The sequence below is a fragment of the Stieleria mannarensis genome (assembly GCF_014154935.1).
GTDB classification, from domain to species: Bacteria; Planctomycetota; Planctomycetia; order Pirellulales; family Pirellulaceae; genus Stieleria; species Stieleria mannarensis.
Window position 1 is genome coordinate 1 of the sequence record NZ_JACEHH010000032.1, and the last position, 57,671, is coordinate 57,671.

The window sequence follows — 57,671 nt, forward strand, 5'->3', positions numbered from 1 at the left end:
GATCGCCCTATATCACCAGCTCGGAAAGCTGCCGGAGCCTGATTTCACCCACAGATTCTGCGGATGAGGTAAATTTTCTTACCTCCCGATCCCACCGGCGACCAAGCGGACGCAGTCGCGACAGAGCAGGCAGAATGATCCGGGGCAGAATGATGAGAGCATGCCGTCAGACTTGATCGGAAGCTGTCGCTACAAGCTGGACAGTATGTCGGCCTTCTTGACGTCAAACTCTTCTTGAGAAATCAGGTCCGCATCAAACATCGCTTTGAGTTGGGTAAGCCTTGCTGTCAAGTCGTTGGAGGGAGCGGCGGGCGTTGGGGCGGCAACCGCGTTGTTGACAATAACCCCGCCTGCTGCATTGCGGTCTTCTTCCATTTTGCGAGTGCGGCGGTACTCGCGCATGATTTCTTCTCGTTCCTGCCCAACACGGTAGACGCTTCGGGCCTGTTCCTTTGGAAGGTGATCGATTTTTTCGGTGTGCCCATTATTCCCGGTGACGTGAATCGTGGCGCCGACGATTCCTTCCGAGATATGAATGTCGCTAACGTCGAGCCATGGCACGTCGACCATGTTCACTCTACCGAGCGTCTTGCTCCGAAAAATGATCACGCGACGATCCGTTAAGACGATCGCGTCGGGCGAGGCAAGCGAAGGAAGGTGCTGCACCGCGATGTATTCGGGCGTCTCTGAATTCGTGCAGATCTTCTCAACTCGCGTTAGCAATTTACCCACCGTTTTAATTGGCTGACCCTCAGACACGAATCTTGCGAGTTTTGAATCGACTGCTGGTGTAGGCGGGACATTGGCGACCGTCGTAGCCTCAGCCGTGGGCGTCGTGACTGCCGGCAGTACGTGCGGTTTCGGGGGCAAAGGCGGGATCTTGGACCCGGCTCTGCCCTCAGGATTGTGCGTCGTAGTTGGCGACGACACTGGCGGTTTCCTTGCTTCAGGCGGAAGCAGTTCGGATTTTGCAACCGAAGCTCCGATCAACTTTTGAGCCGTTTTGCAGTTTGGACACTTGGCAAATGCACCCGTTTTTTCCGTTGGAAACTTGATTCCTTTACCGCATTTTTTACAGATCATGCGCGATATGTCAGACATTCAAATCCTCGTCGTCTCTCAGTCCAAAACCGTTGGGGACGAATATCATACACCGACCTTCGTGGCGGTGGGGGTCGATGACTAGCCCATGCGCAAGCAAAGGAGGGGGGCGGTATTTTTCTGACGACCATCAGCCCCACGACCTACCGTCGCCCTTTTCGTTCGTCCGTGCAGCAAAATCAGTTTTCCAAAGGGGAATCCCCTGGGGGCTTGGAGGCGTTTACGGATTGCCTGGGACCATCTGAAGTCTCGCTTCGGATCGCGGTCGTCATTTGGTGCATGCACGATCGGTCCGTCAGCGAAAGGAGTCGTGTCGTCTCGTGAGTGTTTTATGTGTGGGACGCACCTCCCCGCTTTCCGCTCAACACCCCGATCGGAATGTTGGTCAAAAAATGCAGTCGCGGTGCAGGTGCGGTTCCTTCGCCGGCCGCATTTTTTGACCAACCCATTTTTTGACCCTTCTCCGATACCAACCGCGAACTCGGCACGAGAAGACAGTTGCACACAAACGCTCGGGCGGCGATCCGCAGAATCTTCTTACCGACAAAATCTTCCTACCTCCCGATCCCACCGGCGACCAAGCGGACGCAGTCGCGACAGAGCAGGCAGAATGATCCGGGCATGCTGCCGGTGCGTCCCGACCTCCGGGCTCAACGCCATGCCCCTTTTTTCAGCCCCTGCGGACGAATCATCCCGTGCCCTCCGGACCCAACGAAAAAAGGCCCCCTGCTGACTGCAGGAGGCCTTTTCTGGAGAGCTACCCCGCTAGGACTTGAACCTAGAATGACTGAACCAAAATCAGTAGTGTTGCCAATTACACCACGGGGTAGTGACTTGCGTCTGATGGCGGAAGTTTAGCAACTGATTTCCATCTGCTGAATAGGAGTCGGCAAGATCTTTTCAGGTTCGCGAGGGAAAATTTGTCGCAGGGGGGGCTCGGCGGCCGCAAATGGCATGGAATTTTTCCTCAGCTTCGCCGAATTGGGCTGGCGGAGGACGCCGGGATTGGTTTCGCGGCAGAGAATGCGGGTGGGGCGTGGGAGCATCCGCGGTCGCCCCTCCCTTCCCAGGCGAGGCGGTTTTTACGACGTTGAATGTCACCGGGTTTCACTACTTTCCCCGGTCGCCTGGACCACAAGGAGGTCTTTGCCCACGGATGGTGTGTGGTCGGTGATCCGTGGGTTCGCGCTGCTATCGGTGGGCTTATTCGTTTTCCCGAGACCTCTGCCCCGAACGCACCACCTCTTCCAGGCAGGGTTGTGTTTTCACGTTCTACCGATGCTGGCTCGATACACTCGGCCTTCGTGGAAATCGAGGGATTCCGTTCGTCACGACGCCAGTCCCTGCTCGGTTTCGCCATTGGATTCGGCGGCGAAGTCGAGCGGGTCGGGCATTTTTTCGCGGGTGATGTGCAGGTCGTGCAGGAGTGCTGCGGCCGAGTTGTACGCTCGCAGGTACAGCGTGTAGAACACCGGGACGAGGAACAGGACCAAACCGGTCGCCAAACACAATCCGAACGCCAGTGAGGCCGCCATCGGGATCAGCAACTGGGCCTGGAAGGAACGCTCCAACATCAACGGGATCAATCCGGCGATCGTCGTCATGCTGGTCAGCAGGATCGGTCGGAAACGTCGCTGGCCGGCATCGGCGAGTGCTTCGGTCGGCGGATAGCCTTCGCGGACCCGGACGTTGATGAAGTCGATCAGGACGATCGAATCGTTGATCACCACTCCCGAGAGCGCGACCAGTCCGAACATGCTGAACAGCGTCAACGGCAATCCCAAAATCGCGTGCCCCCAGACCGCACCGATCATCCCGAACGGCACGATCAACAGGATCAAGATCGGCTGGACGTAGGACCGGAACTGGATCACCAGCAACACGTACATCGCGATGATCGCGATCCCGAACCCGGTCATCAAACTGCCCACCGACTCACGACTCTGTTCGGCTTGCCCTTCCCAGCGCACTTGCACCCCGGGGTACTGTTTGGCCATCTCGGGCAGGTAGTTGGCTTGCAAGTCCGCGATGATCAGCGACGAGTTGGCGGTTTTCCAATCCAGATCGGCGCTGATGGTGATCGAACGTTGTTGGTCGACACGGTTGATTTCTGAAAAGCCGCGTTTCAGCGTGACTTCGGCCAGCTCTTCGATCGGGTGTTCATTGCCGGCGGGGTCGCGGACACGGATCTCGCGAAAGTTCACTAGCGAACGTCGCTCTTCCTGCGGATAGCGGACCATCAACTTGACTTCGTGTCGTCCGCGTTGCAACCGCATCGCTTCGGCGCCGAAGTAGGTGTTGCGGACGGTATTGCCCAGATCCATCGGCGTGATCCCGGTGGCCAGCGCGCTGTCTTTGACGCGAAACTGGAACTCCCATTTGCCCGGCGTGTTGTCGTCGGCGATATCGAACACGCCGTCATAGCTGGCCAGCTGGGCTTTGACCGCTTCGGTGGCCTGCAACAGTTGTTCTTCATCGTCGCTGTCGGCCAGCAGTTTGAATTCGATCGCCTTGCCGCCCGGGCCGACGCCGACGCTGCCGTAGGTGACGCTTTCCACCCCGGCGAACTCACCGGACTCGGCACGCCACATCGCGAGCAGGTCTTTGCTGTGGATGTTGCGAATGTTGGTGTCATGAAGCTCGGCAAAGATCTGTCCGACGTTGCTTCCCGAGCCGCCGCCGCCGGCCGGATTTTGCGTGTTGGTCGTGTTGCCGACTTCGCGATAGGTCAACCGCACGGGACCGGAGATGACGTCGTTGCTGCCCGGATAGATCGTCTTGATGTCGGCATTTTCGTCCGCCGCACGGGCCTGGGCGACGCGCCGGCTGACCCGGCGAAGGGCGCGTTCCATTTCCCGCGTCGCACGATCGGTTTCGATCGCCGGCGTGCCATCGGGAAACACGATCACCGCTTGCAGAAAGTTGTTATCGGATTTGGGGAACAAGATCGAAGGCACGATGCCGCCGCGGATCATCCCCCAGGTGCCCAACGCCATCATGATCGAGACGGCAATCGGGATCATCGGGTAATGCAAGCTGAATCTCAGCGCGGGCGCGTACATCCGGTTGCAGACGAAATTTAATCCGCTGGCGAACTGTTCCCCCAGCCATGCCAACAGCAACCCGAGCGGTCGCAATGGGTAGGAGACGATCTCCAGCACGCGAAAGAACCCGGTGTGCGGATGTGCCAGGTGGCTGGGCAAGACAAAGATGCTTTCCCATAGCGAAATCACCAGCATCGCGATCACGGCGAAGGGGATCACGGCCATGAATTTCCCCATCACTCCGGAGACAAAGAACATCGGTGCGAAGGCGATGATCGTCGTCATGATCGAAGCGGTCACCGAGGGGAAAACTTCCATGGTGCCATCGATGGCCGCCTGTTTGCGCGTCTTGCCCATCTGGCGATGGGCGTAAATGTTTTCGCCGATCACGATCGCATCGTCGACGACGATCCCGAGTGCGACCAGAAAACTGAACAGCGAAAGCATGTTCAACGTTTGGTCCCCCAAGGCCAGCGCCGCCCCGGCGCCCATGATGGAGACCGGGATTCCCAGTGCGACCCAGAACGCCAGCCGCATTTCCAAAAATAGCGTCAGCACCAGGAACACCAGCAACAATCCCTGCAGCCCGTTGCGTCGCAGCAGGTCCAAACGCCCGCGGACCTCGGTGCTGGTGTCGCTCCAGATTTCGAACCGGTATCCGGCCGGCAGCGATTTGTCGGCGACGTAGGTTCGTACATCGTTGACCATCGCCAGCAAGTCTTCGCTCTTAGAGCGTTCGACATTGACGACCATCGCGGGTTCGCCGTTGATTTCACCGACCATGGTGGAATCTTCGAATTCATCCTTCACGCTGCCCAAATCGCCGACGGTCAGCACCACGCCGTCGGCCCGGGTGACGATCGGCAACCGCTTGATCTCTTCGCCGACACGCCCCTTGTTCTTGGCCCGCAACAGGATCTCCTGGCCTTCGGTTTTCAATTGCCCGCCGGGCAGTTCGACGTTGTGGGTCCGCAAGATCTCGGCGACCTGTGTCAGCGTCAGATCGTGGCTGCGGAGCGTCGCTTCGGGAATCTCCACATCGATCTGGTACGGCCGGGTGCCCATGATGGACGCCGACGAGACGGTCGGCAGCATCAGCACATCGTCGCGGATTCCTTCGGCGATCTCGCGCAGCTTTAACTCCGCCTCCTGCGAGCGGTCTTGCGGGCCGATAATCCCGATCCGAATGGCGGCGTCGCGGAACGTGATCTGTTGGATTTGTGGGTCTTCGGCCAGGTCCGGAAAGCTGGGGATGCGATCGACTTCGCGATCGATTTCCGCCATCACCTTTTGGACATTCTTGACGTCCGAACGAAGTTCGGCCAACACGTACGCGCCGCCTTCGCGGGCGATCGACGTGACCTTCTTGATACCGTTGATCGAACGAATTGATTCTTCGACCTTTTGACAGATCGCCTCTTCGCAATCTTTCGGTGTCGCCCCCGGATATTCGACGGTCACCATCACGACTTCGAGTTCAAATTCCGGAAACACTTCCCGGCGCATTTGAACCAACGAGAGCGCTCCGATGATCATCAACGCCATCATCAACACGTTCATGCCGGGCCCGTTGGTGATGGCCCACGTGATCAATCGTCTCATTCTTGAATCTCTGCTCGCGCCGGCAGCCCTTCTGGCGGAATCGAATCGAGCGGTGACACGACGACATAATCGCCGCTGGCCAAGTCCGACGTGTCGGTTTCGCAAACCCAAAGCCGGTCGGGCGACTGCAACGACGGAGCAAGATCGGCGTCCAGTGCCGCGGCGTCGTGCAGCCGGAGCGAGTCGATCGGGAACACCGATCGCGAGTATTTGACCAGGCCGGCTTTCCAGTCGGCGGGGTCAAAGGGTGGCTCGTCGACGAGGTCATCTGCATCCGGCGTGTCGGCACCGGCGGGCTGGTCGCTGGCCGCGGGCGGAGTTGCCGAGGGGGCCGACGGAGCCGACTCGGCGGCTTTCTTGGCCGCGGCGATCCGCTCGGCCAACACCGATTCGTTTGCGTAGAATTTCCAGACGCGATTGCCCGGGCGAAGCGCTTTGGCGGGAATCACGACCAGTTCGGATTTCGGTTGCAATTGCAAACGGACGCGGACGAACATGCCTCGCAGCAACGCGTTGGTCCGATCGGCGACTTGTCGGTCACCTTTTTGGTCGATGTAGTGCGTCGGGTCGTCGACCAACAACCGCACCGGCACGGTCCGCGTGTTGGGATCGATGCCGATGCCGTCATAGGAAACCAGGGTGCCTTTCCAGCGGTGCACGGTTCCCGGGCGGCCGGCGACTTCGTATTCGATGATCGCGTCGGTTTGGGGCAGGTCATAGGGGGCGTCTTGCGTCGATCCGTTTTGGTCCAACACCCAGTGCAGCTGGTCCATCCGCATGCTGGCGGCGACCTCCACTTTCCCCGTGTCTTCGATCGTGACCAACGTCGTGCCGCGATTGACAAACGAGTTCACGTCGGCTTGTTCACTGACGATCACCCCGCTGATCGGCGCGGTGATGACGCATCGTTTCAGATTGACTTCGGCCACACGCAACTGGGTCGCGGCGAGTTGTTCGGCGGCTTCCAAACGCAGCCGGCGGGAACGCAGCAAGTCCAGTTGGTTTTCGAGGGTTACGAGTTGTTGATTGGCTTGCAGCAGCGCGCTTCGCGCCTTGTCGACTTCGGCTTGACTGGCGAACGTCTTCAGTGCGGTCTGGCGATCGACCTCCTTCTGCTGCAATTTGACGTCTTGGCGGGCGATTTCGATGGACCGCTGAGTGTTCGCGATTTCCTGGTCGTTTTCGCTGATCGCGCGGTACTCGCGATCGCGTTGGTTCTTCAGCCGTTCGACTTCCCATTGGTAGTCCTCTGGATCGATCTTCATCAGAATCTCGCCCTCGGTCACGATCGAACCGGCTTCGCAATTGGCCGATTTTTCGATCACCGTGCCTGCTACTTCGGATGCCACACGGGCTTCGCGAAAGGGGACGACCGTGCCATCGATCACCAATTCAAGTTGTTGGCCGGTCTCGGCGAGCGAGCGGACGCGTGCGACGCGGGTCGCCGGCAAAGATTTCAAGATGGCGGTCGCCGAAGTGTCCGGCGGGGGCACCGGTTTGGCTTCGGCCACACCAAGGGAGCGTACGATCAGCGCCCCGCCGAGGACCAACAGGATCGGAATGGCGATGTTGAACAGCAAGAACAGATCCCAGCGGCGAGGTCTGGAAAAGTGGTGGGGGGAAGCCGCCGAGTTCACGACGTCGTAACCGCTTTGACCACCGGCTTTGGCAGGCATGGGGGAGGCGCCCGCACCGCCCCTCGCTGGGGCGGACGCACCGGCGCCCTCGGCTGGTTCGGATTCTGTCGTCAGTGGCATTGGGGGGCGGCCCATCCAATCATTCGAGTGTGAGAAGCAATAAGGTCGTTGGCAGTGGATCGCAAAAGTATAACTCGGGGGCGAATTCACGCCCGCGGGATGACGCCACAAAGATCAGTCGTTGGGCCGAGTGGCTTCGGCAAGCCGGCGGATTTCGAGCGTCGACAGTGAACATTCATTCGCCAGGCGGCGGGCGTCGTCATCCTCGACTTTGACCCGCTTTTTGCCGCCGGGCAGCGTCACCGACTTGGCTTTGACCGGCCCCAACGAGGTGTCGATCGTGATCGATTCGCGCGGCAGCGTCTCGCGGTCAGCCGGGTAGCGTCGAATCCCGATCGATGGCGTGTGGACAAAGATCAACTCTTCCATCGCCGCGATTTGATCGCCGCGCGTGATCACCGACAGCACCACCCCGCTGCGACCTTTTTTCATCGTGCAGGGGGTTTGCGTGACATCGAGTGCCCCGGCGTCCATCAATCGGTTGACACAATCGGCGATCTGTTCACCGGTGGCATCATCCAGGTTCGTTTCCAGCACGACGACCTTGTCATGATGGACGTGAGAATTTTGCAAGGCCGATTCGCCGTCGCCGCGGTGACCGAGCAACACGCGAAGCATGTTGGCCTGGTCGGGCAGATCCATCGTGCCGGCGCCGTACCCGATCGCGTCGACGACCATCGCGGGGATCGGCCCGAAATCGCTGCACAGTTCCTTCAGGATCGCCGCGCCGGTCGGCGTGGTCAGTTCCTTGGCGATCGAGCAGGGGGCGATCGGGATGCCACGCAAGATTTCGGCGGTCGCCGGTGCCGGAACCGCCACCAACCCGTGGTCGATTTTGACCGAACCGGTGCCGGTCGGAACCGGCGACGCCATCGCCGACGTGATGCCCAGGTTGGTGATCGCCACGGCAGCGCCCACGATGTCGGCGATCGAATCGATCGCCCCGACCTCATGAAAGTGGACTTTTTCCAGCGTCGTCCCGTGCACCTTGGCCTCGGCGACCGCGACGTGGCCGAAAATCCGTTTCGCCAGCGACTTGGCCGACGCCTCGATCTCGCCGGCCGAATCGATCATGTCGGTGATGTGATGCAAGTGCCGATGGGCATGCTCGGGTGGGTGCTCGATTTTCACCGAAACGGCACGAAAACCGCATTTTTTGACATCACCGGTGACGATCGACAACTCCGGCAATCCCATCGATCGCACCGCCGCTTCGATGGCCGCCGGGTCCGCCCCCAAGTCGAAGAGGGCTCCCAGCGTCATGTCGCCGCTGATTCCGCTGAAACAATCAAAATAGGCAAATTTCGTCATGGACGGTCGATCGAGGAGGAAAGGGGAACAATCGGTTCCGAAGGAATTGGACGGGCACGCCGGATCACCCCTCGCCCCTCCCCTCGCTTCACTCGACCCTCCCTGAAAAGGAGGATTCCGTCAGTGGGACGAGGTGCCCGAAACCTTGGAAATCGGGGATCCATCCCGCACGACCGGCTCGTGAAGGTCACCTGATAGGGTCGCTGTACGAAGGTCGCTGTATGAAGGTCGCTGTACACAGTGATCCGGTGTCGTTATACTCCGCGACCCTCCAAGCGACCATGGATCGCGAGAACCCGGGGAGAGGCCTCGGGGCACAGACACAGAGTACCAGCGTTCGTTCCAGAGCGCCACCCGGTGAGAGATTCCGATGAAAGTTGTCAGCAGCATTGGCGCATTGAAATACCGCCACCCCGATTGCCAGGTCGTCAAGCGACGTGGCCGAGTCTACGTGATTTGCAAGAGCAACCCGAAATTCAAGGTCCGCCAAGGCGGCGCGAAGGTCAAAAAGACCCGCCGTTAGGAACTCAATGGTCGGCGAAGGCTGGCGACTGCGTCAGGCAGGCGTCGGTAAATCGCCAGCCAACCGAATGGATTGCCAACATCGGCAGCCGGATGCGGCTGCCGTTTTTTCGTGCGCGGCATGCCCCCGTTACCCGATTGGGGGAAGAAGATTTCGGGGGGGGTATGAAAACACTGCGATGCACCATCCCTATGACGCGGAGAATCTTCTTACCTCCAAATTCTTCCTACCTCTCCACCCCGCCGCCGCATCCTGGCAGGTCGATGCAAATCAGAGGAGGGAGGGCAGAATGATGAACGGCCCGTCCGTTTGTTTCCAGGCCGCTCTCTATCCGTGGGTACGCCCTGCCATCGGTGGGTTGATTTCGTTTCCTCTGGATCCCCTCCACCGCTGGCCGCCTCGGGGCGGACGCCATTTCGATCCGTCGTTGCGGTCTCCATTCAAAGCTTTTCGACGTACGCGAAATAGGCACCGAAGACTTCTCCCGAGTCGGTTTCGAAGGTCGCGGTCATCGTCGTCGTTGCGGGCTTCAGATCCAGCTCAAAGACGACTTCCTTGGCCCCTTCGGGCACCGACGCCGACGTTTCGATCTCGCCGATTTTCAACGTGGCCCTTGATGCCGCGACCGCCTTGCCGGGCGTCTCTCGAAACGCCTTCTGGCCTGGTACCGGCGGGCCGGGATCCAGCGGGCTTGCGATCGGGCGATCGATTTCTTGGGGCCAGCGTCGCAAGCGGACGACGTATTTGCCGCCTTCGGTGATCTTGACGTTCCAGAATCCGGTGTTGGCATCACCGTTCATCGCCGCTCGCACCTGACTTTGATTCCACGGGGTCATCCGCGTGGTGATCCAGTCGTGACTGGTCAATCGCGCCGGATTGTCGGCGGGATGTCCCAGATGGATTGCGGTCGATTGATCAAACGTGGGCTCCAACTCCGCCCACCAATCTTCATAAAAGTTTCGCAATCTTTCGACGACATCGGGGTGTTGGGACGACACGTCATTCTTTTGTCCCGGGTCGGCATCGATGTCGAATAACTCGTTTCCGTTGCACAACCGCCAACGGTCGGTCATCACGGCCGAGCTTTTCCATTTGATCGGGTCTTTGACGCGTTGCGAGTCGGTGACCAGGATTCGATCGGGCCAATCGGTCGCTTGATCAAAGATCAGCGGCGAGATGTCGACACCGTCAAATCGGACGCCTTCGGGCGGTGCGACGCGGCACATCGAGATCAACGTCGGCAGCACATCGACGTAGCCGGTCAAGGTATCGACGTCGCGTCCGCCGACCAGATTGGCATCGGGCCAGCGAATGAACAGCGGCACACGGTGTCCCCCGTCATAGTGGCTGCCTTTCCTGCCACGCATCCCGGCATTAAAGACTTTGTCGCCTGACGAGGTGCCGTTGTCGGTGGTGTAGATGAAAATCGTGTTGTCAACGATCTTCATGTCTTCCAACAGCCCGAGCAGTTGGCCGACGTTTTCGTCGATGTTGGCGATCATGCCGTAAAAGTTCGCCAGGCCGGTCCCCAGGTTGGCGTAGGGTTCGCTGTACTTTACGGGCGAGTGCATCGGGCCGTGTGGCGCGTTGGTCGCGATGTAGGCCAGAAACGGTTTTCCGGCCGCATGGGAATCACGAATGAACTGTTCCGCGTAATCGAAAAACACATCGGTGCAGAACCCTTTGACCGGAGTCACCTTGCTGTTGTGCCAGTAAGATCCGTCGAAGTAGGCGTTGTCCCAGTGATCCGGCGTCTGACCGACTCCGCCGCCACCGTGCCGCATCACTTCGGTAAATCCACGGTCCTCGGGGCGATAGGGATAGTTGTCCCCCAGGTGCCACTTGCCGAACATCCCGGTCTGGTAACCGGCTGCCGAGAACACATCGCCCATCGTGACTTCGTTTTCCCGCAGCATCGATCGGCCCATGATCGTGTGCCACACGCCGGTGCGGTTGGTCCAGTGACCGGTCAGGAAGGCACAGCGGGTGGGTGAGCAGGTCGGGGCGACGTGATAGTCGGTCAACCGCACCGAATCGCGGTGCAGTTGGTCCAGGTTGGGCGTTTGGAGAATCGGGTTCCCATGGCAGGACAAATCGCCATAGCCTTGGTCGTCCGTGATCACGATCACAACGTTGGGGCGTGACTGTTGCGCCGAGGCCAATCCGCCGGAAACGAGTGTCGCGGAAAGGGAAATGACGACGATCAAGGCTGCGACGGCCCAGCTTCGGGATTGCCAATGCATTTCGATCAATCTCTAGGGTGGAGGGACAAGCGGGGAATGCAGGGCGAGGGACGCCCGCCGGGCCTAGTTTAATCGATATCAGCACTGGCTATCAGCTCACGCCGAAAACCCTATGATTTGTCGATTCGATCCCTGCTGAAAAGCGTCTCCCACTCTCCTGATCCGACACCATCGATCCGCCGAAATGCTGAAAAAAGAACGTGCCGCACTCGTCCGTCGGCGACTGGAGGACCTGTACCCCGAGACGCCGATTCCGTTGGACCACACCGATGCGTTCACCCTGCTGGTCGCCGTCCTGCTGAGCGCCCAGTGCACCGACAAGAAAGTCAACGAGGTCACGCCCGAACTGTTTCGTGTCGCCGGAACGCCGGAGAAGATGGCCGCACTCGGACAAGAAAAGATTTTGGAGATCATTCGTCCGCTGGGACTGTCCAAGCAAAAGGCGAAAAGCCTGGACGGTCTGTCCAAGATCCTACTCGAAAAGCATCGCAGCCAGGTCCCGCAGACATTTGAGGAATTGGAGGCGTTGCCGGGCGTCGGCCACAAGACCGCCAGCGTGGTGATGTCCCAAGCGTTCGGGATTCCGGCGTTTCCCGTCGACACGCACATTCACCGACTCGCGCAGCGCTGGGGGCTTTCCAGCGGCAAGAGTGTGGTCCAAACCGAACAAGATTTGAAGAAATTGTTTCCGCGAGATTCCTGGAACAAACTTCACCTGCAAATCATTTTCTACGGGCGAGAACACTGTACCGCGCGGGGCTGTGACGGGACCATATGCGACCTTTGCCGCGAGCTTTATCCGAATCGAAAAAAGCCGGTCGTTTTGAAAAAGGCGTGATGGCGAACTCCTCCCCCGAACGTACTTGATCTGATCTGCCACTCGCCTTACACCTATAAAACTATCGGTTCAAATCTTTCCTCCGTCGACGCATCTAAACATGTCTTCCAACTGGCCCGCTGTTCAAGCCGTTCTCGACAACGCCGACGTCCCCGACATCGTGAAGGGTTTGTTCCGGCAACATTACGAAAAACTTTGTTCGGGCGCAGAGAGTTTCATTCGCGAAGCGGAAATCCGCCCCGTTTCCGATGTCGTCGATGCCGAAACGCTTCCGCCGGCGATGCAAGAAGCCGGACGGGCAAAACTCGATTCGGTCGCGGTGCTAAAACTCAACGGCGGGCTGGGGACGTCGATGGGATTGGAAGGCCCCAAGTCGTTGCTGCCTGTGCGTGGCGAAGATTCCTTCCTCAGTTTTATCCTTCGCCAAGCCGAATTGCTGTCGGTGCCGCTGGTGCTGATGAACAGTTTTTCAACGTCAGAGCAAACCGACGAAGCGATCGCCGCGCATGGCGATCTCGATGTGGAAGTCATCTCGTTCCTGCAGCACCAGGTACCCAAGATCGATGCCCAAACGCTCCAACCCGCCGTCTGGCCGGCCGACCCATCGATGCAATGGTGCCCTCCCGGTCACGGCGACATCTACGCGGCCCTTGTGACCAGTGGAACGCTTGGGCGGTTACTCCAAAAAGGACGACGTTATTTGTTCGTTTCTAACGCGGACAACCTGGGTGCGACCTTGGACCTGAGCATTCTGGGACACTTCATCGAAAGCGGCAAATCGTTCTTGATGGAAGTCGCCGACCGAACGGCCGCGGACCGTAAAGGAGGTCACTTGGCGCGTCGCGCGGACGGACAATTGTTGCTGCGTGAAAAAGCTCAGTGTCACGGCGACGAAGAAGAACAGTTTCAAGACATCACCACGCACCGTTACTTCAACACCAACAACTTGTGGATCGATCTGGTCGCGCTTTCCGATTTTCTGAAATCCAACGATGGCGTGGTCTCGCTGCCGACGATCACCAACCGCAAAACGGTCGATCCGAAAGATCCATCGTCGACGCCGGTCTACCAGCTTGAAACCGCGATGGGTGCCGCGATCGAAGTGCTGCCGGACACCGATGCGATTCGCGTTCCCCGCTCGCGATTCGCTCCGGTCAAAACAACCGGTGACCTGATCGCGGTCCGCTCGGATGCCTATGAAGTCCGCCAGGATTTTTCGGTGGGACTGATCGCCCAGCGTAACGGCGTACCGCCCCACGTCGCCCTGGACGATCGCTACTTCAAAAAGATCAGCGACCTCGATCAGCGGTTCGCCGATACGCCGTCGCTAAAGACCTGCGAGACGCTAAAAGTCACCGGGAACCTGAATCTCGCCTCGGGCATCAGCATCCAGGGCACCGCAAATCTGGTCGGTAGCGAATCACCCGCCACCGTCCCCCCGGGAAGTTACGAAGGCGACCACACGTTCGCGTGATCCCGCTGACCTTTTCACGCTGCATCGCGAATCCGGCTATGATTGCGACTGGAGAGTCTGCCTCTCCAGCAATCCTTCCCCTCACCCCGCCGGAGTCCCGCCATGCGTTTGTTGTTGCTGCTGTGTTTCGCCACGATCACGATATCCGCCGGACAGCGTTTGGCCGGCCAGGAACCGTCCAAGCCGCTACGAATCATTTGTTTCGGTGCCCATCCCGACGATGCGGAATACAAGAGTGGCGGGACGGCGGCGTTGTGGGCGGCGCTGGGGCACAAAGTCAAATTGGTTTCGGTCACCAACGGCGACATCGGTCACTGGAGCATGGCCGGCGGTCCGTTGGCCACACGCCGCGCCGCCGAATCGGCCAAGGTCGCCGAGCGGTTGGGTGTCGTCAGCGAGGTGCTGGATATCCACGACGGTGAACTGGAACCGACACTGGAAAACCGGCGCAAGATCACCATCTTGATCCGCCAGTGGGATGCCGACATCGTGATTTCCCACCGCCCCTGGGACTACCACCCCGATCACCGATACACCGGCGTGCTGGTCCAAGACGCCGCGTACATGGTCGCCGTCCCGTTCTTCTGCCCCACGACGCCGCCGCTGAAAAAGAACCCGGTCTTCCTTTACTCCAGCGATCGGTTTCAAAAACCCTACCCCTTCGAAGCGGACATCGTGGTGGACGTGGACAGCGTGTTCGAACAGAAAGTCGATGCGTTGACCGCGCTGGTATCCCAAACCTTCGAAGGCGGCGCGTTGGGAAGTGCCGACAAGATGGCCGCCGCTCCGCCGGAATCCAAACCCGAGTTGCGTCGCCAGTGGCTGCGTGACAAATGGGTCAACCGGCAATCGGCCGAAGCCAATCGGTTCCGCAGCGGGCTGATCAAGTGGTACGGTGAAGAGCACGCCCAGCAGGTCAAGTACGCCGAAGCCTTCGAGATTTGCGAGTACGGCCGCCAGCCCAGCGACGACGAGATCCGCCAGCTGTTTCCGTTCCTGCCGGCATCGAACGAGTAGTCGGACGGCGTGATGTGGTCGTAGCCACGCTCGCCAGAGCGTGGACAGCGCGGAAACCACCTTCTGGCGAAGGTAGCTACATTTGAATAGCGATTCGCGCTGTTTCTTCGGTAAACTTGATTTCCTGACAGAGCCAGGGCCGTACTTCGCAAACAGCACCAATTGGCCCGCTTGCCCCCAACCGGATCCCGACATGTGTCATCGATTCATCCTTTTGTTCTTGATCGCACTGTTCACGCCATTGTTCGCCGCCCCGCCCCTCTGCTGCGTCGCCGGAAAACCCAACCTGTTGATCGTCACGGTCGACGACATGAGTTGCGATTCGGTCGGCGCGTTCGGCTGCAAACTCAAGGGCACGACGCCGAACATCGACGCGTTGGCCGCGGCAGGCTTGCGTTACCATCACGCCCACGTGCAAGTCGGCAACTGCTACCCCTCACGCAACGTAATGTTCTCCGGGCGTTACCCGCACAACACTGGGGTCGAGGGGTTCTATCAAGTCAAAAACCCCGACTATCCGCACATGGTCGATCTGATGAAACAGGCCGGATACTTCGTCGCCATTCGCGGCAAGGTGTCTCATTCGACTCCCTACCAGCCCTATGGCTGGGATGCGGATCTGACGATTTTGGAGGGTGAGCAACAGGACACGAAGAATGCGGAGTCGTATTACAAATCGACTCGCCATGGCATCGCGCTTGCGAAGCAGGCCGACAAACCGTTCTGCATCAACATCAACATTTCCGATCCGCACAAGCCGTTCTACGCGATGGGCAAACAGGGTGCGATCGTCGAGGACTCCAACGTTCCGTCGCGAGTGTTCACCGCCGACGAGGTTCCGATCCCCGGGTTCTTGTTTGACCATCCCGACGTTCGATTGGAACTGGCGCATTACTATTCGTCGGTACGTCGCGCGGACGACTGTTTCGCCGCCGTCATGAAAGCGCTCCGCGAGTCGGGACAGGACGAAGAAACCGTCGTGGTTTTCCTGTCCGATCACGGGATGCCGTTGCCGTTCGCAAAGACGGCACTTTGGAACCACAGCACGCGGACCCCGTGGATCGTCCGCTGGCCCGGTGTCACAACGCCCGGCGCGATCGACACCAACCACATGATTTCTGCGGTCGATTTGTTGCCGACCCTGCTGGACATCGCCGGGATCGATCACCCCGACGGCTTTGACGGCCGATCCTTTTTGCCGACGCTACGCGGCGAGCGACAATCCGGACGCAACATGGTTTACAAAGTCTACAACGAGAACTCCGGCGGTAATCGCAGCCCGATGCGAAGCGTCCAATCCAAACGGTTCGGTTACCTGTTCAATCCCTGGTCCGACGGCAACCGTGTCTTCCGCACCGCCACCACGGGGACGCTGTCCTATCGGGCGATGGTCAAATTGGCACCGACCGATCCACAAATCGCAGCTCGGATGGAATTGTTCCAGCACGGCGTGCCCGAAGAGTTTTATGATTACGAAAACGACCCCGATGCGCTGGTGAATTTGATCGATGATCCCCACTACGCCGACGAAATCGCCAAACACCGCGCGGCGATGCGTCGGTTCATGGTCGAGTCGGGCGACCACGCCCTGGCAGCATTCGAGCATCGCGACGACAAGCAATTCGTCAGCGACTATGTCGACAAAGTCCAAGCCGTGGCGGACGCGCGGCGGGCGAACCGACGTGGCAAAAACGCCAAACCCAAACCGAACCCCAAACTGTTTCAGTGGCAGGTTCCTCGGCGGACAACTCCAGGCAGCGAGTTCACCGTCACCATCACGCACCGGCTGCCCCAATCGTTGGGCGAGCAGAAATTTCACGTCACCATCAAAGACGCCAGCGGCAAACGGATCGAGCGACTGATTCGTTCCGCATCGGGGCAGGGTGAGTTGGACGTGACGTTCACCATCCCCGAGAATCTGGCTGGGAAAATGATCTCGGCCGCGGCCTTCGTCGGCGAGGAATTTTCCAACAACCTGATGTATCGCACCGTCGACGACATCAAAGTTGGCGGTCCAGCAAATCCCCGATGAACCGATCGGCGTGCCGTGAGTTGACCGCACGCGCCAGGTTCCAGATCGTACTGACCGTTCCGATGTGTTGGACCAGGCTGGGACTGGGCAACAGGATGGGAATTTCATTGGCCACGGCGATCTGACCGACCACCACATCGATTCGGGCCAGCCCCTTTCCCTCGGGCAACATCCGGTGCTGGTAAACCAGTGGCGAGGTTAGGATTTGCCGGAGTGCCTCGGGGGAAAACGCGAACGCCACCGCCCCCCAGACCCAGCGATCGGAAAACCGATGCCACCCCACCGACGCTTGGGTGTAGGCTTTGCTGCAGTACAGCGACGCGATCCAAGGCCCGTCGTCCGGCCAGAGCACGCTTTCCAAGTAGTCTCGCATCGCCGGAGTGCCCAGAAATAACGCGTCATCCTGGACCATCAGGTAGGCATCCGCGTTGGGATCCCGCATGAACAACTCGTCCAGGGACAACTTGTAATTGGGAAACGCCCCCACGGCCGGATTGCGACGGCAGGCGACGAGCGGTACGAGCGACGGCGGAATCTCCATGTCACCGTCGACGAACAACCGCGGATCACTCCATCCGGATTTCACGATGGAATCGACACTGCGCTGCAACGTCGGCAGTCGCCGCGCAGCAGTGGTGACGCCGACGGCCCAGGTGGCGACGTTTCGTTTCGATCCCGAGAGTGGCGTTTCGGGGCGAGGCAGAAGCCGGGCGATGGTGTCGACGGTGACCGCCCGAAGGTGGTCGTACGATTTGCGTCCCCAATCGACGCAATCATCTTCGTCGGCGTCCACGGCCGGCAATGACCGTTCGGCCCAGCGATTCAGTCCCTTGGCCGTTTCGAGATCGCATCCAGGGACACCGTTTTCATCAACCACCTGTTCGGACAGCGCGTACAACAGCGATGCCACGATCGGGTTCAAATCACTCTGCGACGGCGGATAGGATTCGCAACAGGCACGACAGGCCGCCGGCGGAACATGCAATCCCGCGTGGTTTTCAATTCCCGAGATGCTTTTCAACAGGCCGCAGAGGGCGTAATCCTCGCCCTGCTGGGGCGAAGCGACCACTTCGCGATGTCGACAGCTTTCCGGCGACCGACATTCCATCACTCCGATGCGGCGACGCAGGCGGTTGCCCGCAATTGACCGACAAACTTGCCCGCCACCGTCGGGGCCGGCCCTGCGATCGCATCGCCGACGGCACAATGCTTTTTGATCTGCCACGCGGTGCCATCGTACCGCCACAGCGTGTAACCGCGACCTTCGGTGACACTTGAATGCGGCGGGGCCGATGAATCTTCGTTTCGGACCGGAGAGACAATCGCTGTTTGAATCATCATTTGTTCCCTGCGTTCAATGCACGCGAAATCGATGCCCATCACTATGCCCTGCCCGCTAGCATAGGCCATTTGATACCTGCCCAACAAACCCTCAAAACACATTTTCGATAATTGTCCCCATGAATTCCGGAAACCTGAACTGCCCCTTCCGCATCCGCCCACGCCGTCAAGGCAGCGGAGAGGTTGCGACGTGTGGGTTGATTCGACAGTTGTTGCCGGCCGAATCCGGCGGCGGGACGAATGATTTTTGCGAGGTGTCGCGCGACGCTTGCGAAGCTTGCTCGGGATCCACTCCGGTCGCCAGCAGTTTTGTCAACGGCGTCTTTCCGTCAATCCTGAATGAAGCCTGCACGCGGTTTCTGCACAGCGGGTCCTCCGGCGGCGCGGATCTAACTCGCCGCGCGAGGGATCTGCTGCAGATCAGCGAAGCGGCAATTGTTTCGGAAACGACGGCGGGCGAGCGGCGTCTGGCCAGCTGCGACGTGTACCTGTGTTGCGACGATGCCTCGGCGGCGACGCGGCGTTCGATTGAAAGCTTGCTGGCCCAACAGAACGCCGCCGTCAATCTGCACTTGATCCTCAACGGTCCCGGTGCCCAGGTTTTGGCCGGCGACTATGCGACGACCTGGAATGTGCATCTTCACCGCCCGGCCACTCCGACGACGTTATTCGCGGCGGTCCATGAACTGGCGCCCCGGGCGAACAGCGAATTCCTGGCCCTGCAACATGCCGCCGCAGTCGCCCTGCCCAACCGCATCGCCAACGCGGTCGGCGAGTTGTGTCGCATGGGGGCCGACGCGATCGGGTCACCGCTGTTGACGCCCGCCGGTGAGGTTGCGGCGACCGAGCCGACGGAAGTGTATCAATCGACAATCCCGTGGCCCACGTTGGTCATGCGGCGCAGCGCGTTCATCGATCGAGGCGGATTTGCGGACCGTAATTCGGATCCAGATGTCGAATGGATTTATCGAGCTCAACGGTCCGGCGCCAAGATACGCGTGTTGCCACTGCCGTCGGTGCAGCTTCATCAAGGTTGGCAACCGCCACGGCTGGGCCCGTCTCCGGCTTACGTCGAACGCTTAGGGTCACTCCGGCATCACGCGATCGGATACCGGTCATCGACGGTCCCTTGCGACGTCGTGATCCCGGTCTATGGCCAGTTGGACCTTGTCACGCAAGCGATCGAAAGCATCATCGAGCAACAGGGCGCCGAGCCGGTCATCCATTTGATCGACGATGCCGGACCGGAAAACGTCGACACGCTGTTTCGCTATTGGGGATCGCTGCCGAATGTGCGGCTGTATCGTAACCGCCGGAACGTGGGGCAATACGTTTCCTTTAACAATGTGTCACGCTACTTTGAAACCGATTTCGTCGCGGTCCAAGACGGTGACGACATCAGTTTGCCGCATCGGCTGCAGACGTCGGTCAATCTGCTTGAAAGTTCAGACGCCGACTATTTTGCCGCGACGATGGAACAATTCGCCGACTCGCGCTCCGAGCAAGCGATTGTGGATCGTCAGCCGTTTCGTCGATCCTACACTCCGTACGGCAATCACCTGCAATACTTTGCGATGAATCCGACCGCCTGTTTCCGCGTCGCGACGTTTCGGCATTTGGGCGGCTACAGCGATTTCGGTGATCGCGACCGCAACCGTTGTGGCTTGGATTCGGAATTCATGATCCGGGCATATTTCTCCGCCGCCCGTTTCGCCATTTCAAGTTCCGTTGTCACACGCTACCGCGTACATCCACAGTCGGCGACGAAAAACAACGAAACGGGGTTCGGAACCGAGGTGCGAACATTTTCGATTCAGGAATGTCGCCACCGGGCCGCGATGTATCAATCCGCGGCGTTTGACCCCCGTGCCTTCGGCGCGTTGGGCCGATACCGCGACGTGACCGAGCGGATCGGATAGGTCTATTCGACCGGACGGGATCGGAAGACGCGAAACCCATAAAACGATGGTTGCGAATGGGGCTGGGACCATCCCAAGTATCGTGGCTGGATGCCGGACATCCCCATGTGGAACCGAAAATCGAATCCGCAAACTTGAAGCCTCGCTTCATTGACCGGATCGATGTCATTGGTCCATTCACGCACGTTGGAATACGCGTCGAAAATGCCGAAGCCGTTGGGGCGCGCCAATCCGACCGCCCAGGGTGTTTTGCCATCGGTGGGCTTGGAAGGGGTGTAGCCGGCGGAAATCCGATCGGTCGACAACAGGTACGAGGGTTGGGCACAGCTGCCGAACGAATAATCGGTGATCGCACCACCGTTGCACATGAAAAACCACTCCTCGGCCATCGGCAATCGATACCCCTTCCGTTGTCGATAGTCCGGGTGCAGTCTGGCCGGTTCGATTGAATTGTCGCTTCGATCGGTGTAACAGAGTTCGTCCTCATCCATACCCTCGGCCAGTGTAAGCCAATTGCAATACGCCACCGCGTCATGGTAGGTCACGCTGCCGGCCGCCGCCTTTTCCGACGCCGACTTCCAGCCTTTGGATTCCTCTCCATCGGGTATCCAGCGCAACATCTGCCCGAGCGTGACTTCGGCCATCGCCGCTTCGATCCGGTAGGTCGCATCGGGGGCGTGAAGCGGCAAGAGGATCATCGTGTGACCTTCGTGACTGACGTACCAATTCCGATCCGAGGGGCGCTGTGGTTTCGCCAGATACAGTTGACTTCCGACCCAGTCCGATTGGTTCCACTGCCCCAGAAACCACAACGAATTGGCCCGCAGACTGGCATGGCTGGCGGTGGCAAACCAACCTTGAATCAATGTCACGACGCGGTTGCGAAGATCGGCATTGATCTGTTCCGGCGGAAATTCCCCCAACGCCTGAATCAATCCGCATTGTGTCGCGACGTCCGGCTCGACGAGCAACCGTTGGGCGATCGGCTCGGGATCGACGCCGAACACGCCGATGCGTTGGACCAATCGCGTCCTGGCGTTTGGGATCGATGTTCGGCCAAAACTGATTTGGCGGTACCGCGAGACAAGTTGTTCGCGATCGGCGGATTCCAACTCGGCAAACTCGCGTTCGGCCAACAGCCGCCGCAGTTCCTCGCGCACCCAATCGTTGGTGTCGGCCGATGGTTTGGGATCCCGTGGCGGTTGTTGATCGGGACGGAACGTCGCCCAGATATCGGCGTTGGAGGCCCCGTGACGCAGCAGGATCGCCGCTGCCGATGCCTTGCGTTTGGCATCGCGTTTCCAATTCGGGTCGTGAACATCCAGCGATTTAGCGACCGCTCGGTCCAACAGTGGGCGTACGGCATCGCGGTGCTTGTCGATCAAGTCGATGGAGAACAGGATTTGCTGAACTTCGGCGTGCAACAGCTGATTGGTCAGTTCGGGGACGTCGTCTTCGAGCAAATTGATCAACAGGTTTTGCGCGGCCGAACGACGGATCTCTGTCTCGTCGCTGCTGTCGGAGGTCATCACCGCGGCCAATGGTTCGACCAACACCGGCCTGGTGGGGCGAATCAGATTCACCATGGATCGAAAGTAGCGTCGATCGATGTTGGCAAAGTGGATCAATTCGTCGGCGAATTCATCTGCCAGTGCTTTCCACCGTTCACCGCTGGCGCTGGTTTGATCCGGGGGATCGAACGTCGCCAGGGCCAATGCCGCGTTGAATCGCGGGCTGACCACACGGCCATTCTCATCCGATCGGGGCAACAGGGTTTCATCTTCGGCTCGGTTCCAGAGGTATTCGGAGAGTTGATCACCGAAACGATCAAGTTCGCGGCACAACAATTCCAGCGTTTCGGGGTCCGAATGCAGCAACGCCGGTTTGATCTCCGCCAGCTCGTCTCGACCGGAACGGAGTAGCGCCAAGCTGGAAAACAGATGCGGCGGCGATCCCGGTCGGCTTTGTTGCTGAATCTGAACCAGGTTGTCGAGCGCCCATCGCTCGCGTCGTTCCAATTGATCCAGCAATCCGCTCACCTCCCCGACCTTGGCGACGGTCAGCTGATCGGTGAGCGTCTCGGCGCGATTCCAAGATGCCAATTCATAGGCGCCCCAGCCACCCAGCAGTAGAAAGAACGCCGCCAGCGTGAGATTGGAAACATGCCTCCGTGTCGCCGATCGCATCATCCGTCGCTGAGCATCATCCCAATGCTCTCGGCGGGTCAATGCCAAGATCGACCCCCACTCCGGCAGCGTCGGCAGGTGCCGCTTGTCCGGTCGTACATTCCAGACTTCGGTGCGTTGTGCCAAGCGGATTTCCGCGCGGCCCGTGCGCGTGCCGCGCTGCATGTGGGCCTGCCAGTCGCGGATTGCAGGCACCAGATAATCGTGGGCAAGGTGATAGTAGACCAATTGTGACAGGTTGCCGGTCACGCTCCCCGATTGGCTGGCGGATTGAACGCCGGATTGGCTTTGCGACACATCGCCTCGGCCTTCGGGGTCGGTCCGCACGATCAGGTGCAATTCCGAATCGAGCGCCCGCATCATCGATTGGAATTGTTTGGGCTGGTCGGCATACCCGGAAACTTCCAACAACTCTTCGCGGGACCGCATGTGACCCTTCAGATTCGCACCGGGCTGGGGCAACAGGGCGCCCAGGGTTTCGTAGACCGCGCGCAGGTGAACGCGGTAGTTGGCCGGTGCATTTTCGGAGGAAAAGTTCTCGTCCAAGAACATCAGGCCCACGCCGGCGGTGCCGCCGATCTTGCGCAGCGTGGCCGTCGTCCAAGGTTTGCTTTTGATCATCTCGGCAAACAACGCCAGCCGAACCGGGGTGACTTTTCCGTGTTCGGCCAGCCCCTCGATCGCTTGGGTGACAAAGGCGCGTTGGTCGCGTGAGAAGTCGCTGCGGTGTTCGGGCAAGCGATCAAACGCGCGTCCGAATTCGGTCAACACGCGGCGGGCGTGCTGCAGGTCGAACAGGTCGATCAGCGCCATGTTCTTGTTCTGCATCAGATCGACTTCCAGGTGATCCATGAACCGGCTGAACGCCAACCAAAAGTCGTCCCGGACCATCAGGATGCATTGAACATGTTCGCCGTCACACTGTCGCAGGGCCTTGGCCAACACCGAGTGTTCGGGCCGATCGATCGAGTACAACCATTGTTCAAACTGATCGATCACGATCAGGATTTTTTTGTCGCGGCCCATCACTTCGCCACGGCGGAGCGTGGCGATCGATTCGGGCAATCCCAGGTCGGTGTCCAGGTAGGGGCAGCGACGACGCAGACGATTCAGCAAGCGAGTTTCGGTCGCGTCCGGTGCCGCCTCGATGACGACCGGGACGATGTCCGCCGAGAGTGTCGGGACCAGGCCTGCTTTGACGAACGAACTTTTTCCGCAGCCGGACGGTCCATAGATCAATCCGATGCGAAAACTGTTCTCCGGGTCAGATTCTTCGATCCGCCGCTTCCAAAATAAAATCGATTCGGGCGTCCCGTCGCGGTCGTACGGCCCGGGCAACAGCCCCAAGAAAAAATGGGCGTCTTGCGGTCCAAACGAACGCAACCCCTTGGGCACAATCCCCAACCGCCGGCTGCCGGAACGACTGCTGTCCGAATCTCCTTTCCGTGCCTTCGATGCCTTGGGGTCCGTCGGGATCGCGCGGTCGACCAACGCCAAGTTTTGGCCGTCGGAAAGTAGATGACGCAGGTCTTCACACATTTCCAACGCCGTTTGATATCGCGCCGTGGCTCGCTTGGAAAGCGTTTTCATACAAATCCGCTCAAGCTCCGTCGGCACGTCGCGGTTCAAATCGCGCGGCGGACGGACCTCTTGCTCTTGAATCAAGTCGGTGACCGTTTGCCCGGGCTCGGCAACAAACGGACGCTGCCCGGTCAACAGTTGATACAGCACGACGCCCAGGCTGAAGATGTCCGAAGTGCGTTTGACCAGATGATTTTCCCCCCGCGCCTGTTCGGGGCTCATGTACGCGGGCGTGCCGGCGACGGTTTTTGATCCGATGCCATCGTCTTCCAACAGTGCAAGTCCGAAATCCGCGACATAGGCCGTCCCCCGTTTGTCCAACAGAATGTTGTTTGGTTTGATGTCACGGTGAATGACACCCTGGTTGTGCACGTAGTGCAATGCTTCGGCAATCGTCGCGACCAATTCCACCGACTCGAAAATCGACAACGGGGTGGATTGCAGTCGCCGGACCAAATCGCTTCCGTCGATGTAGCGGGAGACGATGAAGCAGAGACCATCGTCGGTGGTTCCGACGTCATGCACGGGAACCACGTTGGGATGTTCCAGCTTGGCCAGCGTTCGGGCTTCGGTCAAAAACGCATTGACGTCTTTGGAACGCTTGACGCGATGCCGGTGTGGCACCTTAATGGTGACGTGGCGTTGCAATTCGTCGTCATAGGCCAAGTACACCGAACCGAAACCGCCTTTGCCGAGAAGGGATTCGATTTTGTAGCGACCGATCGTCCGGGGCAGCACGTCCTCGGGGTCATCGGGCCGATTGTCCGGGTTGGTGACGGACGACGCATTGATCGTTTCGTCGATCGGCTGGCCTCCCGCGCCGTGTGAGAACGCTGAATCGTCGCCGGTTCGCTGGGTCCTCGTCTCGCGAGCGTCGTTGCGCGGGTTGGTTTCGCTCTCTGGGTCGGTCATTTCGCAAAACGCACGATGCGGGTGTCTTGCTCGATTCCGGTTCGCTCGGTGAGCGGGCGGTACAGTTCCGGGCGTCTGGATTTGAGCCAACGGCGGCCGGTGCAGGACGCCTGGAGCGACGGATCGAGTCGGGCGACGACCATCTCATCGGCGGCTTTCCAGGTCTCGGCGAGCGTCTCTCCGTAAGGCCCCAAAATCATCGCGTTTCCGGTTCGCACTTCGTCATCATCGATGCCGACGCCGTTGCTGAAGATCAGGAACAAGCCGTTGTCGTGTGCCCGCGCGGGCAACCAACGCCGCAACCACTCACGGCCTTTGGGGCCGCGAAACTCGGCCTCGATCGCTTCGGGGTTCGATTCACGCTGCTCCCAAAGCTTGGGATCGATGACGCCCATGCAGTGTGGGCTGGGTGAATTGCAGCCGCCGGTTTGATGGGGCGCCAGCAGAATCTCGGCGCCCAGCAAGGCATTCATTCGCACGTTTTCGACGATGTTGTTGTCGTAACAGATTAACACGCCGACGGTCGCACCCTGGGGGATCTCAAACACGGTGTACTCATCGCCGCTCTCGAGATGTTCGCTGATGAAGCAATGCAGTTTTCGATGCACCGCGATCTGTCCGTCCGGCATCGCGACGACGTAGCTGTTGAACAGCCGACCGTCATCGCCCCGTTCGATCAGCCCCGCACCGATCGTCATCTCGTGCCGCCGGGCAAGCTCTAACAGCGTGTCGGTCGATCGCCCCCCCTGGATCGGTTCGGCCAGCTGGCGGCACGCTTCGGCGGAAAGATTCCGGACGTGCCAATAACCTGTCAAACACATTTCCGGAAACGCGATCAATTCAACGCCGCGAGCCTTTGCTTCGGCTGTCAATGCCTCGACGCGACCGAGATTGTAGGTCTTGTCACCGGGACGATGATTGAACTGAACGGCGGCGACGGTGATCGGGTTCATGGGAGACCATTATTAGGGAGGGCGACGATAAAAGGGATGAATCCGAAGGTGCGTTTCGTTCGCAATCGACCTTCGTCCAGTTCACCGGGCATTGTAACGAAACAAGCCTTCCGTATTGGGCGCTCGTGGAGAAAACGACTCCTTCGGATTCAATCGGTCGCGGTCAATCCAACGTTCCGAACGGATCCTCGTCAATCGTCTCCGACGCCGGAACGCCAAACGGTGATTCGTCGCCACCGGAAGGCTCGACACCAAACGGGGACTCATCCTCCAAGGGCACCGGGGCACTCAAGGCCGCCGGGTCGGAATCGACTTCGGGCACGAAGTACTCGACGCCGGGTTCGGAACGGGTTCGCCGGCGAGCTTCTTGTTCGCGCAGCGCGATGTAGGAACCGGACATCATCCGATCCTCGTTGCCTTGCCCCGCCTCGATGATGATCGCCGACTCGCCCCACAGTCCCCGTTCTTTCACGTTGATCGCATGACACCGCGTCTGACAGAGCCCACAGCCGACACACTTGTCGGCCAACACGACCGGTGCCGAATAACCGGTGCCTTCGATCGGGACGCCGTTGTCGTCCACTTCGGTCCCGACCCGTTTGAATTCGATCGCATGATAGCCGGCCGCATTGCACTCCTGCACGCACAGATCGCACTCCTCGGCGCCGGCAAACGGCAGACAAGTCGATTCGTTGACGATCGCCAGCCCCATCCGAGCGACCTTTTTCTCCGCCAACGGCAACGCGCGAATCGCCCCGGTCGGGCACACTTGACCGCAGGCGTTGCAGCTCGATTCGCACCCCGCCCAGTCGGCATTGACCAGCGGCGACCACAATCCCTCCAGCCCCTGCTGAAAACCTTCCGGCTGCAACACGTTGTTGGGACAGGCCTTGAAACACTCGCCGCAGCGAATGCACATCTCCAAGAATTCTTGCTCGGGAACGCTGCCCGGCGGTCGCACGGGCAAGAACGCATCGGAGGCATTCAGATTAGCGCCGAACGTCTTGGTCACCATCGAAACACCGGCACCGCCCGCCACGGCCGCCGCAGTGCCGCCGGCCAGGGACAGAAACCCGCGTCGCCCCAACGCCGTCTCATGAGTCGGCGGATCATTTTCGACCTTGAGTTCAACGACGTTCCAGCGTTCGACAAACTTGATCGCGTGCGTCGGACAGACGCCGCCACAGGATTGACACAACGTGCAATCGGTCGTCCGCGTCGTGAAGTCCGGTTTGATGGCGTCAAAGGGACAGATCTCGACACACTTGTTGCAATTGATGCACGACGATTCGACCTTCCGCTCGGTGATGCGAAACAGGTTCCCCAGCGAAAACACGGCTCCACTGGGACAGACGTACTTGCACCAGAATCGCGGCCGCATGAACCCGAGGCTCAGCACGCCGATGAACATTGCGATCGACAACACCTGCCCGACGCCGATCGCAGGGACCAGGTGCCAACCACGCAGCATTCCCGACTGGATCGGATCCAATAGGAACAGCATCCCCCGCGTGATCACGGGAATCGCCGAGAAGAAACCCGACACCAACACGCCAAACAGCGAACACAACAGCGTGCCGGCCAGCAGATAGTACTTGATGTGAACCCACCAACCGTCGCCGGGAACGCGAAACCGTGTGACCCGTTTGCCGACCGCCCAATCGAACAAATCGATCGTCGTGCCCAGCGGACACAGATAGCCGCAAAAACCGCGTGGGATCAGCACGCAAACGGCCAGGATGGCTGCGGCGGACACCAGCGACCAGACCCAACTGCGCGAGGCGATCGCGGTCGACAAACTGACCAACGGGTCGATCATTAAAAACGACTCGGCCGGGATGATCTCCTTGGCGGCCAAGTTGTCGCTGTAATGAGCCGGCCACTGGCCGGCTCCCAATTGCTCGTTCGGTTGCGCATCGTAGGGCCAGCAGACGTAGAAAAACAGCACGACAAAGGTGACCAGGCAGATCGACTGCACGATCCGTCGCACCGGGGACGCCAGCCAGGACAGGCCGAACCGGCGCAGTGTTTTCCGCAACACCCCACGTTGCTTGGACATCCGGTCCGATTGAAACGCGTCGGGCACCAGGTGACGAAGTAATCGACCGATCAGTGAATGTGAGGCGTGTTGATCGGGCTTCAGCCGGCGGAGGGTCGGGGAGAACCAATCCAGACGGATCAGCGCGGCGCTGCCGCGATCGAAACTGGTCAAAAAAACCAGCGTGGCGGCGGCCAATAGGAGCCCGGCAACCGTGATCGTCAGGGCGGGGGAAACACCCGACCATATGGCGAGGGTGTCGTTTTCAGCCACCGCGAGGATCGTCGCCGTAGCCAACAAGGCGACCGCCAATGATAGACCGCGTCGTTTCATCGCGTCCCCTGTGCTAACGCCTTGGCGGTCGCGTTGACGATGGCCTGGGACGTGATCGTCGCACTGCTGGTCCCATCGATCCCTTGGACACTTTGCCGATCGATCAATTGCGCTGGGGTGTCGGTCAGCGAGGAGTAGAATTGCTTCTCCTTGTGGTTGACCACCTTGACGCTTTGCAAACGGCCCGACGCAACGTTGACCTCGACCGTCAGTTTGCCGTTGTACCCGGTGCTGCTGTCACGATAGGTCCCATCGGCGACGCGACTCAAATCCGCCTGGTCATACAATCGGATCGTCTCCATGCTCTCCTGGGCGCGAGCTTTGAATCGATCCTCGTACTCTTCGTTGCGCCACCGTTTCGAATTCAAGACGCGTTGGTAGTAGTCGATCGCTTCGTCATAGCGACCGGCCTGTCGCAGCGCGTCGGCGGCCAAGATGTTCGCTTGGTAGTCGTTTCCGGATTTAACAAAGGCCCCGGTCAGACTGAGTGCCCGGTCGATTTCGCCCATGTCCCCGTACAATTTGATCGCACCGAGGTTCAGCCGTCGGCTGCGGAGCATTTGCAGGGCCATGCCGCGGTTGCCCAACCGCCAATAACATTCGGCCAAGCGGATTCCGTCGATGGTGTCGACCGACGCTTTGCCTTGCTGAAACCAGAAAGCGGCCCGCGGGTAATCCTGAAGCAGCCGAAAGTAGGCCGATCCGAGCGCTCTCATGTCACGCTGCAGCCGTTCACGGTCGTCCTTGTGCAGCGCCACACAGTGGTGAATCAGCTTGATCCCCGAGTGCCAGCGGCCGGGATTTTCGTTGATCACCGACCAGATGTACTGGCCCATGTTCTTGTGAGCCTGCCACGGCCCCTTCGGCGGTCTGATGGGCCAGGACAGGTCCAGCGTTTTGGGATAGTCCAGCGGCGTGGATTCGAACCAATCCGGCGGCGTCTTGCCGGCCGCCTCGATCAACGCCAAAACCTCCGCCTTGGAACGTGTCACGGATCCCGAACCATCGCTATCGTTTTCCGCCCGTGCCGACGGCTCGGATTTCGGCGTCAAGACGAACCACTTGCCCTGGTAAAGAACCCGGTGAACGTCGCTAAACTGATAGACGGTTTTCGTCGATGTCGAGCCGTCCTGGGGCGAAAAATCGAACTCCTTTTCGGCTTTCCGGATCGACGTGATCGTCCCGTCGACCTTTTTCCCGTCGGCAAATTCGATCACGTCAGCCGCCAACACAGGGCTTCCCACCAGAAGCGCCATCATCAGAATTAAGTACTTCATCACATTTCCCAGATTTGCTTCACATCACACCGGTGATTTCAACGCACAGGATACTAGATCGTCCCCCTGAGCGCGCGTTGAAACCGAGACTTCGCCCCGCCGGATCCCAAACGCATTCCAGCGAGACGCAATTTCTCCGACCCCAGCGAGTCTTGAAATTCTCCCCCCAACGCCCTTGAGCGTGATCGCCTCGGATGAACATAGACACCTACCTGGACCAACTCTATCACGAGGGTTGGCAAAACGACCGCACGGCGGAGTCCCGCGAGGAGATGATGCTGAACATCACGCCTTCGACGGGAAAGTTTCTCGATTTGATGATCCGTGATGCCAAGCCGTCGCGGATCCTGGAACTCGGAACCTCCAACGGCTACTCGACCCTCTGGATCGCACGTGCCGCCGCGACGGTCGATGCGACGGTGGACAGTGTGGATGTATGGACTCGTCGCCTCGTCCACTACCGCAGTGCGCTACACGGCGGCGATGTCCCAGCCGTCGCGGTAGTCTCGGCGGAGCCAGGCGTTGGCCGAATCGTCGTTGGTGAACTGCATCGCTTTGCCGTTCCACTTCAGCGTTTCACCGCGGAAACGGACCGCGACGTTGCCCAGCAGGACGGCTTCGGTCAGCGGACCGCCGTAATCAAATCCGTCGCTGGGCTGTTGGCCGCTGATGATCCCGTCGACCCATCCGTGGTAGTGGTTCAGCCCCTCGACTTCGCCCAACAGGATGCCGCTGGAGACAAACGGGGCGCCGACGTGCGGCAAGACCAAACTGGCTTTCTCTCCGATGAACAGGGAACCGCTTTTGGGCAGCGCCTGGTTGGAGGGAAAGTCGGTTCCACGCAAACTGGGCAGTCGTCCGCCGTCATACCACGTGATCGGCAGCGTCGCCCCGACCGTCCACTGGGTCCCCGGAAACACGTACTTGACGGTGGTTTGGGCCGGCCAGACTTCATCGTTCATCCCCGTGTGGTCGGCGGTCAGCTCCGTCGGGGCCGCATTGATCGTTAGCGCCGTAAAAACCGGGTCCAGGATGTGGCAGCCGAAGTCACCGAGGGCCCCATTGCCAAAGTCCTGCCAATCACGCCATCCCCAGGGGTGATAGATCTTCCATCCGCCATAGGGGCGTTCCGGAGCGACACCCAGCCATAGATTCCATGCCAACGTCTTGGGGACGTCTTCCAAGGTTTTGGGGCGGCTGATGTGAAACGATTTTCCATGCCCCGTCGCCGCACACCAGCTGTGCACCTGTTTCACTTTGCCGATCACCCCGGACTGAATGGCCGCCACGGCGGTGCGGTAGAACGTGTGCGAATGGATCTGATTGCCAAGACGCGTGATCACACCCGACTTTTTGGCTTGCAATGCCATCTGCCGCGCTTCCCAGACGTTGTGGGTCAGCGGTTTTTGACAGTAAACGTGTTTTCCCTGACGCATCGCATCCAAGCCGATGAAGGCGTGCATGTGGTCCGGCGTGGAGACGGTGACGGCGTCGATCGAATCACCATGCTCGGCCAGCATCTCGCGAAAATCTTGGTACACCGGTGCCCCCGGAGTGAGATCCTTGACCTTCTCGGTGCGGGACAGGTCCACATCGCAATACGCCACCATCTGCGTCGCGTCGTGCGAGTCCATTTCTTTGATGTCCGACCAGCCCTTGCCGTCGCATCCGATGCCGGCGATCTGGACACGGGAGTTCAAGTTCTGGCCACGGACGAAGGCGGGGGCAGCCGCCAGCCCGGCGGCGGAGGCGGCGAGGAATTGACGACGACGAAGCATGGCGGGACCCTTGGGGGGAAAAGGTGGGAATCGGAAGGATCAATCGAGGAGTGATCAATGTAATCGATTCCGCTGGCCCGTGCCGTTCGCAATCATTTCGCCTCGCAGTACACTGTTCGCCAAGGATGATGCCGATCCATCGAGCGGAGCGGCCCCCTCGGTTGAAACGTTGACGCACCACGAGCCCCGTTGAATGAACCCCATGTTTCGTTTTGAACGCTGGTCCTTGACCGCTCTGATGTTCTGTTGCTTCGTCGGCGACTCCACGGGCTCTGAGTTTATCTGCCGCTATTGCGCCGACGGTCGCTCGCACGCAATGATGCCGCTGGGGTTGGAATTGGACGGTCGGTACCAGTATGCCCCGGACCGTCAAGTCGACGTGTTGCATCTAAAACTGGACGTGACGCCGGATTTTGACGCCCGCACCGTCGCCGGAACGGTCAGCATCACCGCACAACCGATTGCAAAACCCGTTGAAATGTTGCGATTGGACGCGATCGACATCAACGTCCACCGCGTTCGCTGCGAGCAAGCGGCGGTCGAGGATTTCATTTCAACCCGCGACGGATTGCAAATCGCCTTCCGCGAACCCGTTGCCGTCGGAACCGAGTTCACGATCCAAATCGACTACTCCGCCCAGCCCAAGGCGGGGCTGTATTTTCGCACACCGGAAATGGGCTATCCCGAACCGGACACCCACCTCTGGACCCAGGGTGAAACACACGAAGCACGGCACTGGTTCCCTTGTTTCGACTATCCCAACGAGCGTTCGTCGACGGAAGTCATTTGCCATGTCCCCGAGTCGATGGTCGTGCTGAGCAATGGGAAACGGATGGGCCAAACGATCGATCCGCATGGGTTGAAAGCGGTGCGTTGGCTGCAAGAGAAACCGCACGCCAACTATCTGATCTGTCTGGTCGCGGGAAATCTGGAAAAGCTCGAAAAACGGCATCGCGAAATCGAACTCGGTTTCTTTACCCAACCGACGCTCGCCCGGCATGCGGCCAATTCGTTTCGCGACACCCCCGACATCATGGCGTTCTTTGAACAAGAGATCGGGATCCCGTTCCCGTGGGACAAGTACTACCAAGTGACGATCCGTGATTTCACCGCCGGCGGCATGGAGAACACGTCGCTGACCACGCTGACGCACAACACGATCTTCTCCACCGCGACCGAAAACATTCGCACGACGCGAAATCTGGATGCCCACGAACTGGCTCACCAATGGTTCGGCGACTACGTGACCTGCAAGGACTGGAGCCACCTGTGGCTCAATGAAGGCTTTGCGACCTATTACACACACCTTTACGAAGGCCACAAGTTCGGTCGCGACGCATTGCTGTATGGGCTGTACAAAGACGCGACCGGCCGGGTGTTGCCCCAAGACAAAGACACCAAGCCGATCGTGTTCCACGGTTACAAGAACGCGATGCAGCAATTCGATTATCGGTCCTACCCCAAGGGCAGTTGGGTGTTGCACATGCTGCGCAGCCAGCTCGGTGCGGACCTGTATCGCAAATGCGTCCAGGAGTATTTACAGCGTCATGCACTGTCCAGTGTCGTCTCGGATGACTTGCGTCAGGTGATCGAAGAACTGAGCGGCCGGCCGATGGACCGATTCTTTGACCAGTGGCTTTACCACCCTCGGCACCCCGATCTGAAGATCACGTACAAGTGGATGCCGAAAGAAAAGTTGGCCAAAGTGAACATCAAGCAGACGCAAAAGCTGAGCGACGATGTTCTGCTGTACCACTTTCCCACCAAGCTGCGTTTCATCGTCGATGGTGAAATCGTCGACCGCGAGATCCAGGTCAGCCGGGTCGAGGAAGACTTTTATGTTCCGCTCTCCGGCAAACCTTCGGTCGTCCGCTTTGACCCCGACTACACCGTCTTGGCAAGCGTCTCGTTCGACAAAGCCAACGATCTGTTGGAAGCCCAGATCAACAACGCCGACGACATGATGGGCCGCTTGCTGGCCTGCGTGGCACTCGCGGACCGAAAGACCGACGCGTCGGTAAAGTTGCTGGCCGAGCGATTGAATACGGATCCGTTTTTCGGCGTTCGAATCGAGGCGGCCAAGGCGCTCGCCAAGCACGACAGCGACAAAGCACTCGAAGCGTTGCGATCGAGCTGGAAAGACCAAACCGACGCGCGTGTCCGTCAGGCCGTCGTCCAGCGGATGTTCGGCCCGTTCACCCCCGAGACGCTTGACTTGGCGTTGGAGGTTTTGGAAACGGAAGCGAATCCCGCGATCCAATCCGCCGCGATCGGCACCTTGGCTCGGTTCCACGGCGAGCAGTCTCGGGAGACGCTGACGCGGTTGCTGAAGTCCGAATCGTTCGGAAACGAAGTGGCCGACGCGGCAATCGCGGCGATCGGAAAAATGAACGCGCCCGAATTGACGCCGGCGTTATTGTTCACACTTCAAACGCGGGACGCTGAGTTCGACGCGCGGGATTTCGGACGTGGGCTGGCCGCGCTGGCCAAGACGGCCAAACCGCTGGATGACAAGGACGCGGTGTTTCAGTTTCTCAGCTCGCAAGTCGAACACCCCAAGTTGACCGTCCGCACGGCCGCTCTCGGCGCCCTCGGTCAACTCGGCGATCAACGCGCCGAGTCGGTGATCGAAGCGTACACCGATTCGGGAGACACGCGGATCGCCGATGCCGCCAAGCGCGCGTTGGGCGATCTGAACGCCAACCGATCGCTGGTGCCGACCGAAATCATCGACCTACGAAAGACGTTGGCGGAATTGAAACGCGAGACAGCGAAGTTGAAGAGCGAACTGAAGGATCTCAAAGCCCAAGACGCCACCACCGACCAGTGACGCATCACCCCATGCCAGCGGGAAGCGTCAGCGAGCGGCCTTTTGGGGTTTACCCCGCGTCCAGCGCCCGCCACTCGCTTACGCGTCGTGCTGGCATTTAGGCCACACTCAGCGCCACGACCCACGCGAGGGTGACGACCGCAAACGCGGCCAGTCCGGCCAGCCACTGCGACCGTTCATCGGCCAGCCATCGCGTGGGAATTCGGCTGCTGATCGCACCGATCAACAACCCGGCGAAGAACCCGGTGACGTGGGCGGTGACGTCGGTGCGTTCACCGCCGACGCCGATCAGCGCCAACAGCATCACGCCGGCCACCAACGGACGCCAGCGGCGCAACCGACTCTCGCGGCTGGACGATCGCGGTCGCAATGCCACCGCGACCAGTATCCCCAAGGCGGCGAAGACGGCCGTCGAAGCGCCCACCGACCGGTGATCGGGTTGCTGGATCATCGCATTGATCCAGTTCCCCGCGGCGCCGGCCGACACGATCGATAGCCATGCGATGCCACCACCGAGTGTCCGCCCGGCCAGAAAACCGAACAGGACGCCGAACAACAGATTCGACGCCAAGTGGCCTTCGTCGACGTGCAGGGTGAGCGCCGTCACGCAGCGCCACCCGCCCCCGGCAAGCACTTTGCCCGCTTGCATTTCACCGGGTGTGAACAGGTCCAGGCCCAATCCCCACGGCAACGTCGCCAATCCGATCGCCACCGTGATGGCGGCATAGGCGATCACACCGATGCCGGCCCCGGCGTAGGTCGGCGTCACCGAGACGGTTTCCGTCGAACGCGATTGGTTCTCGCGGCGGTACTCCGCCAGCTCCCGCAGGGCGGCGGAAGCGTCTTCGGCAGCAACGATCAGCCGCCAACGACCACGACGTGATTGGGCATGGGCGGCGATTCCGGCCGCTTCCAAGACCAGACGCAGCTCCATGCAGGCGGATCGATCCCCCGATTCGAACACGACTTCGTGATCCTGTGGTGATCCGCTCACGCTGGTCTTTTCATCCTGTTGACAATCCGACGACGCGCCGTCATTTCTGCTTCGATTTATACGTCAGCACAAAGGTCTTCACCCACGCGTCGGATTCGTTATTCTTTTGATACATCGTCATCGTCGAGGGCTCGCCCGCAACATCAGTGAAGACCGATTTCATCTTCACCGGCTTGTTCGTCGCCGGGTCGATGTCGTCAAAGATCATCGTCAGTTCGTGCTTGGCTTCATCGTACGTCCCTTCCATCACCGCCAAGTAGGGCGTCATGTTGTTCGCCCAGGTGCCGATGTATTTCTTCTTGATGGGATCGTAACCGCTCATCCCGCGCCCCTTGTACGGTCCCGCTTCGAAGGCGGACTCGACCCAATTCCCACCCAGAATCGCGGTGTTGGTTTCGCTGAACGGAAACTCCATGGCATCTCCATCGGGTCCCTGGGGCCAGACCTTCATCGTACCGGTCCGCGTGCCAACGGTTTTCGCCAAATAGGCGTGTTCCTTGGAGGGGGCCTCGTCCTGGGCCAGTGCGCAGGAGGCGGTCAAACAAAACGCTGCCATCAAAACGAGAACTTTCATCAGTCACTCCGGAAAGGGGCTGGGGGCCGAGAACCACATGCACAAGTGGTCTGTGGTAACACAAATCGCCCCGCCGATCCACCTGCCAGCGGGAAGCGTGACGGCCTGTTGATTTAGTCGAAATGAAACAGCTAACGATTAGCCGATGGGCGCTAGCTCCGGTTTTGCGGCGGCGAGAACCGCGGCCAGTGCCGTGCGGCTAATTAGATCAACAGGCCGGTCAGCGAGCGGCCCAGGGGGTCACCCCGCGTCCATCGCCCGCCACTCGCTGACGCGTCGTGTTGGTATCAATTGGCAAACATTGACGATCTCCGCCGCTACAGTCACCAAGGATTGACAACGACGATCGAATCCCGGATCACTACGTGTCCCTGTGAAACGTTCAGGTCCTCCCCCCGATCCGTTACGCACCGCCGCATGCCAAACCTGTCCGCCTTGAACGCATTCCTGGCCGATCATAAGGTTGCGATGGCGTGGATTGCCGCCGTCTCCAGCGTGCTGTTCGTCGGCTGCTTGCTGATCGCGCCCTGGTTGGCCATTCAAATTCCGACCGACTACTTCGCCGGCCGGCGACGTCCCCGAACGCTGTTTGCCGATCGGCATCCGGTCTTGCGCTGGACGGGATTGGTGGTCAAAAACATGATCGGCGGCGTCCTTGTGCTCGCCGGCCTATTGATGCTGGTCCTGCCCGGCCAGGGGCTGTTGACCATTCTGGTCGGGATCCTGATGCTGAACTTCCCCGGCAAGCATCGTCTGGAACGACGGTTGGTCTCCATCCCCGCGGTGTTGAACTCGATCAATTGGATGCGAAAGCGTTCAGGCGTCGAACCGATCCAAGTCCGTTCGCTCGGCGGACCATAAACCTTCCGGTGCGCTCCCTGCCGAGGTCGAGCGGTTTTTAACCTCTGATTTAACAGGCGTTTACGACTTCACCCTCTCTCTGGGAGGGTCGCGGAGGAGTGCGCGACAACGCGGGGAGGGTTGATCCACGATTTGACGCGACCGGCGGACGAACGCTTGTCCGGCGATTCACCGTTCGACCTCCCCTCGCTGCGCTCGACCCTCCTGCCAGGAGGGTTAATTTTAAAAACCGCCTGACCTCTAGAAGGGAGGGTGACTTACTTGATGCGTGACTTCCCCCCCACGACGGCTCTTCCGGGCGGCCGCATCGCCACGATCACTCCCCATCAAACTCCTGCGATCCGTTTCCATGGATCAACACCTTTCGGCAGTCACCGGTTTGCCGGACCGCGTCGCCGCTGAGCCCGGAGAACAGGTTTCCAGAGATCACCAATGCCTGGCAATCCTGAAGCAAAATTCCGGCCGCCTCGTTCGGGTTCTTTTCCGTCTTGCTGACCACGGAGTCTCGTTTCTTGATCGCAGTTCCGTCCTCGGCATTGCCGATCCAACTGTCACTAAAGTTATTGGCGCTGATGGTGATGCTACCGGAACCTTCACGCACCGCGACGCCGACCTGTTTGACGATGGTGAAGGTGTTGGCGGAGATCGCGCAGCCGTGTGCATCGCGCAAGTCGATTCCGCCGGTGAATTCATGTGCGATCACGTTGGCCGACATCGTGATGCCATAGCAATCGCGGTCCAACACGATCGCCCAGCCCTGGCATTCTTCGATCATGTTGCCGGCGACGACCGAGCCGTAGGTGTTTTCGATGACCACACCATCGCCGAGGTGGTCGTCCAGATTGTTGCCGCTCATCGTCAGATTGAACGAGTCGATGCAGCGCAAGCCGTCATCGTTTTCTTCGAACTGATTGGCCGACACGATGATGTCGTGACAGCCTTCGATCGACACGCCGCATTTTTTGTTGTACGTGAATAGACAGTCGCTGACGCGGGGGTCTTCGTAACAGTAGTGCAAACGCAATCCGTCGCCGCCGTTGTCGCTGCTGGTGACGCCCTGCACAAAAATCTCTTCGATGTATCGAGCTTCGATCCCCGCGCCGCTGCGTTCATTTCCGGTCACTCGGAAATTGGCTAGGTTGACCCGCCACAGCCGATCTTTCGAGGGGACTTTTTTTCCGACCCAATCGGGATGCTCGATCAGGATGGCCGGCTTTCCCTCGGTGTTCTTGTTGATCAGGTGGGTTGCCGTCCCAGAACCTTCCAGACGCGTGTCGGCCGTTTTCAGATGCAGCGGTTGGCTCAGTTCATAGTTTCCCGGCGGAATCTTCAAGACGCCTCCGGACTGGGGGATCGCATCGGCGGCTTCTTGAAGCGTCGCAAAGTCGGCGGCGTTGATGATCGTGTCCGCGGCGCGGGTTTCGCCCGCGGGCAAGAGGCTGCAGGTGGCGATCGCGATCAGGAGAGTTTTGTTGCGAATCATGGTGTGTGGTGATGGAAACCATTGGGGTGGGGATCGGATCATCGACGACTCGTTCAATCGGATGATCGCAGGAGTCGGATGATCGCAGGGGGGGCGAACCAAAATAGTGTATCGTATCGCCGGGTGGCTCAGCGGAGGTTGGCGGGCGGCGTCGCCAAGCGGCTATGATAGAGACCGCTAAAAAACTTGATCAAAGGGACAGAACGTGGATCTTAGGACGCTGATTTGTTTGCCGCTGTTGATCGCGATCGTCACGCCCACCGACGTGGCGGCCGACGACGCCCAGTCACACCCAACGCTGATCGCCAAAGTGCGTCCGTCGGTGATGACGATTCGCGTTCAAGGACGCGACGGCGATCCGATGGGCATCGGGACCGGATTCGTCATCGACGACGAAGGTTTGATCGCCACCAACTTTCACGTCATCAACGAAGGCCGTCCGTTTACCGTGGAGACCGCCGAGGGCCAGCAGTTGCGGGTGCTGGCGGTCGAAGCGTCGGACGTCACTCGCGATTTGGCGATCATTCGCGTCGACCCCGGATCCGCCGAACTGCCGGCATTGGAATTTGCCGACGACGCGGCCACCCAGCAAGGCATCCGCGTGCTGGCATTCGGCAATCCGCTGGGGCTTCGCAACAGCGTGGTCGAAGGCATCGTGTCGGCCAGACGCGAAGTCGAAGGCCGCGAGATGTTGCAGTTGGCGATGCCGATCGAACCGGGAAACAGTGGCGGTCCGTTGGTCGATTTGAAAGGCCGCGTCCATGGCATCATCAACATGAAATCATCGATCGACGACAACTTGGGGTTCGCGATCCCCGTCACCCAGCTCGTCGCACTCAAAGACAACCCCAACCCGGTGACGCTTGACCGTTGGGTTCGGATCGGCCGCATCAATGACGATCGATGGACGCCCGTGATGGGATCGCGTTGGCAACAACGCGGCGGACGGATCGTCGCGCTCGGTGCCGGCAACGGATTCGGCGGACGGTCCTTGCTGCTTTCAAAACGTGACGTTCCCAAGCGCCCTTTCGAAATCGCGGTGATGGTTCGGCTGGATGACGAATCCGGTGCCGCCGGATTGGCATTCCACAGCGACGGCCAAAATAAACACTACGCGTTTTACCCCAGTGCCGGACGCATGCGATTGACCTGCTTTCGCGGCGCGTCGGTGTACTCCTGGGACATCTTGAAAGAAGTGCAGACGGAGCACTATCTGCCGGGACAATGGAACCAATTAAAAGTCCGCGTGGAAGACGACAAAATCCTGTGCTACGTCAACGGACGACTGGTGATCGAATCCGACGACGCTCAGATCACCCAGGGACGGGTCGGGCTGGCAAAGTTCCGCGACACCGAACCGGAGTTTTCAGGATTTCAACTCGGTGCCGTGTTGGACACGCCGGTGCTGTCCGAAGACGCCGAAAAAACACTCGCTCGACTCGATCCCGCCGCACTGCCATTGGATTCGATCGGCAGCGACCAAATCCGCCAGCTGGGCACTTCGAGTGACTTGGCGTCGCGTGAATTGACACGGCGGGCGATCGAGTTGGAAAGACAAGCCAAGCGGATGCACCAATTGGCCGACGATATCCGCCGTGCCGAGACGGTCGACCGATTGAGTCGACTGGATGATATTGACGACGACGAACGTCTGCTGATCGGATCGCTGTTGATCGCCAAACTGGACAGCCCCGATTTGGATGTCCAGGCCTATCGCGAACGGATCGATGAAATGGCCGATGAGATTCTGGCGGGACTCGATGCGGATGCGTCGGCGACCGACATTCGCGACGCCATGCACCGCTATCTGTTTCAAGAAAACGGATTCCATGGCAGCCGCAGCGAGTACTATCACGCCGCCAACAGCCATTTGAACCGGGTGATCGACGATCGCGAAGGGTTGCCGATCACGATGTCCGTGCTGTACATCGAACTCGGGCGGCGTCTAGGTATCAAAGTCGTCGGCGTCGCCTTGCCAGGCCACTTTGTCGCCAAACATGTCATCGATGACGAGCAGGAACAACTGATCGATGTGTTCGAACGTGGCAAACTGCTCAGCCAGGACGATGCGGCCGGGATCGTTGCCATGCACGCCGGACGCGGGCTGCGTGAATCGGACCTGCAAGCCCCCACGGACATCGAAATCCTGACCCGCATTTTGAACAATCTGATCGGCGTCGCCGGCCGCCAGAACGACGGCGAGGCGATGCTGCGATACTGTGACGCGATCGTCGGGGTGAATCCGGATCAGCATCGCTACCGGATGATGCGCGCCCAATTGCGCGGGATGACCGGCAGGATCCATCTGGCGCTCGAAGACGTCCAGACGCTGTTGCGAAACGACCCGCCCGGTCTCGATCGCGACGCCACCGAGCGGCTTCGTGATGCACTGATCGACCGGTTGTGATTCTTCTGCCGCAGCGTCAACGAGCTCACAGCCGGTGGCGGAAACGCGCCAATCGTGTGTCGAACTGCTGCCAGTCCGCCGGGCGTGTGATGCCCGCTCACAAACTCGGTTATGCTAAAGTCATGCATCCGAGCGCGTTTTCTGTGGCGGTCTCTGAGATCTGTGCAAGGATGGCGAATCGAAAGCCAGCAGATGATGTCGACGCAGAGCATTCCTTCCCCGGTCATCGGCGGTGTCGCTGAAGATAAGAAACTGGGACTGGCGACGCATCTGGTTTTGATCGGCGCGCTGGCTGCGGTTTATTACGCCACGGCCCGCGCGGGGCTGTTGTTCGCCATTCCTCCGGGTAACGCCACCGCAATCTGGCCGCCGTCCGGGATCGCGCTGGGCGGTTTGCTGTTGGGCGGTCTGCCGGTCACGCCGGGGATCTGGATCGGCTCATTTCTGGTCAACACCGGAACAGGCGTCTCGTCGGTGACGGCTGCCGGCATTGCGACGGGAAACACCGCGGCGGCTTTGGTGGCGTTCGCACTTTGTCGACGGTTTCTCAACCTGGACACGCCGTTTCGTCACGCCGCTTGTGGGTTCCGCCTGTTCTTCATCGCGGCGGTGGCATGTTTGTTGGCATCCACACTCGGGTCGGGAAGCCTGGCGATCAACGGCTACCTTCCCGAGGGACAATTTGCGTCGAACTGGTCGACTTGGTGGCTGGGAGACCTCGCCGGCGTGATGCTCGTCTCGCCGATATTTCTGTTGTACGGCGCACGGTATTCGTCGCAAATGCCCACGCATGCGTTTTCCGGCGCGGTGGTGTCGCTGCTGGTGCTGGGGGTGATCAGTCTGGCGATCTTCGGCAGTTGGCTTCCCGAAGAACTCTCCGAAGGCTTGCTGTACTTGCCTTCGATCGCGCTGTTTTGGTTGTTACTCCGGTTCCCACCGATTGTCGTTTTTGGCGGTAACCTGCTGATCGCGATGATCGCCGTCCACTATACCTCACGCGGATCGGGACCGTTTGCGACCGAAATCGTTGCCAACTCGCTTTTCGAGTTGCAGTTCTTCATGACGGTCTATGCGCTGATGACGCTTGCTCTGGTCGGCGTTCTGTCGAGTCAACGGGAGGCGGAAAATCGGGAATCGCAGTTGGCGGCCAGGGTCAAAGCCGACGAGGAGATGCGGAAAAAGGAAACCGAGTTGGCGCACGTCGCCCGACTGGCGACGATGGGCGAATTGGTGGCCGGGATCGCGCATGAAGTCAACCAACCGTTGTACGCGATCGCGAACTATGCCGCGGCGAGTGAAAACTTGCTTGCGTCCAGTGACGTCCGACACCCCGAGCGTCTGTGTGATCTGAACCGCCAGATCAGTGACCAAGCCGTGCGTGCCGGAGAAATCATTCGCCGGATGCGCGGCTTCGTTGAAAAGTCGGGAGAACAACGGACCGTGTTTCCGATCAGTGACGCGGTCAACGAGGCGTGCTGTTTGCTGGAGGCCGAAGCACGGCTGCAGATGATCGCGGTGGAGATTGATCCGGAATCGCCACCGCCGGTTTGGGTTCGCGCCGATCGAATTCAGATCGAACAGGTCTTGATCAATTTGATTCGCAATGCGTTTGACGCCATGCGGGAAACCGACGGCGACCGTCGAGTCGTCAAGTTGCGGACCGCGGTGGTGGAAACGGAGGTGCAAGTGAGTGTCACCGATGGCGGGACAGGGATCTCGCAGGCCTCGGCGAGCGAATTGTTCAGCCCGTTTTTCACGACCAAGCCGGATGGAATGGGGATGGGTTTGGCGATCAGCCGCACAATCGTCGAAGCACACGGCGGACGGATTTGGGCGAGTCCGGGAAACGACGGCGGAGCCGTGTTCACCGTCGCCCTGCCCATCCAATGACAAACAAATTCGTCGATCAAGTGACGGATCGAGGTACGACGTCCTTTCCAGGTCGTCGCCCCGGAGTCCTCCGGACGACAGGGTTACGTGCCCGATCACGCGACGCCTCGTTCCTAAACCCGTGTCTGGGAATGCCCCGTCAGGCCACCACGGCGGTCGATCCACACTCTGGCGTTGCATCCGCATTCGCAACGGAGATCACGACTTTGCCTCTCGCATGTCCGCTCTCCAAATAACGGATCGCATCAGGGGTCTGTGTCAATTCATACTTGCGGTCGATGATCGGCCGGACCGCCCCCGATTCGATCAACTGTTTTAGAACCAACAAGTCGTCTTGATTGGGAACCGAGAGATAGCGGCGCAGGTCGTGCCGCACGAAGGGCGACATCACCAACGGCTTGATCAGCCGGACCAACATCGCAATCCCTCGCGCGCCGGTGCCGCTGTTCAGGATCAGCATGCCGGTCGGCTTCAGGGCGCGACGGCAGTCCGCTAAAGAACGATTCTCAACATTATCAAAAATAAGATCGTATTGCGCGGCTGCGGCCGTGAAGTCGTCGCGTGTGTAGTCGACGACGTGATCGGCCCCCAACGATCGGACCAAGTCGACGTTGCGCGTGCTGCAGACCCCCGTCACTTCGGCCCCGAATGATTTGGCGATCTGGATCGCAAAGGTGCCGATCCCACCCGAGGCGCCGTTGATCAACACCCGTTGTCCCGGCTGGACGTTGGCGACATCGCGGAGCGCGTGCAGTGCGGCCAGACCCGACGTCGGTACCGCGGCGGCTTCGGCCAAAGACAGGTTGGTCGGTCGAGGTGCGACGGTGGATTGCGGCACGGTGACATACTGGGCGCAGGTGCCTTGTCCGGCGCCGAACACTTCGTCGCCGACGTCGAACTGCGTCACGTTCTCGCCGACCGCGGCGATGCGGCCGGCAAAGTCGTATCCGGGAATCCCGCAGGTCGGTTTGAACAGCCCCGTCGCCATCCGCATCATCCAAGGCGTGCCACGGACACCGAAGCAGTCTCCGACGTGCACCGCGGCGCCGTCCACACGCACCAGCACGTCATCCTCGCCGGCGAGCGGCCGCGGCGTCTCGACCAACCGCAGCAGATCGGGCGATCCGTACCTGTCCTGGGACATCGCTTTCATCGTCATGTCGTTTCCCTCGCTGGTGGCACCGCGAATCGGCACCCTTGCTTACGGTGTAAGTATCGGCCGATCCATGCTATACTTACAGCGCAAGTTCGTCAACGGCCGTGTTTTTCCCAGGCATGCGGATCGTGGCGGCCAATCGGGACGACCGGGAGTGTCAGATGGCGGGAAAAAAGCAGACCAATCGCAAACGCACACGCCCCGAACCGCTGAGCCGCGATTCGGTGCTCCAGGCGGCGATGGACTATGCCGACCAACACGGCATCGAATCGCTGTCGATGCGAAAGCTGGGCCAGTTGTTGGGGGTGGAGGCGATGTCGCTGTACAACCACGTGCCCAACAAAGACGCGATCCTGGACGGCATGGTGGACCAAGTCGCCGGCGAGATGGAAATTCCGGTCGCCGGCGGGGACTGGAGGCGTGCGATGCGTCGCCGAGCGTTTTCGGCCCACGAGGTGCTGTTGCGCCACCCTTGGGCGACGATGTTGATCGTTTCCCGCGTCAACGTCGGCCCGGCAATGTTGCGATACGTGGACGCGACAATCGGATGCTTGGTCGAGGCGGGGTTCAGCGATGCGATGGCGGACCACGCGTGGAACGCGCTCGACAGTTTCACCTACGGGTTCACGCTCCAAAAGCTGAAGTTTCCCTTCCACCCCGATGACTATGCGAAGGTCGCCGAAGCCTATCTGCCACAGATTCCGGCCGACCAATACCCGTACCTCCATGGCATGTCCCAAGCAGTGATCGCCGGCCACCACAACGGATTGCACGACCTCACGCTCGGTCTGGACCTGATTCTCGATGGCTTGGAACGTCTGCGAACGTCGTGAATCGAACCATTGACGCGACGCAGATGCTGGAATGCAGCTTCTCCGTAAGCTTCTCGGACCCCACGCTGCGAACCGGTGCGATCGTCCTTCTCGCTTGTCCCCTGTCAGCCGTTTCGGCTGACAGGGGTTTGCGGGTGTCCGCGATGCGGCCACGGAGAACAGCTGGGACAGCGGTTCTACACTGACACCGACGTTACACTATGATTCGTGTCGCCTTCCTTTTCGGGTAGGCCGGGGTGGGCGAGGTGAGGAGCCCTCGCAGTTCACCAGAGGGATGGACTCGTCACCTCGCCCGCTTCCCGAAAACCAGGTTGCGACGGAATACGAATGCTGGCCAAGTCACGTTCACCACGAAACCGGAGTGGAATCATGGCACATCCATCGATCGATTGGCGTTTCTCGTCTCACTGTCTCGGGCCTGTCATCGTGATCGTGGGCTTGGGCGTCACGACCGCGGTGGCCGAGGAATCGGAGTCGACAGCGGCGATGCAGGTGTTCGAAGAACGGATCATGCCGATCTTTCGTTCGCCCAACCCGTCGAGCTGTGTGCAGTGCCACTTGTCGTCGGTCGACTTGAAGGATTACATCCTGCCATCCCACATCGACACCTTCGTGGCACTGCGTGATGCGGGGTTGGTTGACGTTGATTCCCCTGACAAATCGAAAATCTTGACGCTGATTCGGATGGGTGACAAGGACGCCGATCCGCTGGCCAAACGGATCCATGCAAAGACGCGTCGCGCTGAATACGACGCATTTTCGGCATGGATCACGGCCTGTTGCAACGACCAAGACTTGCTGTCGCGGTCGGCCCCCGAGCAAGATTCGTCGATCGGTCCGGCGAAGCCGCTGGAGGTCATTCGCCACGCCCGAAGGAGTCGCGTGCTGGAGGCGTTCACACGCAACGTCTGGTCACAACGCATGCGGTGCTTTCCCTGTCACACGCCCGACGAGATCGATCGGGGCAATCCCAAACACGAGAAGCCTGCCGAGCGTCACCGGGAGTACGTGAAGACGTACGGGGCGCGAATGAATCTGTTCCGGGAAACGCCGGAAGCGACGCTCGCGACCCTGGTCGCCAGCAGCCGCAAGCAAACCGGCAAAAACTTTCCGCTGATCAATCTGCGTGATCCGGGAAAGAGCCTGTTGGTGCTCAAGCCGACGTCGAAGTTGCCACCCAAGCAAGACGACGGAACCCTCGCCAAGCCGTCTTCCTCCGGTCCGGTTTTCCATATGGGAGGGATCAAGATGCACGTCGACGACCATTCGTACAAATTGATCGTTGCCTGGTTGGAAGATTATGCCGCAATCGTCGGCGATCACTATTTGACCGCCGATCAGTTGCCGGCGGACAATTGGATCGCGACCCAGCGGATCTTGCGCGTCAAAGGGACACCGCCGGATTGGAAACCGGGGACGGTCGTCCAGTTGTTCGTCCATCGCAAAGATTCGACCGGACAATGGTCGCCCGATCCCGTCGCGTTCACGCAATCGGTCGTCACCCCCAGGGGCATGGTCAACGGCGCGTTGTTATTGATCGCGTCCAATCTGGATTCAGGGTACGACGGCAACGACGAATCGTTCCCGCTGGCCGCGGGAGAGTATTTGATCAAGGCCTACATGGACACCGAGGGGAAAATCAAGCAGTCTCCGGCCGCCTTTTTGGATGCATCCGATTTCGCGGGACAAGCGACGATCGATGCCAAGTGGCGGGTCGGATTTCCCAACGCGGAGACGTTTCCCGGCGATCTTCTGGCGAAGTGACATTCAGGTTTCGGTGATCGCGTACAGCCCTCCGCCGTCGTGACGAATTTTGCCTTGGCGGGCGAGTTCTTGCCAAACCGCCTTGGGAAACTGGTCCGGCGGCCGGATCGCGGCGATGCTGGATTTGCGCCCCGACGACATCGGGCCGTGGCCGAGCGTGGATTCCTCGTCCAACTGCATTAATTTCAGCCGTTTGCGAAACGCTTTCATCGCCAAACGGAGTTCTTCTTTGGAGGGGCCTTCGGGCTCGGGCGTCGATTCTGGTTCGGTCATCGCGTGTTCCGTCGTTGTGATCGGGCGTGCGTTTGAGCTTGGTCGCTTGGTTGTCGGGAAGAGCGAAATGCTTGAAGGCTATGGTTTACCACACTCTTGCGAGTGTAGCGACGTCATGCAAACGTCATCCAGCTACTCGTTGGCACCCGGGTTCGGTGACACGCCGCGATAACGTTCGTCGTACAGTTGTTGGTGCGTTTTGAGTTGGTCGCTGGTGATGGAGAGGGTGCCGACGGAGTAACGCCCCGGAGCGACTTCGGCGATCGGCGTTTGCCAATAGAAGTAGGTCGGGGCTTCGTCGGAATCCTTTCGAACGGCCACGGAGTACTCCGGTCCCACGATGCCTTTGAGTTCAAAATCGCCGTTTTCGTCGATCGGCACCGTGTCGGTCCTAAAAAGTCCGAAATCGTTGGAATTGATCATCCGCGTCGTCAACCCGATCTGCAACCCTCGCGCCGGTTGGCCGTCGATCATTACACGACCGGTCACGATCCAGGGTTCACGTAGCACCAGCGTGATCGGTGCCCCGGGATCGGGAGTGATTTTCTTGTTCGCCGCGATGTAATCGAAACTCGACGTCGTGGCTTCGTCGTCGTAGTGCATCGCCGAAATCGAACCGTGGTGCCATTGCGATTGATTGAGCACCAGCGTGCACCGGCCGCTGGCATCGGTTTGCTCGGATTGAGCCAACGGCTGGGGCAAATGATAGACTTTGCCGTCCTGCTTGATGGTTCTGACATATTCCGCGTGGACCCAGACGCCTGGGACCGCCGCACCGGAACTGTCGACGACCGTCACGATGCGGGACGGAATCCGATCGACCGAAAAATCGGGGACGGCCAAGGTGGATCCCGCGGCCCCTGGCGGAATACGCCGGGTCAACCGTGGTGTTGGCGACGCAAACTCGTTAAACGCATCAGTGGTCAACAGATCCATCCCGGCGATGCTGCCGGTTGCGGAAAGGAATCCGGGTTCCTGAGGGACGACCATCTCCCATCGGCCCTGCCGGTCGGTCTGACAACGTAGCGGGGATGGTTCGATCCGATCGAGTTGTTGATGCCAACACACTTCCACTCGGGCGATCCCCGCGCCGTCGTCGGACGTCGTGACTCGGCCTGACGCCCGGCGTCCACGCCGCGCGACCCACTGCAGGTTTTTGCCGGTGATGACGGTTGCTACCGGTACCGATTGGGCCAAGTGCACGAGCCCGGACTCGAACGGGAACCTGGCGACAAACCTGACCCGACCGTCCGGCCCGGCGACCGATTTCAGGAACTCGGCGGTCGTACGAAGGGTTCCGTCGGGGGTGACTTGCATTCGTCGCGTCGGCGCGTTCCCTTCGGCGGGCAGCGCGACCAAGCTGAACTCATTCACCGGATCGCCGTCAGGATCACGAATCGTCAGCGGAATCGCAAGCAGTCGCCGCAAGGGGATCGTCGCCGGTGACCGAAATTCCATCAAGCCCCGGGACGGGCTGGGATTTGGGGGGCTGTCGGCTGCGTTCAGTCGAGCCAGTCGCGGGAAGTATTCCTTGCGTTTCAATCCCACGACGATTGATGCGCTGCTCGGCACTTGAAAACCAAACCGCCCGTCGCTGGCGGTGGTCGTCGTCCAATGAAGTTGTTCGCTGGGAAAGGAAAAACGATGTGTTCGTTTAGGCGAATCGACTCGTTCAGAATTCGTGAACGGTCCGGCATCACCGGGCACGCATTCCGGGACTCGGATCTCTTTGACCGCAACACGGACCTCAGCCAGTGCGGTCCCATCCGGCGCAACGACTCGTCCGGCAATCGTTTCAGGCCCCGGCAATCGAATGTCGGTCGATGCGGTCCATGGCTTTGGTTGACGGAGCGTGAAGGAAGTCAGTGCGTAGCCGCCCAAGCCAAGCCGTCCGTCGCGATCGGCCACCAAAATTTCCCAGCGCGCGCGGACGAGGGACTTCAACCGAACGACAGGAACACCGTCGACCTGATACCGGCCGTCGGAATCGGTCGTCGTGCGGGCCACGATCGGCGGAGTGATGTTGTTGCCATTGGCTCCCGGAGACGGATAGAATTCTCGGATCAGCACGACGGCCCCGGCGACAGGTCCCGCATCATCGACCACCCGACCTTGGAACAGGATCTCGATCCGTTTAGTCCCCTCCGGTTTTGGTTGGAGCAACTCGACCGTACGAAACTGATCAAACAGGCCCGCTTCGTTTGCAGATCCAGATTCGTTCTCCGTCGGATCGACTGCGGTCGACGCGGCAGTCAACTTCTCTGGCGTGGCCGATTTCTCTGGCGTGGCCGGGTTCTCTGGCGTGGCCGGGTTCTCTAACGTGGCCGTGCGGCCGGTCTCTACTGGTCGATCCGGCATCGGCGGCTTCTGTGCCACGACGCTTTCAACGCTGAAACTGATCAACGCGATGAACACAAATCCGACCGCAAGCAATGCCACGCCCCAGCGTGGTTGTTGCTCCAATCGCAGCGTCGGCGCCACGATTCGGCGGATCCGTTGCTCCAGATCCGTTCCCGAATGAATCGCCACACTCGGGTTGGCGATTTTCCCAGCGATCTGCTGCGAGATTTCCAGCAAACTGCGTGAGTACGATGCGGGGCGTTCACCCGTTCGCATCACCGCATCGTCCGCAGCGTCTTCCCGAGCACGGCGCAACTTGATTCGCGCCCCGTGAACACTCGGATGGAACCAGTACACCGCTGTTGTGATTTCGGCGACCCAATTCCACCAGGCATCGCGCCGGACCACATGTGCCATTTCGTGCAACAGACAATGACGCCGTTGGTCGGCGGTGAACGTTTCGAACTGCGGCGGAACCAGGATCACGGGATGAATCACGCCGAACGTCAACGGCGACGAGATAGCCGATGAAACCCGGCAATCAGGCTTTTGCTCCAACCCGATTCGCGACATGCATGTTTGGACAAGTTCCGCATGGGCGACGGGAAACAGGCGCGCCTCTCTTGCGATCTTTCTCAACCGCACCCAACTCCGCAGAACCCTGGCCAGCCACAATGCAACTCCCAAGGCGTAGATCGAAATGCCGATCGAAGCCCAGCTGAACCGTGATCGTGCCGGAGGGGAGGCCATCGCGGGAGGCGAGCGCTGTGTCGAAGCAGCCTTCATTTCGGGAGCAACGGCCACTGCAGGTGCCTCGACGCCAGACGCTTCCAACGCCGTGTCGTCAACGATCCCGTCCATCGTCGCGGTTGCGGACTCCGACGCGGGATCCATCGTTTCATCGCCACCGACGACGTTGGTGGATTCGACCGGGGCAGTCACTCGCGACATGCGGATCGGAATCCGCAGCGGGAACGAGGTCAATGTTGGAACCACAAGTAACGCAAGGGCACAAAACGTACAGGCCCAAATGCTGTGCCGAAAGCTCGCTGGGCGATGCCGTGTGATCCGTTCGATCCCCCACGCCACGAAGACGATCACCGCGGCATGCGTGATGCCGGCGCAGAGTTTTGATATCTCGGGATGTGCCAGTCCGAAATCGATCCATTGCCAGATCCAACCACTCATCGTGATTCCCTCCGTTCCGCTTCGGAGATCAATTCACGCAGCCGGGCCAATTGGTCTTCATCCAGCTGGGTTTTGGGATCCGAAAAATGCGACGCCAATGCCTCTTCGACCGACCCGCCGAAGAAGACGTCCAGGACGTGCCGAAACGCCTGTTTCCCGGCCCGCCGTTTGGGCTGAACCGGGCGATAACGAAACTGCCGTCCATTGCGACGATGTTTGACAAACCCCTTCTCGCCCAGGATCCGCAGCAAGGTCCGGACCGTCGCATCGGACGGCTCGCCCGTCATCGCCAAACGCACCTCGGCCGCGGTCGCTTCTTCCTTGGCGTATAAAATGTCGACGATTTCCCGCTCGCGACGACTGAGTTGATCCGCCCCCATCGCACTCCCTCCGCTGCACACCTTCGACAAGAATTTTTTAACACTTGGGTGCAGTCTGGCGGTCGGCGAAGCGTCTGTCAAGCATTTTTTGATCGGCCACGTTTTACCGCAGTGCCGTCAACAGGTCTTTGACTTGCTGATGGACGTCGCTCGTCGCTCGCACGACCAAGACACGTCGCATGGCAAAGTACTGAATTGACCCGACGCCTCCTCGCGATTCCCAGAAGTCCGGTGCCACGATCCGTTCAATCAACTCCACGAGCTGCCATCCCGCTCCGGCGGCAGCTCCACCGCCTGCGACTGGGTTGACCGTTCGAACTTCGCTCCGCTCCGGCGTTCCAGTGTTCTGGTCTGCAAGTTCCTGGTCTGCAAGCGCCGCTCGGATCGCCGAATCCACTTGCAGTGACAGTGCGGCCGGACGGGCAATCCCCTCGCGACCGAGTTGAATCTGGCGCCGGCGTGCAATGGTCATCAAGCGTTTGCGTACTTTTACCGCGTCGCCCTGGAGCATGTTGCTCGTCCCATAGCGCGGGTCACTACGCAAAACGACATACAGGTCGCACAGCGCCGCGGCCGCATCGTCTTTGGCTAGCCCCGGTGTTGCCGTCGCTTCCAGTCGCAGTTGTTTCCGCGTTTGTTGGCGCAGCTGGGTCGTTGAGGCTTCAGCGTGGGCAGAGGTTGTGGACGTGAGCAGGGAGAAGGTGATGGCTAAGGCGAAGTTCTTGATAGCTGCGTTCATTTGATCCGCCCGATTGAGTAAGCCGCAATCTGTAAATGGATGTACGCGTCCTTTCTAGGTCGTCGCGTTAAGTCTGACAGACGACGGCCCGAAAGGACCACTCGTCCATCGAAACGTGATCGCCGAAAGGCTAGACACCAACACTCATACCCGATGGTTATCGCTGCAGGCCCTTCAGGATTGCGTCGATGTTTTGCTTGGCGTCACCGAACAGCATGTAGGTGTTGTCCTTAAAGAATAACGGATTTCCCACTCCGGCGTATCCGGTCGCCATGCCGCGCTTCATGACCACACAGGTCTTGGCGGTCCAAACTTCGATGACCGGCATGCCCGCGATCGGGCTGTTGGGGTCGTCCAGTGCGGCCGGATTGACGATGTCGTTGGCCCCGATCACCAGAATCGCGTCGGTGTCGGACATGTCTTCGTTGATCTCGTCCATCTCCAACACGATGTCATAGGGCACGTTGGCTTCGGCCAGCAACACGTTCATGTGTCCCGGCAAACGCCCGGCGACCGGGTGGATGGCGAATCGGACTTCTTTGTTACGTTTTAGCAGCGTGCGAACGACTTCGGCCAACGAATGTTGTGCTTGAGCGACCGCCATGCCGTAGCCGGGCACGATCACGATGCTTTGCGCTTCCTCCAGCATCGCGATGGTGTCCTCGACGCTGAACTCTTTGGTGGTTCCTTCCACGACCGCCGCCGCGCCACCGGATCCGGTACCGAACCCGCCCAGGATCACGCTCAAAAAACTTCGGTTCATCGCCGCACACATGATGTACGACAGAATCGCGCCGGAGCTGCCGACCAACGCACCGGTGACAATCAGCAGGTGGTTTTTCAGCATGAATCCGGCGGCCGCGGCGGCCCAACCGGAATAGGAGTTCAGCATCGAAACGACGACCGGCATGTCCGCACCGCCGATCGCCATCACCATGTGAACCCCGATCAACGACGAAATCGCGGTCATGATCAATAGCGGCGTGATCGCGGCGACGTCATCGACGCGGCAGTACCAAATCCCCAAGCCGACACAGGCCACGAGCAACAACACGTTGATCACGTGACGGCCGGGCAGCGTCAGCGCCCGGCCGCCGATCAACTCCGCCAGCTTCAAAAACGCGACGATCGAACCGGTGAAGGTCAGCGCACCGATGAAGACACCGACGTAGATTTCGATTTTGTGAATCAACATCTCGCCTGCGGGAACATTGATCCCGGGATCGATATGGCTGGACAGTCCGACCAACACCGCCGCCAGCCCCACAAAGCTGTGCAGAATCGCAACCAGCTGGGGCAGATGGTCCATCGACAACCGTGCCGCCAACCGCGCGCCGATCAACACCGCGGGGACGATCGCAGCCGCCATCATCAGACGCCCACCGCCCATCACCCCGATGACGGTCGCACCGACCGCCAACAGCATGCCGACAATCCCCAACAGGTTTCCACGTTTCGCACTCGTTTGGTGCGACAGCCCGGCCAGCGAAAGGATGAACAGCACTGCGGCGACGAGGTAGGCGACCGTCGCCAGGGACTGGTTCAGGGGAAGCATTTCCGATGCGATCGGCAACGGGTTCAAGAGCGACATGTGTTTCACGTTCGAGGGCAGCGTATCAGAAAGACATTGAAAAGAGTCGGCGTTTCGTGGGGACAACGCGTCACTTTCGAAACAGGCCGAGCATCCGGTGCGTGATCAGAAATCCGCCGGCGATGTTCAACGTTGCAACGAAGATTGCCAGCGCCCCCAACCAAGCTGCGACCGGGTCAGTTGCCCCGACCTGAATCATCCCGCCGACGATGATGATGCCGCTGATCGCGTTGGTCACGCTCATCAGCGGTGCGTGCAGCGAGGCCGTCACGTTCCAAATGACTTGCCAGCCGATCAAGCAGGAAAGCAAGAACACGGTGAAGTCGGTGATGAATCCTTGGTCCCGGGTCATGGCGACGCCGACCAACAACAGCGCCGCGATGACCATCAGCGAGATGTCGAACACCCCGATCTTTTTCTCCACCACGGCCGAGGGCGCGGCCGACTCGACGACCTTTTCCTTCGGCGTCGCGGAGACCGCGACCGGAGGCGGGGGCCAGGTCACACGTCCGTCTTTGACAACGGTCGCGCTGCGCACCACGTCGTCTTCCATGTCGACGTCAAACTGCTCGGCCCCGCCCATTTCGTCCAGCAAATGATACAGGTTGGTCCCGTAAAGTTGGCTGGACGTGTGTGCCAATCGGCTGGTCAGGTCGCGGTAACCGACGACGTGAACGCCTTCGAACTGGACAACTTCGTCGGGCACCGTCGCTTCACAGTTGCCACCCTGCTCGGCGGCCAAATCGACGACCACGCTGCCCCGCCGCATCGACCGCAGCATTTCGCGCGTGATCAACTTCGGCGCCGGTTTGCCGGGGATCAGGGCGGTCGTGATGATGATGTCCACCTCCTTGGCTTGAGCGGCAAACAACGCCATCTCGGCATCGATGAACTCCTTGCTCATCGTTTTGGCATAGCCGCCCGACGTCCCGCCCTGCTGGTCGCCTTCGAATTCCAACATCAAGAATTCGGCACCCATGCTTTTGACCTGGTCGGCGACCTCGGGGCGAACGTCAAAGGCGCGGACGACGGCCCCCAGTCCCCGTGCGGTCCCGATCGCGGCCAACCCCGCGACTCCGGCCCCGATCACCAGTACCTTGGCCGGGGGCACTTTACCCGCCGCGGTGATCTGGCCGGTAAAGAAACGTCCGAACAATCCGGCGGCTTCGACGACCGCTCGGTACCCGGCGATGTTGGCCATCGAACTCAACGCATCCAGTTTCTGCGCCCGGCTGATCCGCGGAACCGCCTCGACGGCCAGCGCCGTTGCGTTGCGATCGGCGATCTTCTGTAGCAGCGTTTCGTTTTGAGCCGGAGCCAGGAAACAAATCAATACCTGGCCCTCACGCAATCGTTCGACTTCATGATCCTGCGGGTTGCGGACTTTCAACACAACATCCGCGTCTCGCCAGATTTCTGTGGGATCATCGGCGATGGTGCATCCGGCGTCACGATAACTTTCGTTGTGAAAACTGGCTGCATCGCCTGCGCCGGTTTCGACGACGACCTCAAACCCCAGTTTGCCGATCAATCGTCGCGCGGTTTCGGGGGTCGCCGCCACGCGACATTCACCGGGATAGACCTCTTTGGGCACGCCAACTTTCATTTGCCGATCTGTCTCTGTGAATACATGGAGATGGGGGAATCACTGTCTGTCGGGTGCAGACAGAATACCATTTCCTGTGGCACGCCGTGAATCGTCGGCCAGGTCCGCGGGGTGACCGGGGACCGACAACGTTGGCATTCGACGTGGCGTGTGCGTGATCTTGTGGGCGCGGAAAGGGGACCACGCTCTGGCGAGCGTCGCTACTTCGGTGAGTAATGCTGTACCGTCGTCTGAAACGCCGTGACTTGTTCGTCGCACCAGGTAGAGTCGGTCCCCAATTCGCCGGCCATGACTTCGGCGACCGCGGGTGCCGCTTCCAACGCCAGCCGAGAATTGAGAAACAGCAGGCGGGTCCGTCGTGCGAGCACGTCTTCGATGGTTCGGGCCATTTCATTGCGGACGAACCAGACGACCTGTGAACGCCGCAGTGGCAGGGACGGGTGGACCGGTTGTGCCAAGTCCGGATGGTCGGCTTCCAGTTGGTTAAGTTCCGTCTGATCGGGTTCCTCGATGTGCAACGATTTGGTCGCACACGCCCCGGCATCCAGTGAGCCGGTTTCGATCGCCTTATCGACACCGTCTTCGGCCATCTTCCGCACTGTCGTCCATTTTCCGCCGGTGATGGTGATCAGCTTGGACGGCGCAAGCCGAATCACGTGGTCGCGTGAGAGCGACGCGGTGCGTGACGATTTATCCCCTTTGACCAGTGGCCGGATCCCGGTGAACACGCTCAGCACATCGTCGATCGTCGGAGGCCGCGACAAATACTCCGCCGCGGTGTCCAACAGGAACTGAATCTCTTGGGGTTGAGGCGACGGTTCGGCGACGGCCTGGTCGATCGCGGTATCGGTCGTCCCGACGAGTGCATGGTCGTGCCACGGGACGACGAAGATCACGCGTCCGTCGGACGTTTTCGGAACGATCATCGCCGTGTCGCCGGGGTAAAGTTCCTTGGGCAAGACCAGGTGAACCCCTTGGCTGGCCGCCACCATCGGTTCGCAATCCGCATCGTCGAGCGATCGCACGGCATCGCAAAACGGGCCGGCGGCGTTGATGACCGTTCTGGCGGGGATCTCGAACGTTTCACCGGATTCTTCATCGATCGCGGTGACACCGGAAACCAACCCCCGATCACCTTTCACGATGCCGCTGCAGGGCATGTGATTGACCAGCGTCGCTCCTTGGATCGCCGCGGTCCGAGCCATGTCGATCAACAATCGCGCGTCATCGAATTGGCCGTCATGATACAGCACCGCGCCGCGCAAACGCTCTCCTTGCATCGCCGGGATCAATTCCAACGCTCGCCGAGCGGTGACGCAACGCGAGCGGCCGAAGCTGTTTCGTGTGGCCAGCAAGTCATACAGTTTTAGTCCCACGCCGTAAAAGAACCACTGCCAAAGGCTGCGACAGGGAATCAGAAAGGTTTGGTCGTGAACCAGATGGGGAGCATTGTCCAACAGCAATTGCCGTTCGCGCAAGGCATCGTGGACCAGCGTCACGTTGCCCTGCTTCAGATAACGGACGCCTCCGTGCACCAATTTGGTGCTTCGGCTGGACGTCCCGCTGCCGAAGTCGAACCGTTCCAGCAACACGACGTCCAGACCACGGCTGGCCGCATCGAGTGCGACCGCAACGCCCGTCGCACCGCCGCCGATGATGGCAACGTCCCAGGGGCCCTTGCGGTCTCGGATTCTGGCGAGTGATTCGCCCCGATCCAGTCGCGTCATCACGTTGTTCCCTGTTCCCATGCTCTCGATCGCTGCAATGCCTCGGCCCAACGTTCACGGCGCAGTGCCACTTCCGCGTCCGACATTTCGGGCTGGAAGACCCGTTCGGTTTTCCAGATCGACGCGATCTGATCCAGGTCTTTCCAGAAGCCGACGGCCAGACCGGCCAGAAAGGCCGCCCCCATCGAAGTCGTCTCGGTCATCTGCGGACGCACGACCGGGGTTTTCATGATATCGGCTTGGAACTGCATCAACAAATCGTTGGCCGAGGCGCCGCCGTCAACACGCAGCTCCTTGATCGAAATCCCGGAGTCTTGCTGCATGACGTCCAGAACATCGGCGACCTGGTGGGCGATTCCCTCCAGGGTCGCCCGCGCGATGTGTCCGCGATTGGAACCGCGCGTGAGCCCGACGATGGTCCCGCGGGCATAGGAATCCCAATGCGGAGCCCCCAGTCCCGCCATCGCCGGCACGACGTACACGCCGTCGCTGTCGGGGACGCTTTTGGCAAGCGCCTCGATCTCCGAAGACGACTCGATGATCCCCAATCCGTCACGCAACCACTGCACCGCAGCCCCGGCAACAAACACGCTGCCTTCGAGTGCATAGTTGCGTTTCGGCGATCCGTCGCCCGAAGCCGCACTGGCGGCGATCGAGGTCAACAATTGATGCTTGGACATCAACGGCTGGTCGCCGATGTTCATCAACATGAAACATCCGGTCCCATAGGTGTTCTTCGCCATGCCGTGATGCGTGCAGTTTTGCCCGAACAGCGCGGATTGCTGGTCCCCGGCGGCCCCGGCAATCTTGATCGGAGCGCCGAACAACCCCGATTCCGTCTCGCCGTAAACATGGCTGGACGGCTGGACGTCCGGCAGGATCGACGCCGGAATTTCCAGCAGCGACAACAATTCGTTGTCCCACGTGCCGGTCCGAAGATCCAACAACATGGTGCGCGAGGCATTGGTGACATCGGTGACATGAACCCGACCGCCGGTCAGCTTCCAGATCAGCCAGCTGTCCATCGTGCCGAAGGCAAGTTCGCCCGCTTCGGCACGCCGCCGGGCGTCCGGCACATGGTCCAACAACCAACGAATCTTGGTCGCCGAAAAATACGGATCGATCAGCAGCCCGGTCTTGGATTGAACCAATTCCCCGTGACCGCCACCGCGCAACGTGTCACAGAACTGCGACGTCCGCCGATCTTGCCAGACGATCGCATGGTGAATCGGCTCGCCCGTCGATCGGTCCCACAACAACGTCGTTTCGCGTTGGTTGGTGATCCCGATCGCCGCGATGTCCGCCGCCGACAGGCCACACGACGCGATCACTTCTTGCGCGACGGCCAGCTGCGATTGCCAAATCTCGTCAGCATCGTGCTCGACCCAACCGGGTTGGGGGTAGTGTTGCTTGAATTCGCGCTGGGCAACACCCAACACGGCGCCGGATTGCTCGAACGCGATCGCACGCGAACTGGTGGTTCCCTGGTCAAAGGCGAGAACGACACTCATGACGAAAGTCCGATGGAATGGAGGGAGGGTGGGAGCAGCATCTTAACACGTCTTCGGCGGTCTCGGTGTCCAGGGATACTTTCGAAACCTTCCCTGGCAGAGTTCGCGCGGCTACTAACGTCTGAGATAGAAGACGTTCATGCGATTCACTCCCCTTGGCACGAAGCTCTCTTTGAAGTGGGGCGTTCGGGCAGGATGTCTGGGGAAACCGAAAAAGCCCACGGATGGGAGCGCGAACCCACGGATCCCAGGCCGCATCACATC

36 protein-coding genes and 1 tRNA gene are annotated in these 57,671 nt (G+C 59.9%); 12 read left to right on the plus strand and 25 right to left on the minus strand.

Annotated elements, in window-relative coordinates:
- Positions 1-189: 189 nt before the first annotated feature.
- The 5 genes from H1B37_RS20800 to larC form a co-directional block, all read right to left on the minus strand.
- The gene (locus tag H1B37_RS20800) at positions 190-1,101 is read right to left on the minus strand and encodes a PH domain-containing protein (protein ID WP_182868574.1); all 912 of its coding nucleotides are present in this window, start codon (positions 1,099-1,101) and stop codon (positions 190-192) included.
- 757 nt (positions 1,102-1,858) lie between these two features.
- Positions 1,859-1,930, minus strand: a tRNA-Gln gene (locus H1B37_RS20805).
- A gap of 499 nt (positions 1,931-2,429) precedes the next feature.
- Positions 2,430-5,747 carry an efflux RND transporter permease subunit gene (locus H1B37_RS20810; RefSeq protein WP_182868575.1) on the minus strand — a complete coding sequence of 1,106 codons (3,318 nt, stop codon included), beginning with the start codon at positions 5,745-5,747 and terminating at the stop codon, positions 2,430-2,432.
- Positions 5,744-7,423, minus strand: coding sequence for an efflux RND transporter periplasmic adaptor subunit (locus H1B37_RS20815; RefSeq protein WP_182868576.1), 1,680 nt, complete (start codon positions 7,421-7,423; stop codon positions 5,744-5,746). Before H1B37_RS20815 ends, H1B37_RS20810 begins: the two co-directional genes overlap by 4 nt.
- Before the next feature lie 195 nt (positions 7,424-7,618).
- The gene (gene larC / locus H1B37_RS20820; RefSeq protein WP_182868577.1) at positions 7,619-8,815 is read right to left on the minus strand and encodes a nickel pincer cofactor biosynthesis protein LarC; all 1,197 of its coding nucleotides are present in this window, start codon (positions 8,813-8,815) and stop codon (positions 7,619-7,621) included.
- A 370-nt stretch (positions 8,816-9,185) separates the two neighbouring features.
- On the opposite strand from larC, the gene ykgO reads away from it, so the two are divergent.
- On the plus strand, positions 9,186-9,338 hold the full coding sequence (gene ykgO, locus H1B37_RS20825; RefSeq protein ID WP_094417406.1) for a type B 50S ribosomal protein L36: 153 nt from the start codon (positions 9,186-9,188) through the stop codon (positions 9,336-9,338).
- Between the two features lie 440 nt (positions 9,339-9,778).
- On the opposite strand, the gene H1B37_RS20830 is transcribed toward ykgO, so the two are convergent.
- On the minus strand, positions 9,779-11,581 hold the full coding sequence (locus tag H1B37_RS20830) for an arylsulfatase (protein WP_182868578.1): 1,803 nt from the start codon (positions 11,579-11,581) through the stop codon (positions 9,779-9,781).
- A 184-nt stretch (positions 11,582-11,765) separates the two neighbouring features.
- Here H1B37_RS20830 and nth point away from each other — a divergent pair, with 184 nt between their 5' ends.
- From nth to H1B37_RS20850, 4 genes are all read left to right on the plus strand, one after another.
- Entirely contained in the window at positions 11,766-12,419 is a 654-nt protein-coding gene (gene nth / locus H1B37_RS20835) for an endonuclease III (RefSeq protein WP_182868579.1), read from the plus strand.
- A 100-nt stretch (positions 12,420-12,519) separates the two neighbouring features.
- Entirely contained in the window at positions 12,520-13,893 is a 1,374-nt protein-coding gene (locus H1B37_RS20840) for a UTP--glucose-1-phosphate uridylyltransferase (RefSeq protein ID WP_182868580.1), read from the plus strand.
- A 102-nt stretch (positions 13,894-13,995) separates the two neighbouring features.
- The gene (locus H1B37_RS20845) at positions 13,996-14,910 is read left to right on the plus strand and encodes a PIG-L deacetylase family protein (protein ID WP_182868581.1); all 915 of its coding nucleotides are present in this window, start codon (positions 13,996-13,998) and stop codon (positions 14,908-14,910) included.
- A 193-nt stretch (positions 14,911-15,103) separates the two neighbouring features.
- Complete coding sequence (locus tag H1B37_RS20850) at positions 15,104-16,942, plus strand: sulfatase family protein (protein WP_182868582.1); 1,839 nt, start codon at positions 15,104-15,106, stop codon at positions 16,940-16,942.
- On the opposite strand, the gene H1B37_RS20855 is transcribed toward H1B37_RS20850, so the two are convergent.
- Both H1B37_RS20855 and H1B37_RS20860 read right to left on the minus strand, forming a co-directional pair.
- Positions 16,911-18,050 carry a hypothetical protein gene (locus H1B37_RS20855; RefSeq protein ID WP_182868583.1) on the minus strand — a complete coding sequence of 380 codons (1,140 nt, stop codon included), beginning with the start codon at positions 18,048-18,050 and terminating at the stop codon, positions 16,911-16,913. The two genes, H1B37_RS20850 and H1B37_RS20855, sit on opposite strands and share 32 nt — an antisense overlap.
- The gene (locus H1B37_RS20860) at positions 18,050-18,283 is read right to left on the minus strand and encodes a hypothetical protein (protein ID WP_182868584.1); all 234 of its coding nucleotides are present in this window, start codon (positions 18,281-18,283) and stop codon (positions 18,050-18,052) included. The genes H1B37_RS20855 and H1B37_RS20860 overlap by 1 nt, the downstream gene beginning before the upstream one ends.
- Before the next feature lie 119 nt (positions 18,284-18,402).
- Between H1B37_RS20860 and H1B37_RS20865 the strand changes: the two genes are divergently transcribed.
- Positions 18,403-20,202, plus strand: coding sequence for a glycosyltransferase family 2 protein (locus H1B37_RS20865; protein WP_182868585.1), 1,800 nt, complete (start codon positions 18,403-18,405; stop codon positions 20,200-20,202).
- 2 nt (positions 20,203-20,204) lie between these two features.
- Here the strand turns inward: H1B37_RS20865 and H1B37_RS20870 are convergent, their stop codons facing one another.
- From H1B37_RS20870 to H1B37_RS20890, 5 genes are all read right to left on the minus strand, one after another.
- Positions 20,205-24,881: a bifunctional serine/threonine-protein kinase/formylglycine-generating enzyme family protein gene (locus tag H1B37_RS20870; protein WP_182868586.1), complete on the minus strand. Its 4,677-nt coding sequence runs from the start codon at positions 24,879-24,881 to the stop codon at positions 20,205-20,207.
- A complete protein-coding gene (locus H1B37_RS20875) occupies positions 24,878-25,834 on the minus strand; it encodes a nitrilase family protein (protein WP_182868587.1) in 957 nt (318 codons plus the stop codon). The genes H1B37_RS20870 and H1B37_RS20875 overlap by 4 nt, the downstream gene beginning before the upstream one ends.
- Positions 25,835-25,997: 163 nt before the next feature.
- The gene (locus H1B37_RS20880; RefSeq protein WP_182868588.1) at positions 25,998-28,205 is read right to left on the minus strand and encodes a 4Fe-4S binding protein; all 2,208 of its coding nucleotides are present in this window, start codon (positions 28,203-28,205) and stop codon (positions 25,998-26,000) included.
- Positions 28,202-29,482 carry an FMN-binding protein gene (locus tag H1B37_RS20885; protein ID WP_182868589.1) on the minus strand — a complete coding sequence of 427 codons (1,281 nt, stop codon included), beginning with the start codon at positions 29,480-29,482 and terminating at the stop codon, positions 28,202-28,204. The genes H1B37_RS20880 and H1B37_RS20885 overlap by 4 nt, the downstream gene beginning before the upstream one ends.
- Positions 29,483-29,952: 470 nt before the next feature.
- Entirely contained in the window at positions 29,953-31,260 is a 1,308-nt protein-coding gene (locus H1B37_RS20890) for a Gfo/Idh/MocA family protein (RefSeq protein WP_182868590.1), read from the minus strand.
- A 202-nt stretch (positions 31,261-31,462) separates the two neighbouring features.
- Between H1B37_RS20890 and H1B37_RS20895 the strand changes: the two genes are divergently transcribed.
- Entirely contained in the window at positions 31,463-34,090 is a 2,628-nt protein-coding gene (locus H1B37_RS20895) for a M1 family metallopeptidase (protein ID WP_182868591.1), read from the plus strand.
- Between the two features lie 97 nt (positions 34,091-34,187).
- Here the strand turns inward: H1B37_RS20895 and H1B37_RS34470 are convergent, their stop codons facing one another.
- On the minus strand, positions 34,188-35,084 hold the full coding sequence (locus H1B37_RS34470; protein ID WP_182868592.1) for a rhomboid family intramembrane serine protease: 897 nt from the start codon (positions 35,082-35,084) through the stop codon (positions 34,188-34,190).
- Between the two features lie 40 nt (positions 35,085-35,124).
- Entirely contained in the window at positions 35,125-35,658 is a 534-nt protein-coding gene (locus tag H1B37_RS20905) for a DUF1579 family protein (protein ID WP_182868593.1), read from the minus strand.
- A 417-nt stretch (positions 35,659-36,075) separates the two neighbouring features.
- On the opposite strand from H1B37_RS20905, the gene H1B37_RS20910 reads away from it, so the two are divergent.
- Complete coding sequence (locus H1B37_RS20910) at positions 36,076-36,519, plus strand: PGPGW domain-containing protein (protein ID WP_182868594.1); 444 nt, start codon at positions 36,076-36,078, stop codon at positions 36,517-36,519.
- A gap of 316 nt (positions 36,520-36,835) precedes the next feature.
- On the opposite strand, the gene H1B37_RS20915 is transcribed toward H1B37_RS20910, so the two are convergent.
- Positions 36,836-38,044, minus strand: coding sequence for a right-handed parallel beta-helix repeat-containing protein (locus tag H1B37_RS20915; protein WP_182868595.1), 1,209 nt, complete (start codon positions 38,042-38,044; stop codon positions 36,836-36,838).
- Positions 38,045-38,207: 163 nt separating this feature from the next.
- Between H1B37_RS20915 and H1B37_RS20920 the strand changes: the two genes are divergently transcribed.
- A complete protein-coding gene (locus tag H1B37_RS20920; RefSeq protein ID WP_182868596.1) occupies positions 38,208-40,409 on the plus strand; it encodes a transglutaminase family protein in 2,202 nt (733 codons plus the stop codon).
- A gap of 192 nt (positions 40,410-40,601) precedes the next feature.
- Positions 40,602-42,299, plus strand: a complete 1,698-nt coding sequence (locus tag H1B37_RS20925; RefSeq protein WP_182868597.1) for an MASE1 domain-containing protein — start codon at positions 40,602-40,604, stop codon at positions 42,297-42,299.
- A gap of 139 nt (positions 42,300-42,438) precedes the next feature.
- Here H1B37_RS20925 and H1B37_RS20930 read toward each other — a convergent pair whose 3' ends face one another.
- Positions 42,439-43,458: an NAD(P)-dependent alcohol dehydrogenase gene (locus H1B37_RS20930; protein WP_286177965.1), complete on the minus strand. Its 1,020-nt coding sequence runs from the start codon at positions 43,456-43,458 to the stop codon at positions 42,439-42,441.
- 158 nt (positions 43,459-43,616) lie between these two features.
- Here H1B37_RS20930 and H1B37_RS20935 point away from each other — a divergent pair, with 158 nt between their 5' ends.
- Complete coding sequence (locus H1B37_RS20935) at positions 43,617-44,288, plus strand: TetR/AcrR family transcriptional regulator C-terminal domain-containing protein (RefSeq protein ID WP_182868598.1); 672 nt, start codon at positions 43,617-43,619, stop codon at positions 44,286-44,288.
- A 369-nt stretch (positions 44,289-44,657) separates the two neighbouring features.
- On the plus strand, positions 44,658-46,052 hold the full coding sequence (locus H1B37_RS20940; RefSeq protein WP_182868599.1) for a hypothetical protein: 1,395 nt from the start codon (positions 44,658-44,660) through the stop codon (positions 46,050-46,052).
- A 3-nt stretch (positions 46,053-46,055) separates the two neighbouring features.
- Here the strand turns inward: H1B37_RS20940 and H1B37_RS20945 are convergent, their stop codons facing one another.
- The 8 genes from H1B37_RS20945 to glpK form a co-directional block, all read right to left on the minus strand.
- Positions 46,056-46,325, minus strand: coding sequence for a hypothetical protein (locus H1B37_RS20945; protein WP_182868600.1), 270 nt, complete (start codon positions 46,323-46,325; stop codon positions 46,056-46,058).
- Between the two features lie 132 nt (positions 46,326-46,457).
- Complete coding sequence (locus H1B37_RS20950; protein ID WP_182868601.1) at positions 46,458-49,853, minus strand: M56 family metallopeptidase; 3,396 nt, start codon at positions 49,851-49,853, stop codon at positions 46,458-46,460.
- Positions 49,850-50,254, minus strand: a complete 405-nt coding sequence (locus tag H1B37_RS20955; RefSeq protein WP_353620876.1) for a BlaI/MecI/CopY family transcriptional regulator — start codon at positions 50,252-50,254, stop codon at positions 49,850-49,852. The genes H1B37_RS20950 and H1B37_RS20955 overlap by 4 nt, the downstream gene beginning before the upstream one ends.
- 82 nt (positions 50,255-50,336) lie before the next feature.
- Positions 50,337-50,972 (minus strand): hypothetical protein, encoded by a 636-nt coding sequence (locus H1B37_RS20960; RefSeq protein ID WP_182868603.1) that lies wholly within the window; start codon positions 50,970-50,972, stop codon positions 50,337-50,339.
- Between the two features lie 157 nt (positions 50,973-51,129).
- Entirely contained in the window at positions 51,130-52,563 is a 1,434-nt protein-coding gene (locus H1B37_RS20965) for an NAD(P)(+) transhydrogenase (Re/Si-specific) subunit beta (protein WP_286177966.1), read from the minus strand.
- A gap of 70 nt (positions 52,564-52,633) precedes the next feature.
- Positions 52,634-54,169 (minus strand): Re/Si-specific NAD(P)(+) transhydrogenase subunit alpha, encoded by a 1,536-nt coding sequence (locus H1B37_RS20970; RefSeq protein ID WP_182868604.1) that lies wholly within the window; start codon positions 54,167-54,169, stop codon positions 52,634-52,636.
- 200 nt (positions 54,170-54,369) lie between these two features.
- The gene (locus H1B37_RS20975; protein WP_286177967.1) at positions 54,370-55,896 is read right to left on the minus strand and encodes a glycerol-3-phosphate dehydrogenase/oxidase; all 1,527 of its coding nucleotides are present in this window, start codon (positions 55,894-55,896) and stop codon (positions 54,370-54,372) included.
- Positions 55,896-57,407, minus strand: coding sequence for a glycerol kinase GlpK (glpK, locus tag H1B37_RS20980; protein WP_182868605.1), 1,512 nt, complete (start codon positions 57,405-57,407; stop codon positions 55,896-55,898). Before glpK ends, H1B37_RS20975 begins: the two co-directional genes overlap by 1 nt.
- Between the last annotated feature and the right edge of the window lie 264 nt (positions 57,408-57,671).

Excerpts from the sequence above, each read along its gene's own strand:
- nth (WP_182868579.1), top strand. The coding sequence starts at position 11,766 with ATGCTGAAAAAAGAACGTGCCGCACTCGTCCGTCGGCGACTGGAGGAC.
- H1B37_RS20870 (WP_182868586.1), bottom strand. The coding sequence starts at position 24,881 with ATGACCGACCCAGAGAGCGAAACCAACCCGCGCAACGACGCTCGCGAG.
- H1B37_RS20960 (WP_182868603.1), bottom strand. The coding sequence starts at position 50,972 with ATGAACGCAGCTATCAAGAACTTCGCCTTAGCCATCACCTTCTCCCTG.
- H1B37_RS20815 (WP_182868576.1), bottom strand. The coding sequence starts at position 7,423 with ATGCCTGCCAAAGCCGGTGGTCAAAGCGGTTACGACGTCGTGAACTCG.
- H1B37_RS20945 (WP_182868600.1), bottom strand. The coding sequence starts at position 46,325 with ATGACCGAACCAGAATCGACGCCCGAGCCCGAAGGCCCCTCCAAAGAA.
- H1B37_RS20965 (WP_286177966.1), bottom strand. The coding sequence starts at position 52,563 with ATGTCGCTCTTGAACCCGTTGCCGATCGCATCGGAAATGCTTCCCCTG.
- H1B37_RS20895 (WP_182868591.1), top strand. The coding sequence starts at position 31,463 with ATGTTTCGTTTTGAACGCTGGTCCTTGACCGCTCTGATGTTCTGTTGC.
- H1B37_RS20840 (WP_182868580.1), top strand. The coding sequence starts at position 12,520 with ATGTCTTCCAACTGGCCCGCTGTTCAAGCCGTTCTCGACAACGCCGAC.
- H1B37_RS20905 (WP_182868593.1), bottom strand. The coding sequence starts at position 35,658 with ATGAAAGTTCTCGTTTTGATGGCAGCGTTTTGTTTGACCGCCTCCTGC.
- H1B37_RS20970 (WP_182868604.1), bottom strand. The coding sequence starts at position 54,169 with ATGAAAGTTGGCGTGCCCAAAGAGGTCTATCCCGGTGAATGTCGCGTG.
- H1B37_RS20810 (WP_182868575.1), bottom strand. The coding sequence starts at position 5,747 with ATGAGACGATTGATCACGTGGGCCATCACCAACGGGCCCGGCATGAAC.
- H1B37_RS20925 (WP_182868597.1), top strand. The coding sequence starts at position 40,602 with ATGATGTCGACGCAGAGCATTCCTTCCCCGGTCATCGGCGGTGTCGCT.
- H1B37_RS20890 (WP_182868590.1), bottom strand. The coding sequence starts at position 31,260 with ATGCTTCGTCGTCGTCAATTCCTCGCCGCCTCCGCCGCCGGGCTGGCG.
- H1B37_RS20865 (WP_182868585.1), top strand. The coding sequence starts at position 18,403 with ATGAATTCCGGAAACCTGAACTGCCCCTTCCGCATCCGCCCACGCCGT.
- glpK (WP_182868605.1), bottom strand. The coding sequence starts at position 57,407 with ATGAGTGTCGTTCTCGCCTTTGACCAGGGAACCACCAGTTCGCGTGCG.
- H1B37_RS20845 (WP_182868581.1), top strand. The coding sequence starts at position 13,996 with ATGCGTTTGTTGTTGCTGCTGTGTTTCGCCACGATCACGATATCCGCC.
- H1B37_RS20915 (WP_182868595.1), bottom strand. The coding sequence starts at position 38,044 with ATGATCCGATCCCCACCCCAATGGTTTCCATCACCACACACCATGATT.
- H1B37_RS20860 (WP_182868584.1), bottom strand. The coding sequence starts at position 18,283 with ATGATGATTCAAACAGCGATTGTCTCTCCGGTCCGAAACGAAGATTCA.
- H1B37_RS20950 (WP_182868601.1), bottom strand. The coding sequence starts at position 49,853 with ATGAGTGGTTGGATCTGGCAATGGATCGATTTCGGACTGGCACATCCC.
- H1B37_RS20875 (WP_182868587.1), bottom strand. The coding sequence starts at position 25,834 with ATGAACCCGATCACCGTCGCCGCCGTTCAGTTCAATCATCGTCCCGGT.
- H1B37_RS20885 (WP_182868589.1), bottom strand. The coding sequence starts at position 29,482 with ATGAAGTACTTAATTCTGATGATGGCGCTTCTGGTGGGAAGCCCTGTG.
- H1B37_RS20850 (WP_182868582.1), top strand. The coding sequence starts at position 15,104 with ATGTGTCATCGATTCATCCTTTTGTTCTTGATCGCACTGTTCACGCCA.
- H1B37_RS20880 (WP_182868588.1), bottom strand. The coding sequence starts at position 28,205 with ATGAAACGACGCGGTCTATCATTGGCGGTCGCCTTGTTGGCTACGGCG.
- larC (WP_182868577.1), bottom strand. The coding sequence starts at position 8,815 with ATGACGAAATTTGCCTATTTTGATTGTTTCAGCGGAATCAGCGGCGAC.
- H1B37_RS20855 (WP_182868583.1), bottom strand. The coding sequence starts at position 18,050 with ATGGAATGTCGGTCGCCGGAAAGCTGTCGACATCGCGAAGTGGTCGCT.
- H1B37_RS20830 (WP_182868578.1), bottom strand. The coding sequence starts at position 11,581 with ATGCATTGGCAATCCCGAAGCTGGGCCGTCGCAGCCTTGATCGTCGTC.
- H1B37_RS20800 (WP_182868574.1), bottom strand. The coding sequence starts at position 1,101 with ATGTCTGACATATCGCGCATGATCTGTAAAAAATGCGGTAAAGGAATC.
- H1B37_RS20975 (WP_286177967.1), bottom strand. The coding sequence starts at position 55,896 with ATGACGCGACTGGATCGGGGCGAATCACTCGCCAGAATCCGAGACCGC.
- ykgO (WP_094417406.1), top strand. The coding sequence starts at position 9,186 with ATGAAAGTTGTCAGCAGCATTGGCGCATTGAAATACCGCCACCCCGAT.
- H1B37_RS20940 (WP_182868599.1), top strand. The coding sequence starts at position 44,658 with ATGGCACATCCATCGATCGATTGGCGTTTCTCGTCTCACTGTCTCGGG.
- H1B37_RS20935 (WP_182868598.1), top strand. The coding sequence starts at position 43,617 with ATGGCGGGAAAAAAGCAGACCAATCGCAAACGCACACGCCCCGAACCG.
- H1B37_RS20930 (WP_286177965.1), bottom strand. The coding sequence starts at position 43,458 with ATGACGATGAAAGCGATGTCCCAGGACAGGTACGGATCGCCCGATCTG.
- H1B37_RS20910 (WP_182868594.1), top strand. The coding sequence starts at position 36,076 with ATGCCAAACCTGTCCGCCTTGAACGCATTCCTGGCCGATCATAAGGTT.